The organism is Ramlibacter sp. MAHUQ-53 (assembly GCF_052600055.1).
Genome location: NZ_JBQWTS010000009.1, coordinates 56,192 through 113,862, shown reverse-complemented (window position 1 = coordinate 113,862; position 57,671 = coordinate 56,192). Strand labels below are relative to the sequence as shown.

Genomic DNA, 57,671 nt, shown 5'->3' with positions numbered 1-57,671 from the left:
CTGATCACCTTCACCCCGGCCAATGCCGGCACCGGCCGGCCGGCGATCCAGGGCGACGTGGCAGTGTTCGACATCGCCACCGGCGAGCGCCGCCTGCTGCTGGACGGCCCGGTGGTCACCGCGCGCCGCACGGCCGCCGTGTCGCTGCTCGCGGCGCAGGCGCTGGCGCGGCAACCCGATGGCCCCCTGCTGGTGGTGGGCGCGGGGGCGCAGGGACATGCCCATGTCGAAGCCTTCGCCCACGGCCTGCCGCTGCGGGAGGTACGCATCGCCTCGCGCGGTGCGGCAGGCGCGCAGGCACTGGCCGATCATGCGCGCTCACTGGGACTGCGCGCTGTGGTGGTGGATGACCCCGACGCCGCCCTGGCCGACTGCCCGCTGGTGGTGACCTGCACCCCGGCCAGCGGCATCGTGCTGTCGGCGCAGGCCCGGCCCGACGCCTTCATCGCCGCGGTCGGCGCCTTCACCCCGGCGATGGTGGAACTGGCCCCGGCCCTGTGCCGCCAGTGCGCGGACGCCGAGGGCGGCGGGGTCTGGCTGGACACGGCGGACGCGCGCCACGAGGCGGGCGACCTGCTGCAGGCCGGGCTGGACGTCCAGGCCTTCCCCACGCTCGCCGACCTGGTGCGCGGGCGCGCCGCGCCCCGCGGCGCGGGGCCGGTGCTTTTCAAGAGTTGCGGGTGGGCCGGCTGGGACCTGGCGGCGGCGCGCGCCGCGATGGACGCGATCGCCGGAAGGGCCGCGGAGGATGCGGCCTGAGCCGGCCGGTCAGGCCTTGGGCAGCGTCACGCCGCGCTGGCCCTGGTACTTGCCGCCGCGGTCCTTGTAGCTGACCTCGCAGGTCTCGTCGCTCTCGAAGAACAGCACCTGGGCGCAGCCCTCGCCGGCATAGATCTTGGCGGGCAGCGGCGTGGTGTTGGAGAACTCCAGGGTCACGTAGCCTTCCCACTCGGGCTCGAAGGGCGTCACGTTGACGATGATCCCGCAGCGGGCATAGGTGCTCTTGCCCAGGCAGACCGTCAGCACGTTGCGCGGGATGCGGAAGTATTCGACCGTGCGCGCCAGGGCGAAGCTGTTGGGGGGGATGATGCAGTGGTCGCCGTGGAAGTCGACGAAGCTCTTCTCGTCGAAGTTCTTCGGGTCCACCACCGTGCTGTGGATGTTGGTGAAGACCTTGAATTCCGGCGCGCAGCGGATGTCGTAGCCGTAGCTCGAAGTGCCGTAGCTGATGATGCGCTGGCCCTGCACCTCGCGCACCTGGCCGGGCTCATAGGGCTCGATCATGCCGTGCTGCTCGGCCATGCGGCGGATCCACTTGTCGCTCTTGATGGTCATGGGACTCTCCTGCGGCGGATTGTAGGCGGGGCGGGTCTTCGAGCCGCCGGGCGCCCCGCTGCGTGTGCCTCGCGGCCCCCGCGGGAGCGCCAGCTTGCTCGGGTCGGCCGGCGCGACGCTCAGGCCCCGTTTGCAACGTGCACGCGCTCGATGGCGCGGTCGTCGCCCAGCACGATCAGCGCGAACAGGAACTCGTCCAGCGTGCGCGCGGCCTGCGTGCGGCGCGCCAGCAGCGGCGTGGCCTGCGGGTCGATCACCACGAAGTCGGCCTCGCAGCCGCGCGCGAGGTTGCCGACCACGCCCTCCAGCCCCAGTGCGCGCGCCGCGCCGGCGGTGTGCTGCCACCACAGCGCCTGCGGCGAGAGCGACAGCCCCGGCTTGGTCTGTCCCTCGCGGGCCACGTAGTAGGCCGCCAGCATGGTGTGGAACGGCGAGAAGCTGGTGCCGCCGCCAACGTCGCTGGCCAGGCCGTAGCGGAAGCCGGCGCGGTCCGCGCCCGCGTAATCGAAGAAGCCGCTGCCCAGGAACAGGTTGCTGGTGGGGCTGACCGCGGCGGCGGCGCCGCTCTCGCGCATGAGGGCACGGTCGGCGTCGTCGAAGTGGATGCAGTGGGCGTAGACGGCGCGCTCGCGCAGCAGGCCGAAGCCCTCGTAGACCGACAGGTAGCTGCGCGCCTGCGGGTACAGCGAACGCACCCAGGCGATCTCGTCCTTGTTCTCCGCCACGTGCGACTGGATCCACACCTGCGGGTACTTCGCGGCCAGCTCGCCCATGCCGCGCATCTGCGCGTCGCTGCAGGTGGGCGCGAAGCGGGGGGTGATGGCGTAGCCCAGGCGGCCCTGGCCGTGCCAGCGGCGGATCAGGGCCTCGCAGTCCAGCAGGGACTGCTCGGTCTCGTCGCGCACGCCGTCGGGGGAATGGCGGTCCTGCATGACCTTGCCGGCGATCAGCCGCAGGCGCCGGGCCTGCGCCCGCTGCATCAGGGCGTCGACCGAGGCCGGGTGCGAGGTGCAGAAGGTCAGCGCGGTGGTGACGCCGTGGCGAAGCAGCTCGTCGAGGAAGAAATCCGCCACCTCGCCCGCGTAGGCCGGGTCGTGGAAACGCGACTCATGGGGAAAGGTGTAGTTCTCCAGCCAGGGCAGCAGGCCTTCGGCCGGCGAGCCGATCACGTCGGTCTGCGGGTAATGGACATGCAGGTCCACGAAGCCCGGCGCGATGAGCTTGCCGGGCAGGTGCTCGATGGCCACGCCGGGGAAATTGGCCGCCAGCGCGGGGTACGCGCCCGCGGCCCGCACCACCTGCGTGCCGGTGGCATCGGGGCCGACGACCAGCAGGCCGTCCTCGTCATGGACGGCGGCGCCGTCGTCGTTGAAGCGAAGCAGGGCGGCGCGGAAGGCTTTCATCGTGCAGTCGGACAAGCAGGAGGCGCGCCTATTGTGCGCGCTCGCGGCGCTGCGCGGCGGCCCGCCCCGGCCCCCGGCCGGTCACTTGCCGGTCACTTGCCGGCCTTGCCCACCACGCCTTCGGCCAGCCAGTCCATGCCGAGGATGGCGCCGTCGTCCAGCGACTTGCCGGCGGCGATGCGTTCGCGGCCCTCGTTGTCGCGCACGGCGTCGGACTTGCCGGCGGCGAAGGGCCGCAGGCGGCCGGCCGCGATGTCCTTCTGGCGCGCCAGCACCTCGTCCTGCACCGCCTTGGGCACGCGCGCGCCGAAGTCGCCGACACGGATCATGCCTTCCTTGACGCCGCCCCAGACCGTGCCCGGCTTCCAGGTGCCAGCCAGCACCTCGCGGGCGCGGGCCGTGTAGTAGCCGCCCCACTGGTGCGTGACCGCGACGACCTGGGCATCCGGCGCGACCTTGCGCATGTCCGAGTGGTAGGCCACGGCCAGCTTGCCGCGCTCCTGCGCGGCGACCATCACCGCGTTGGAGCCGGTGTGGAAGGCGAGCACGTCGGCGCCCTGGTCCATCAGCGCCATGGCGGCGTCGCGCTCACGCGGCGGGTTGAACCAGTCGTTCAGCCACACGACGCGCACCTGCGCCTTCGGGTTGACCGAGCGCAGGCCCAGGGTGAAGGCATTGATGCCCTGGAGCACCTCGGGGATGGGAAAGCCCGCCACGTAGCCGGCCACGTTCGACTTCGTCATGCGCCCCGCGGCGATGCCGGCGAGGTAGCGGCCCTCGTAGTAGCGGGCGTTGGCGGCCGAGACGTTGGGCGCGGTCTTGTAGCCGGTGACCGACTCGAACTTCACGTCCGGGAAGTCCTTGGCCACCTTGAGCGTGGGCTCCATGTAGCCGAAGCTGGGCGTGAAGATCAGCTTGTGGCCCTGCTGCGCGAGGTCGCGGATCACGCGCTCGGCGTCAGCGCCCTCGGCCACGTTCTCGACGTAGCGGGTCTCGGCCTGTGCGCCCAGGGCGGACTGGACGGCCTTGCGGCCTTCCTCGTGCTGGCGCACCCAGCCGGCGTCGGTCAGCGGCGCGACATAGACGAAGCCGATCTTCAGCGGCTCCTTGGCGGGCTGCGCGCGGGTGGAAAGGGGGGAGAAAAAACTGGCGGCCACGAGCAGCGTGGCAGCGAGGTTTTTGTACATGGTGTTCCTCTACATGGCCCCGGGGACAAACGAAAACGCCGCTGCGGGGCGCAGCGGCGCGTGGGTGATTCTAAACGCCTGGCCTTACGCCGCGAATTCCGCGAAGACGGCGTCCAGCTGCGCGACCCAGCGGTCCTTGTCGGCCTGGGGCACGAAGCTCGCCTCGAAGCTGTTGCGGGCCAGCTGGTAGGCATGGCGGGCGGTCAGGCCGGTGGCGGCGAAGGTCTGCACGAAGTTGTCGTTCATGTAGCCGCCGAAATAGGCCGGGTCGTCGGAGTTGACGGTTGCCACCAGGCCGGCGTCCAGCAGCGCGCCCAGGTTGTGGTCGGCCAGCTTCGGGAAGACGCACAGCTTGAGGTTGGACAGCGGGCAGACCGTCAGCGGGATGCGGTCCTGCGCCAGCCGCTGCACCAGCGCCGGGTCCTTGGGCGACTGCACACCGTGGTCGATGCGCTCGACCTTCAGCACGTCCAGCGCCGACCAGACGTAGGCCGGCGGCCCCTCCTCGCCCGCGTGGGCCACCAGGCGCAGCCCCAGCTCGCGGCACTTCGCGAACACCCGCGCGAACTTCTCCGGCGGGTGGCCGACCTCGCTGGAGTCCAGCCCCACGCCGATGAACCTGTCGCGAAACGGCAGCGCCGCCTCCAGCGTGTCGAAGGCCTCGGCCTCGGACAGGTGCCGCAGGAAGCACAGGATCAGGCTGGCGCTCACGCCCAGCTTCGCCTTCGCGTCCACGCAGGCGCGGTGCAGGCCGTCCACCACCACCTGCATCGGCACGCCGCGCGCGGTGTGGGTCTGCGGGTCGAAGAAGATCTCCGCGTGCACCACGTGGTCCGCCCTGGCCTTCTCGAGGTAGGCCCAGGCCATGTCGTAGAAGTCCTGCTCCTTGAGCAGCACGCTGGCGCCGGCGTAGTAGATGTCCAGGAAGCTTTGCAGGTTGGTGAAGGCGTAGGCCTGGCGCAGCTCCTCGACGCTGGCGTAGGGGATGGCCACGCCGTTGCGGCGCGCCATCTCGAAGATCAGCTCGGGCTCGAGCGAGCCCTCGATGTGGATATGCAGTTCCGCCTTGGGCATGCGGCGCAGCAGCTCGGGCAGGCGTTCGGGGGCGATGTCTTTCACGCGAGGGGTCCTTCCAAAAGAAAAAGGGCCGCCCGAGGGCGACCCTTCACAGGCAGTGGCGCGAAGCTTACTTCTTGTCGCCGCCGGGGATCTTGCCTTCCACGCCCTTGACGTAGAAGTTGATGCCACCCAGGAACTTGTCGTCGGCGACGGCGTCCTTGGCCAGGACGTCCTTGCCGGCCTGGTCCTTGATCGGGCCCTTCCAGATCACGAAGGAGCCGTCCTTCAGGCCGGCCTTGATCTCTTCGACCTTCTTCTTGGTGTCTTCCGGCACGTCGGCGGCGATGGAGACCATGTCGATCGCGCCTTCCTTCACGCCCCACCAGCTGGCGGAGTTGCCGGTCCACTTGCCTTCCAGGGCGTCACGCACGGCCTTCACGTAGTACGGGCCCCAGTTGATGATGGCGGAACCCAGGTGGGCCTTGGGGCCGTAGGCGGTCATGTCGCTGTCCCAGCCGAAGGCGCGCTTGCCCATCTTCTCGGCGGTCTGCAGCACGGCCGACGAGTCGGTGTTCTGCATCAGCACGTCGGCGCCGCCGTTGATCAGGGAGGTCGCGGCCTCGGTTTCCTTCGGCGGATTGAACCAGTCGCCGACCCAGACCACCTTGGTCTTGATCTTCGGGTTCACCGACTGGGCGCCCAGGGTGAAGCTGTTGATGTTGCGGATCACCTCGGGGATCGGCACCGAGCCCACCACGCCCAGCGTGTTGGTCTTGGTCATCTTGCCCGCGATCACGCCGGCCATGTAGGCGCCTTCGTAGGTACGGCTGTCGTAGGTGCGCAGGTTGTCGGCCTGCTTGTAGCCGGTGGCGTGCTCGAACTTGACGTCCTTGGCATCGGCGGCGACCTTGAGCATCGGCTCCATGTAGCCGAAGGTGGTGCCGAAGATCAGCTTGTTGCCCTGGCCGACCAGGTCACGCATCACGCGCTCGGCGTCGGCGGACTCGGGCACCTTCTCGACGAAGCTGGTGACGACCTTGTCGCCGAATTCCTTCTCCACCGCCTTGCGGCCGTTGTCGTGGGCGAAGGTCCAGCCGCCGTCACCCACCGGGCCGACGTAGGCGAAGGCGATCTTCAGGGGCTCGGGCTTGGCCGGTGCGGCGGCGGCCGAGGCTGCCGGCGCGGGCGCAGCCTCTTCCTTCTTGCCGCAGCCCACCAGGGCGGTGGCTGCCAGCGCGGTCACGGCCGCGACTTGGAGCATCGAGCGTTTCTTCAGGTCGGTCATGGTTTCCTCTGATTTAGGACGACGAAAACAGGAATTATGAACCCGGGAAAAACGGCTTCCCGAGGGACGCCGGCATATTCGCGCGGATCCATGCCGGATTGCGCGACATCAGGGCCAGCACGACGATGGTTGCAATATAGGGCAGCATCGTGAGGAATTCACTCGCCACCTCCACCCCGGATCCCTGGAGGTGGAATTGCAGCATCGTCACGCCCCCGAACAGGTAGGCCCCAAGCAAGACCCGGGCCGGGCGCCAGGTGGCGAAGGTGGTCAGGGCCAGCGCGATCCAACCCTTGCCGGCCACCATGCCCTCGACCCACAGGGGGGTGTAGACCACCGAGAGGTAGGCGCCTGCCAGGCCACACAGCGCGCCGCCCGACACCACCGCGGCCAGGCGGATGCGGCGCACCGGGTAGCCCAGCGCATGGGCCGACTCGGGCGACTCGCCCACCGAGCGCAGCACCAGGCCGGCGCGCGAGCGGTACAGGAACCAGATCAGTGCCAGGGTGAAGGCGATGACCAGGTAGACCATCGGGTGCTGGCGGAACAGCGCCGGCCCCACCAGCGGCAGGTCGCCGAGCACCGGGATGGAGAACTGCATCCGCTCAGGCAGCTTCTCCTGCACGTAGCGGATGCCGGCGAAGGCCGAGAAGCCCGCGCCGAACAGGCTCAGGGCCAGGCCGGTGGCGTACTGGTTGGTCCCCAGCCAGATCACCAGCCCGCCGAATACGGCGGACAGCGCCGCGCCGGCAGCCGCGCCGGCCAGGAACCCGAGCAGGTCGCTGCCGGTGTGGACCACCACGGCGAAGCCGGCGATGGCGGCGCACAGCATCAGGCCCTCGGCGCCGAGGTTGACGATGCCGGCCCGCTCGTTGATCAGCAGGCCCAGTGCGGCGATGGCCAGCACCGTGCCCGCGTTGAGCGTGGCGGCCAGGAGGAGTGCGTAGCTTTCCATGTCAGGCCACCGCCTTCCGGGCGCCCTGGCCCTGCCAGCGCACGCGGTACACGAGCAGCGTGTCGCAGGCCAGCAGCGCGAACAGCAGCAGGCCCTGGAACACGCCGGTGATGGACTTGGGCATGCCCAGTCGCGACTGGGCGTACTCGCCGCCGATGTAGAACATGCTCATGAGGATGGCCGAGAACACCATGCCCACCGGGTGCAGCCGGCCGACATAGGCGACGATGATGGCGGCGAAGCCGTAGCCCGCCGGGACATAGGGCGTGAGCTGGCCGATGGGGCCGGCCACTTCCAGCGCGCCGGCCAGGCCGGCGGCGGCGCCCGAGGTGAGCAGCGCGATCCACAGGGCCTTGCGCGCGGAGAAGCCGGCATAGCGCGCCGCCTCCGGGGCCAGGCCGCCGACCTGCTGCGCGAAGCCCGCGCGGGTGCGGAACAGGAACACCCACAGCGCCCCCGCCCCGGCCAGCGCCAGCAGCAGGCCGATGGACATGCGCGAGCCCGCCATCAGCCGGGGCACCTGGGTCACCGACTCGAAGGTCTTGGTCTGCGGGAAGTTGTAGCCGCCCGGGTCCTTCCAGGGGCCGAAGACCAGCCACACCAGCAGTTGCACTGCCACGTAGACCAGCATCAGGCTGACCAGGATCTCGTTGGCGTTGAAGCGGTCGCGCAGGAACGCGGTGAGCGCCGCCCAGGCCATGCCGCCGGCGATGCCGGCGAGCAGCACGGCGAGAACGATCCAGCGGCCGGTCTGCTTGTCCGCCAGCAGGGCCACCCCGCCAGCGCAGATGGCGCCGATGACGAACTGGCCCTCGGCGCCTATGTTCCAGACGTTGGAGCGGAAGCACACCGCCAGGCCCAGCGCGATCAGCAGCAGCGGCGTGGCCTTGACCATCAGCTCGCCGAAGGCATAGAGCGACTTCACCGGCTCCCAGAAGAACATCTGCAGCCCGCGCACCGGGTCCTTGCCCAGCGCGGCGAAAAGGGCCACGCCCAGGACCACGGTGATGGCCAGGGCCAGCAGCGGCGAGGCCAGGCTCCAGAACGCGGACGCCTGCGGACGCGGCTCGAGCTTAAACATTGGCAGCCTCCCGCGCGGCTTCGGCATGGCCGTGGCCCCACAGGCCCGACATCCATTCGCCGATCTGTTCCACCGTGGCCTCGGCCCGGGAAATGGAGGGCGACAGGCGCCCCTTGGCTATCACGTGCAAACGGTCACTCACTTCGAACAGTTCATCCAGTTCCTCGCTCACCACGAGCACGGCGCAGCCGGCGTCGCGCAGGGCCAGGATCGCGCCGCGGATCTGCGCCGCGGCGCCCACGTCCACGCCCCAGGTGGGCTGGGAGACGAGCAGCAGCCTCGGCTTCGCGTCGATCTCGCGGCCCACGATGAATTTCTGCAGGTTGCCGCCGGACAGCGAGCGGGCCGGCGCATCGGGCCCGCCGGCGCGCACGTTGAAGCGCTCGATGATCCCGCGGGCCTGCTCGCGCAGCCGCCCCAGGTGGATCCAGCCGCCACGGCCCAGCGCCTCGCGGCGCGAGAGCAGCAGGTTGTGCGCCAGGCCCAGCGTGGGCACGGCGCCGCGGCCCAGGCGCTCCTCGGGCACGAAGTGCAGGCCCAGGGCGCGCCGGCGGCCGGGGCCGAGGCGGCCGGCGGGCTGGCCGGCGACCTGCACCATCCGCGGCTCGGCCCGGGTGTCCTCGCCCGAGAGCGCGTACATCAGCTCGCGCTGGCCATTGCCGGACACGCCGGCGATGCCCACCACCTCGCCGGCGCGCACCTCGAGGCTGATGCCTTCGAGGTCGGTGCCGAAGGCGGACTCGCGCGCCAGGCTCAGGTTCTCCACCCGCAGCACGGCCTCGCCGACGCGGGCCTCGCGGTGCTGCAGCTGCGGCGGCTCGGCGCCGATCATGAGGCGGCTCAGGGAGGCGTTGCTCTCCTCGCGCGGGTCGCACTCGCCGGTCACCTTGCCCCCGCGCAGCACGGTGCAGGCGGTGCACAGCTCGCGGATCTCGTGCAGCTTGTGGCTGATGTACAGGATGCTGCAGCCCTCGGCCACCAGCTTCTTCAGCACCACGAACAGCTTCTCCACGGCCTGCGGCGTGAGCACCGAGGTGGGCTCGTCGAGGATCAGGAGTTGCGGGTCGGTGAGCAGCGCCCGGATGATCTCCACCCGCTGCATCTGGCCCACCGAGAGCGTGTGCACCGGGCGGGAGGGGTCGATGTCCAGGCCGTACTCGGCGGCCTTGGCGGTGATGCGGCGGGTGACCTCGGGCAGCGTGAGGGACTTGTCCAGCCCCAGCCACACGTTCTCGGCCACGGTCAGCGTGTCGAACAGGCTGAAGTGCTGGAACACCATGCTGATGCCCAGCGCGCGCGCCTCCTGCGGGTTACGGATGCTGACGGGCTTGCCATTCCACAGCACCTGGCCCTCATCGGGCTTGACGGAGCCGTAGATGATCTTCATCAGCGTGGACTTGCCCGCGCCGTTCTCGCCCAGCACCGCATGGGCCTGCCCGGGCATCACGCGCAGGGACACCTGGTCGTTGGCGACCACCGCCGGATAGCGCTTGGTGATGCCGGCCAGTTGCAGCCGTGGTGTATTCATCGTCTGGTCAATTTCCTAAGCCTGCCGCCGCCTGCCGGATGCGATCGCGGAGCCAGCGGGCCGAGGCCGAGGCATGCGAACGTTCGTGCCACAACTGGTAGTAGACCAGGCGGGGGAACTCGACGGGGCAGGGCAGGATTGTCACCGGCATCAGCCCTGCGAAACGTTCGCAGTACTTCCGGCCGGTGGTCAGCACCAGCAAGCTCTGCGCCACCATCGCCGGGATCAGGCTGAAATGGGGGCAGCGGGCAGTGATGTTGCGCGCCAGGCCGAGCCGGTCCAGGTGCTCGTCGATCGCGCCGCGGGCGCCGGGGTGGGTGGGCGTGGGGGCCACGTGCTCGGCGTCCAGCCAGTCCTGCGTACGCCAGCCCCGGCGCACGGCCGGGTGGTCGGCCGAGACCAGGCAGGCGACCTCGTCCTCGAACAGCACGCTGCGGTGCAGGTTGTCCGGCGGCTCCAGCCAGTTGCTCACGACCACGTCGACCTCGCCCGCGGCCAGGCGGGCATGGCAGTCGGCCTGCGGCGACAGCGCATGGATCTCGATGGCCGCGCGCGGCGCCTGCGACTTGATGGCGGCCACCAGCGCCGGCAGGAAGTGCGGGTCGAGGTAATCGCTGGCGGCGACGCGGAAGGTGATGTCGGTGGTGCGCGGGTCGAAGCCGCGCGAGTCGGCGAAGAGGGACTGCGCGGCACGCAGGATGCTTGCACAGGGCTCGACCATGCGAAGACCGGCATCCGTGGGCACCATCCCGGCGCCCGAACGCACCAGGAGGGGGTCACCCGCCACCTCGCGCAGCCGCCGCAGCGCGGCGGACACCTGCGGCTGGTGCATCCCCAGGCGCACCGCGGCGCGCGAGACGCTGCGTTCGGTGAGCACGGTGTGGAGCACCCGGATCAGGTGCAGGTCGATCCGGTCGAGGAGGTCGTGGCCCCTCATGGCCGCCCGCGCATGGCCGCCATATGGCGGGCCTTATCGGACCGGGGCGCCGGCCGGCCTAACCTGATAAGCGGCGCGAATGACGCCATACTGACCCACATGGAATCCAAGACCATCCGATTCTTCCGCCGCGGCGAGCTGGTGACGCTGGCCAATGTACCACCCGACCGCACCCTGCTCGAGGTGCTGCGCGAGGACCTCGGCGACACCGGCACCAAGGAGGGCTGCGGGGAGGGCGACTGCGGCGCCTGCACCGTGGTCCTGGCCGAGGCCCAGGACGGCGCGCTGCGCTGGCGCGCCATCAACAGCTGCATCCGCCTGGCCCACTCGGTCGACGGCCTGGCGCTGTGGACCGTGGAGGACCTGGCCGCCGACGACGGCACCCTGCACCCGGCCCAGGAGGCGGTGGTGCAGTGCCACGGCTCGCAATGCGGCTTCTGCACCCCAGGCTTCGTGATGAGCCTGTTCGGCATGTACCAGAACCAGGTCTGCCAGGGCCGGGCCATCACCCGCGAGCAGGCCCAGGCCGACCTCTCGGGCAACCTGTGCCGCTGCACCGGCTACCGTCCCCTGCTCGAAGCCGCGCAGCGCATGGCCGACCTGCCGGCGGTGAAGGTGGACGAGGCGGCGCTCCTCGCGCAGCTGCAGTCCCTCGCGCCGCAGGCCGGCGAGGGCACGGCCTACCTGGCCCCCACCACCCTGCCCGCCCTGCTGGCCGCGCGCGCGGCGCACCCGCAGGCCCAGCTGGTGGCCGGCTGCACCGACGCCGGCCTGTGGATCACCAAGATGCACCGCCGCTTCGGCCAGGTGCTCGACGTCACCCGCGTCGCCGAGCTGCGGCGCGTGCAGGCCACGCCGCAGGGCCTGTCCATCGGCGCCGCGGTGACGCTGCAGGACGCCTATGCCGCCCTCGCCGCGCAGCGCCCGCAGCTGCAGGCCTTCGCCGAGCGCTTCGCCGGCCTGCCGGTGCGCAACTCGGGCACGCTGGGCGGCAACGTCGCCAACGGCTCCCCCATCGGCGACTCCATGCCCCTGCTGATCGCGCTGGGCGCGCGCCTCGTGCTGGCCAGCGCGCGCGGCGAGCGCGCGATGCCGCTGGAGGACTTCTACACCGGCTACCGCCAGACGCAGCTGGCGGCCGACGAGGTCGTCGCGCGCATCGAGGTGCCGGCGCCGGCGCCGGGCGAGTTCCTGCGCGCCTACAAGGTCTCCAAGCGCTGGGACGACGACATCTCCGCGGTGTGCCTGACCGTGAACCTCACGCTCGAGGGCGGCGCGGTGACGGCCGCGCGCATCGGCGCCGGCGGCGTGGCCGCCACGCCCGCGCGCGCCCGCAGCGCCGAGGCCGCCCTGGCGGGGCGGCCCTGGACCGAGGCCGCCGCGCAGGCCGCGGCCGACGCCCTGCGCGCCGAGTTCCAGCCCATTTCCGACATGCGCGCCTCGTCCGCCTACCGGCGCGAGGTCCTGGGCAACCTGCTGCGTCGCTTCTGGCTGGAGAGCCAGGGCGTCGCCGGGGTCAGCCTGGAGCGCTTCAGCCTCGAGGAGGTGCAGCCGTGAACGCCCCCGAGAAAGACCTGTCCCTGGCGGTCGCCGCGCCCGCCACGGGCAGCCCGCGCATCCACGAGAGCGCCCGCGCCCAGGTGGCCGGCGCCGCCGCCTACATCGACGACCTTCCCGAGGTGCGGGGCACCCTGCATGCCGCCCCCATCCTCTCGCCCGTGGCCCACGGCCGCCTGCGCGGGGTCGACACGGCCGCGGCGCTGGCCCTGCCCGGCGTGCGCGGCGTGGTGCTGGCCGCCGACATCCCGGGCGACCCGGTGCTGGCCGCCTTCGCGCACGACGAGCCGGTCTTCGCCCGTGACACCGTGCAGCACGTGGGCCAGGTGATCGGCCTGGTCGTGGCCGACAGCGTGATGGCCGCGCGCCGCGCCGCGCGCGCGGTGACGCCCGACATCGAGCCCCTGCCCGCCGTCCTCGACGTACGCGCGGCCCACGCGGCACGCAGCTACGTGCTGCCGCCGGTGGTGGTGCGCCGCGGCGAGCCCGAGCAGGCCATGGCCGCCTCGCGGCACCGCCTCGCCGGCTCGCTCGACGTGGGCGGCCAGGAGCATTTCTACCTGGAGGGCCAGGTGGCCTACGTCCTGCCCCGCGAGCAGGGCCAGTGGCTGGTGCATTCCTCGACCCAGCACCCGGGCGAGGTGCAGCACTGGGTGGCCCATGCCCTGGGCCTGGACAGCAACGCGGTCACGGTGGAATGCCGCCGCATGGGCGGCGGCTTCGGCGGCAAGGAGACCCAGGCCGGGCACCTCGCGGTGTGGGCGGCGGTGGCCGCGCACAAGCTGCGCCGCCCGGTCAAGCTGCGGCTGGACCGCGACGACGACTTCCTGGTCACCGGCAAGCGCCACCCCTTCGCCATCGACTGGGAGGCGGGCTTCGACGACACCGGCCGGATCACCGCGCTGAAGGTCACCCAGCTGGCCAACTGCGGCTTCTCGGCCGACCTCTCCGGCCCGGTGGCCGACCGCGCCATCTTCCACACCGACAACGCCTACTACCTGTCGGACGTGGAGATCGCCTCCTACCGCTGCAAGACCCACCTCCAGAGCTTCACCGCCTTCCGCGGCTTCGGCGGCCCGCAGGGCGTGATCGCGATCGAGGCCATCGTCGGCGAGATCGCGCGCCACCTCGGGCTGGACCCGCTGGGGGTGCGCCAGCGCAATTTCTACGGCGTCGAGGACCGCCACACCACGCACTACCAGATGAAGGTGGAGGACAACATCCTGCACCCGCTGGTGGAGACGCTGGCGCGCACCTCGCGCTACGCGCAGCGCCGTGAAGCCATCGCCGCCTGGAACGCGGCCAGCCCGGTGATACGGCGCGGCATCGCGATCACGCCGGTGAAGTTCGGCATCAGCTTCACCGCCACCCTGTTCAACCAGGCCGGCGCGCTGGTCAACGTGTTCACCGACGGCAGCGTGCAGCTCAATCACGGCGGCACCGAGATGGGCCAGGGCCTGCACACCAAGATCATGCAGGTGGTGGCCGACGAACTGGGCGTGCCGTTCGAGCGGGTGCTGTGCACCGCCACCGAGACCGGCAAGGTGCCCAACGCCTCGGCCACCGCGGCCTCCAGCGGCACCGACCTGAACGGGCGGGCCGCGCAGTTCGCCGCGCGCAACATCCGCGACAACCTGGCGGCCTTCGTCGCCGGCCTGGACGGCTGCGGCGCGGGCGCGGTGAGCTTCCGCGGCGGGCAGGTCATCACCCCGTCCGGCACGCGCGCCTTCGACGAGGTGGTGAAGCTGGCCTACGCCAACCGCATCCAGCTGTGGTCCGACGGCTTCTACCGCACGCCCAAGATCCACTACGACAAGGCCACCCTCACCGGCCGGCCGTTCTACTACTTCAGCTACGGCGCGGCCTGCAGCGAGGTGGCCATCGACACCCTGACCGGCGAGACGCGGCTGCTGGCGGTGGACATCCTCCATGACGTCGGCACCTCCATCAACCCGGCGATCGACCTCGGCCAGGTGGAGGGCGGCTTCATCCAGGGCGTGGGCTGGCTCACCAGCGAGGAACTGGTCTGGAACGACCGCGGACGGCTGGCGACGCACGCGCCCAGCACCTACAAGATTCCCGCCACCGGCGACCTGCCGGCGCGCCTGCGGGTCGACTTCTGGCCCGAGCCGAACCGCGAGGACAACGTGGGCGGCAGCAAGGCGGTGGGCGAGCCGCCCTTCATGCTCGGCATCAGCGCCTGGGAGGCGATCCGCGAGGCGATCGCCTCGGTCGCGGGCCCGTCGGGCGCGGCGAAGCTGGCGGCGCCGGCGACGCCGGAGAACGTGCTGCGCGCGCTCGGCCGCCTGGGCTGACCGGCGAGGCCCCTGGCCTGCCGGCCTGGCCAGGCCGCTTCCTAGAATCCGCCCGCTTCGCGCCGGAGGGACCGGCGCCCAGGGGGAGGAGCCATGTCGCCATCCGTCACCGCCGGCCCGCGCGCCGGCGGCTTCACGCTGCTGGAACTGCTGGTGGTCGTGGCCATCATCGGGCTGCTGGCGGCCTATGCCGGCCCGCGCTTCTTCGGCCAGATCGCCAAGTCCGAGCAGGCCGCCGCGCGGGCCCAGGTCGAGGGCTTCCACCGGGCCCTGGCCGCCTACCGGCTGGACACGGGCGCCTTCCCCACCACCGAGGAAGGCCTGGCCGCCCTGGTCACCGCCCCGGCCGGCGCCGCCACCTGGCGCGGCCCCTACCTGAGCAAGGCCGTGCCACCCGACCCCTGGGGCCACCCCTACGTCTACCGGTCCCCGGGCACGCTGGGCGAGTACGAGCTGTTCTCCCAGGGCAGGGACGGCCAGCCCGGCGGCACCGGCGAGGCGGCCGACATCGGGCGCGAATGAGGCCGCGCGATGCAGTTCGTCGTCCGCGCCCTCGACGCCTCGCAGCAGGTGGGCGAGCTGCGCCTGGAGGCCCTCGACGCGGCGGACGCCTGCGCCCAGGCCCGGGCGCGCGGCCTCACGCCGCTGTCGGTGCGGGCGCGGCGCCTGTCCGGCCGCGGCCCGCGCTTCGCCCTGCTGCTGTTCGCGCAGGAACTGCTGGCGCTGCTGGAGGCCGGCCTCGCCGTGGTGGAGGCCATCGACGCCCTCGTCGAGAAGGAGCCGGCCGGCCACCGCCGCGCCATCCTCGAGCGCCTGGGCGGCCACCTGCGCGAAGGCTGGGGCCTGTCGCAGGCGCTGCGCCGGCAAGGCGCGGTCTTCCCGTCCCTGTTCTGCGGGCTGGTGGCCTCGGCCGAGGGCACCAGCGACCTGCCCCAGGCGCTGGCGCGCTACGTGGCCTACGAGTCCCGCCTCACCACCCTGCGTGACAAGGTGGTGAGCGCCGCGGTCTACCCCGCCATCCTGCTGGCAGTCGGCGCCTGCGTGGGGCTGTTCCTGCTGGCCTACGTGGTTCCGCGTTTCGCCGCGGTCTACGCCGGCGCGGGCCGTGAGCTGCCCTGGGCCTCGCAGCTGCTGATGGACTGGGGCCGCTTCGCCGGCCGGCACGCGCTGGCCCTGGGCGGCGGCCTCGCGCTGGCGCTGGCCGCCGCCGCCCTGGCCCTCCTGCGGCTGCGACGCCACGGCGGCTGGTGGCGGCTGCTGGCGGCCCTGCCCGGCGCGCGCGGGCGGCTGGCGACACTGGAGCTCGCGCGCCTGTGCCTCACCCTGGGCCTGCTGGTCGAGGGCGGCATCCCGGTCGTGAGCGCGCTGCAGCTCGGCGCCGACGCGGTCGGCCCCGCCACCCGCGAGCGCCTGCGCGCGGTGCAGGGCGAGGTGCTGGCCGGGCAGCCGCTGTCGCAGGCCCTGGCGCACCAGGGCCTGGGCTCGCCGGTGGCCCTGCGGCTGCTGCGCGTCGGCGAGCGCTCGGGACGCCTGGGCGACATGCTCTCGCGCGCGGCGGCCTTCCACGACGGCGAGGCCACGCGCTGGATCGAGCGCTTCGCCCGGGCCTTCGAGCCGGCGCTCATGGCCGCCATCGGCCTGGTGATCGGCCTCATCGTCGTGCTGCTGTACATGCCGGTGTTCGAGCTGGCCGGGAGCCTGCAGTGAACGCGGGCCAGTGGACGGCGCTGCGCGCGGCCTGCGGGCAGGGCCAGGAGCCCGTCGCGGCGCTGGCCGGCCTGCTCCGGTGTACGCCGCGCGAGGCGGCGCAGGCCCTGGCGCAGGACCTCGGCCTGGAATGCTGGGACACCGCGCGCATGGCCCGCCACGCCCCGCTGCCGGGCGGGCTGTCCCTGCCCCGCGCCCAGGCGCTGCGCGCGGTGCTGCTCGAGGGCGAGGCGGGCGAGGGCATCGGCGTGCTGCACGACCCGCTCGATCCCGACCTGCGCACCCTGCTGGCCCACGCGGCGGGCCGGCCGGTGCGCTGGGTGCTGGCCACGCCGGAGGACATCCACGCCTTCCTCGGCCAGCAGGAGGCCCGCCAGCGCGCACTGGACGCGGTGGACGCGGCGGATCCCGGCGCGGCCGAGGGTGCCGGCGCCAGCCCCGGCATCGAGCAGCTGTCGATCGCCCGCGTCGCCGACGCGGCGAGTCCCGCGGTGCGCCTGGTCAACTCCACCCTCTACGACGCGCTGCGCGCCGGCGCCAGCGACGTCCACCTGGAGGCCACGCCCGCCGGCCTCGCCGTGAAGTACCGCATCGACGGCGTCCTCGACACCGCCGCCCAGGTGCCCGGCGTGGCGCTGGCCGAACAGGCGCTGTCCCGCCTGAAGGTGCTCGCCGAGCTGGACATCGCCGAGCGCCGCGTGCCGCAGGACGGCAGCTTCCGCGTCAGCGCCCAGGGCCGCGAGGTCGACCTGCGCGTCTCCATCATCCCGGGCGTGCACGGCGAGGACGCGGTGATCCGCATCCTGGACAAGCAGGCCATGGTCGAGGCCCACGGCCGGCTCACGCTCGACGCGCTGGGGTTCGACGCGCCCCTGGTCGCCAGCCTGCGCGAGCTGATGGAGGCGGCCTGGGGCATGGTCCTGGTGACCGGTCCTACCGGCTCGGGCAAGACCACCACGCTCTACGCCGCGCTGGCCGAGGCCCACACCGGCCGCGACAAGGTCATCACCATCGAGGACCCGGTCGAGTACCAGCTGCCCGGCGTGCTGCAGATCCGCGTGAACGAGAAGAAGGGCCTGAGCTTCGCGCGCGGCCTGCGCGCCATCCTGCGGCACGACCCGGACAAGATCATGGTCGGCGAGATCCGCGACCGCGAGACCGCCGAGATCGCGGTGCAGTCGGCCCTCACCGGCCACCTGGTGCTCACCACGGTGCATGCCAACAACGCGTTCGACGTCTTCAGCCGCTTCACGCACATGGGGCTGGACGCTCATGCCCTGGCCTCCGCCCTCAACGGCGTGTGGGCGCAGCGCCTGGTGCGCCTGGTGTGCCCGCGCTGCAGCCAGCCCGCGCGGCCGGCGCCCCGGGAGCTGGAGCGCCTGGGCCTCGCCCCGGCGGACATGGACGGCTTCGACCTGCGCCACGGCGCGGGCTGCGGCGACTGCCGCGGCACCGGCTACAAGGGGCGGCAGGCCGTGGCCGAACTCCTGCGCCTGGACGACGAGCTGCGCGAGCTGATCGTGGCCCGAGCGCCGACGCGCCGGCTGCGCGACGCCGCGCAGCGCAAGGGCCAGCGCAGCCTCACGCAGGCGGCGCTGGCCGTGGCCCGAGCGGGCCGAACCACCCTGGAGGAAGCACGCCGTGCCACCGTCGCTGCATGACTGGCGGCCGAAGCCGCGCGGGCACCGCCTCGTCGTCGGCCTCGATGCCCGGGGCGCCGCCTGGCAGGCGCCGGGCGAGGCGCAGGTGCGCACCGGCGACCACGCCGGCCTCGGCGCGGCGCTGGCGGCCCTGTCGGCCATGCCGGGGGCGACGGTGGCGTCGGTGCAACTGGTGGCCGGCGCGGACATCGCCGTGCACTGGGTGCTCGCGCCGCCCGCGGTCGCCCACCTCGCCGAGCTGCGCCAGGTCGCGCAGGCCCGCTGCGCCGGCCTCTTCGGCGGCAGCGCCGCATCCTGGCGCGTGACCGGGGACTGGAGCGCGCAGCACCCGTTCGCCTGCGCCGGCCTCGACGCCACCCGGGCCGCCGCCGTGGAGCGGTCGCTCGCCCCCCTGCGGGTCCCGGTGCACTGGCAGACCGCCTGGGGCCTGCTCGCGCGCCACGCCGCCCACGCCTTCCCCGCGGACGGCTGGAGCGTCCTGCGCAGCCCGAGCCGGCTGCTGGTGTGGCAGTGCCGCGCCGGCCGGCCCCACACGCTCACTGGCCTGCCCGCCGCGCCCGGGGCCTCGCCCGAGGCGCTGGCGGCGCAGGCCTGGGGCCATGTCCGCCTGGAATCGGCACGGGTCCCGCCGGGCGAGGCCGGCCCGGGGCCGCTGCACTGGCTGGACCTGTGCACCGGGCAGGCACCGCAGGCCGAGGGCATCGTCCAGGCGGCCGTTCCCGGCACGGCGGCGGCGGGGGTGGTGGACGAAGCCGGCGCGGCGCTGGCCCTGGCCCGCCGCCTGCAGGGCTCACGCCGGTGAGGTGACACAATGCCGCGCCTGCCGCTGAAACACCCACCCTCCGCTACACCCGGCGCACCCGGCGCACCCACCGCACCCACCGCACCCACCGCACCCACCGCACCCGGCACCCACGGCGCCCCGGGCGCCCCGGGCGCTCGCATGCGCCCGGTGGACCTGCGCTTCGGGGAGCGCCCGCCGCGCCGGCGCGAGGCGCTGGCCGTGGCGCTGGCTGCAGCCCTCTTCACGTGGTCCGCCGGCGAGGCCTGGATGCTGCGGGACCGCCTGCGGGCGGCCCGCGAGGCCCTCGCCGAGGCCGCGCCCCGGCCAGCGGCGGCGCCCGGCCGAAGCCCCGCCGCCGCACCCCTGGGCCGGCAGGCCGCCGAGGCCTGGAGCCGCGCCCTGCGCCCGCTGAACACGCCCTGGCCCACCCTGCTCGACGCGCTGCAGCGGCTGGCGCCGGCCAACGTCGCCCTGGTGGGCATCGAGCCCGATGGCGCGCAGGCCCTCGTGCGCCTGCAGGCCGAGGCCCGCTCCCTCGACGCCCTGCTGGCCTACGCCGGCGCCCTGCGCGCGGCGCCCGGCTTCGGCGAGGTCACGCTGGTACGCCACGAGACCCGCGAGCAGGAGCCGCAGCGGCCGGTGCGCCTGACGCTGGACGTGGCCCTGCGCCCCGGGGCCGCCCGATGACGCGGCTCGTGCGGCCATCGCGTCCGCTGCGCCCTTGGCGCGCCCCGCGCCCGTTGCTGCAGGCGTGGCGCACCCGGGCCCAGGTCGCACTCTGGCGGTACGGGCCAGCCTGGCCACTCGCGGCGCTCCTGGTGGCTGCCGCGTTGCTGCTGCAGTGGCAGGTCCTGCCCCCGGGGCAGGCGGCCCTGGCCGAGGCCGAGGCCCAGGCCCGCCGGGACCACGCGATCCGCCTCGCCCGGAGGCCCGCCGCCGGGCACCTGCCACCCCAGGAGGCCAGCGGTCCGCAGGACCTGCAGGCGCTGCTCGCCGCCGCGCCCGAGCCGCAGGCCCAGTTGCGGACCCTCGCCGCCCGGGCCGAGGCGGCCCAGGTGCAGCTGGCGCGCGCCGACTACCAGCGCCGCGCCGTGCCGGGCGTGCCGCTGGTGCAGTGGCAGGTCTCCCAGCCGGTGCGTGCCCGTTACCCGCAGCTGCGCGAGTACATCGAGGCGGTGCTGCGCGCGCTGCCCACCGCCAGCCTGGACCAGGTCTCGATGCGCCGCGAGTCGGTCGGCGCCGACGAACTCGAGGCCCGCCTGCGCTGGTCCCTCTGGCTGCCCGGCCCGGTCGCCGCCCTCGTGCCGCGGCAGGTGCTGCTGCCCGCGGCGGATGCCCCCGCGCCGCGCGACCTCTTCGCCGCCCGCAGCTGGGCCCCGCCGCCCACGCCCCTGCCGGTGGCGGCGCCCGCCGCGCCCGCCGCCCCGCCCCTGCCCTTCGCCTTCCTGGGCAAGAAGCTGGAGGACGGCCGCTGGGAGGTCTTCGTGCTGCGCGACGAGCGCACCCTGGTGCTGCGCGAGGGCGAAGTGGTGGACGGCCAGTGGCGCGTCGATCGCATCGCGCCGCCGCAGCTCGCCCTCACCTACCTGCCGCTGGGGCAGGCCCAGTCACTGACCATCGGAGACGACCGCTGATGCACCTTCCGCCCCTGCCTCGGGCGCGCGCAGCCCTGGCGTGCCGCGCCGCGGCCCTCGCCGCTGCCGCCCTGCTCGCGGGATGCGCCGCCGACCAGGCCTTCCGCGAGGGCCGCGACCTGGTGCGCCAGGGCCGCCCGCGCGAGGCCCTGCCCCACCTCGAGCAGGCGGCGCGGCTGGAGCCGCGGTCCGTCCCCTACCGCGCCACGCTGCTGCAGGCCCGCGAGCGCATCGCCCAGGAGGAGCGGCTGGCCGCCGAGCGCACCCGCGCCCAGGCCCGCCAGCGCGAGGCCGACGCCTGGCTCGCCCGGGCCGACGCCGCCGCGGCGCCCGCGGGCCCGCCCGCGGCCCTGGCCGAGGCCTACCGCAAGCCGATCACCCTCGAGTTCCGGGAGGCACCCCTGCGCAGCGTGTTCGACCTCATCGCCCGCACCTCGGGCCTGAACTTCCTGTTCGACCGCGACGTCCGCACCGACCAGAAGGCCTCCCTCTTCCTGCGCAATTCGACCATCGAGCAGGCCGTCTCCCTGCTGCTCCTGACCCACCAGCTGGAGCAGCGCGTGCTCGACGCCAACACCGTCCTGGTCTACCCGAACACGCCGGCCAAGCAGAAGGACTACCAGCCCCTGGTGGTGCGCAGCTTCTACCTCGCGCATGCCGAGGCCAAGACCGTGGGCAACACGCTCAAGTCGCTGCTGAAGTCGCGCGACGTGGTCGTCGACGACAAGCTGAACCTGCTGATCGTGCGAGACAGCGCGCCGGCCATCAGGCTGGCGGAAAAGCTCGTGGCGCTGCACGACGTGCCCGAGCCGGAGGTGATGCTCGAAGTCGAGATCCTGGAGGTCAAGCGTTCGCGCCTGGTGGACCTCGGCGTGCGCTGGCCCGACCAGCTGGGCCTCGCTCCCCTGGCCGGCACGCCCGGCGCCCCGCTCACGCTCGACGACCTGCGCCACCTCCAGGGCGGGCGCATCGGCGCGACGGTGGGTGCCACCACGATCGTGGCGCGCGGCACCGAGGCCGACGCGAACCTCCTCGCGAACCCGCGCATCCGCGCCCGCAACCGCGAGAAGGCCAAGGTCCTGATCGGCGAGCGGGTGCCGAACATCACCACCACGTCCACCGCCACCGGCTTCATCTCGGAGTCGGTCACCTACGTGGACGTGGGCCTCAAGCTCGACGTCGAGCCCACCGTCTACCCCGACGGCGAGGTGGCGATCAAGGTGGCCCTGGAGGTGAGCAGCATCATCGGCCAGCTCCTGACCAAGTCCGGCTCGCTCGCCTACCAGATCGGCACGCGCACCGCGCAGACCGTGCTGCGCCTGAGGGACGGCGAGAACCAGGTGCTCGCCGGCCTGATCAACGACGAGGACCGCCGCAGCGCCAGCAAGGTGCCGGGCCTGGGCGACATCCCCCTGCTCGGGCGCCTCTTCGGCAGCCAGTCCGACGACCGCAGCAAGACCGAGATCGTGCTGTCCATCACGCCGCGCGTGGTGCGCAACGTGCGGCAGCCGGGGCCGGGGCTGCTCGAGTTCGACACCGGCACGGAGACGAGCCTGGCCGCCACGCCGCTCGCCGCGGCGGCAGCCCCGCGGCTGCCCGCCCCGGCCGCCGCGCAGGCAGCTGCGGCCACGGCCACGGCCACGCCGACGCCCGCCGGCTCGCGCGACGAGCCCGCCGACCCCGCAGGCCGGGCCCCGGCCGCCGCCGGCGCCACCCTGGCCTGGGAGGGCCCGCCGAACGCCCGGGCGGGCGACCTGGTCACGCTGAAGCTGCTGGCCCGCGCCGAGGCCCCGGTCGCCAGCCTGCCGGTCACGCTGGGGTTCGACCCGCGGGTGCTGCAAGTGGTGGCCGTCACCGCGGGCGACTTCCTGCGCCAGGGCGGTACCGCCTCGGGGTTCACCAGCCGGGTCGACCCGGCGGGGCAGGTCCACCTGGGCGGAGCCAGCACCGTGCCGCCGGGTCCGGATGCGCCCGCACCCGGCGTGCTGGCCAGCGTGCAGTGGCGGGTGCTCAGCGCCGCTGGCGGGACCACGCGGGTCCAGGTGCTCAATGCCGCCCCCCTCGGCGCGCAGGCGGCCCCCCTGCTCCCGGGCCTGCCGCCGCCCCACATGCTGCGCCTGGACGCGCCGGCGCCTTGAAGACCAGCCCATGGCGCGCGGATTCACCCTCGTCGAACTGCTGGTCACGCTGGCCATCCTGGCGGTGCTGGCACTGCAGGTCGTGCCGCTCGCGCAGGTGCAGGTGCAGCGCACCCGCGAGCAGGAGCTGCGCCTCGCGCTGCGCGAGCTCCGGGCCGCCCTCGACGCCTACAAGCGCGCCAGCGACGAGGGCCGCATCCGCCGCGACATCGGCAGCAGCGGCTACCCGCCGAGCCTGCAGGCGCTGGCCGACGGCGTCGAGGACCAGCGCGACCCGAAGCGGCGCACGCTCCACTTCCTGCGCCGCGTTCCCCGCGACCCGTTCCACGACGACCCGTCGGTGGACGCCGCCGCCACCTGGGCGCTGCGCGCCTACGCCAGCGATCCGGACGACCCGCAGCCGGGCGACGACGTCTACGACGTGCGCACCCGCTCGCGCCTGACCGGCCTCAACGGCGTGCCGCTGGCGCAGTGGTGAGGGGGCGCAGGATGGCGAGCCGACGCCGCGGACTCACCCTCATCGAGCTGCTGGTGGTGCTGGCCATCATCGGCACGCTGGCGGCCCTGGTGGCGCCCCGCTACTGGGGGCAGGTCGATGCGGCCCGGGAGGCCGTGCTGCGCGACAACCTGCGCGGCACGCGCGAGGTGATCGACCGGTTTTACGGCGACACCGGCCGCTACCCCGACTCGCTGCAGGAGCTGGTGGACCGGCGCTACCTGCGCAGCCTGCCGGTGGACCCTGTCACCGGCAGCGCCACGGGCTGGACCCTGGTGCCGCCCCCGGACGGCCTCGACGGCGAGGTGTACGACCTGCGCAGCAGCGCGCCCGGCGCGGGCCGCGACGGGAGACCCTATGCCGAGTGGTAGGCCGGGTGACAGGCCGCGCCGGCGGCCCCATGGCCTGGCCTACCTGTTCCTGCTCCTGGCCATTGCCGTGCTCTCGGTCGCCGCGAGTGCGGGTCTGCAACTGGGCGCGACCGCGATGCGACGGGACGCGGAGCAGCAGCTCCTCACGGTCGGCGCGGAGTTCGAGCGGGCCCTGCGCAGCTATGCAGGCGTTGCCGCGGCGGGGCCGGCCCCCGCGGGCGCGCGAGGTCCCCGCAGCCTCGGGGAGCTGCTGCGGGACCCGCGCGCACCGGGGATCCGGCGGCACCTGCGGCAGGTCTACGCGGACCCGCTGACCGGGCGTCCTGACTGGGGCCTGGAGCGCGACGCGCAGGGCTTCATCGTGGCGGTCTACAGCCTCGCGCCGGGACGGCCGATCTGCAGCGAGGCGCCGGATGGCGAAGAGGCCCAGAGCTACCGGGAATGGCGGTTCGGGCTGCGCCTCGCGAGGGCGCCGGGATCACGCGCGCCCGAAATGGGACGGGCGGAAAAATGAAATGCCCCAACGGCCTGCGCGATTCCCCGGGGTCGGCCGTCCAATCGCGCTTCGACGCGACACGACCTCGCACGCAAACGACTTCCGAACAGAGGGGACGCCATGGCGAAGCGCCGGAACCTGTGGATCATCTGGGCACTGTGGGCCGGCTGCGCGGGAGCGCAACGGCGGGAATCCGATCGAGGTCCATCGGCGGTATGACGGCGCCCGGCTGCGCGAGCGGATCTGGGGACGCAGGGGTCTTGCATCGACGCGACAAGAGCGTTGAATACGACTTCGCCCGGCGACGTTTCAGCATCGGCTGCGCTGATGCACGACCTGACCCTCGCCCCTCCCCCGTCAAGACATCCCGATGCGGCGCCAGACGCGCTCGAAGAAGTCGGGCACCGTGACTTTCCAGGCATAGGCGGGCGCCGACAGGTTCCCCCGCAGGTGCCCCTCGGCGCGTCGATCGCCTCCGCGGTAGGCGCGCAACCACCAGCGGATCGCCTCTTCGCGGTCGACCCGCACGCCTTCGCCGCGAGCCAGCATGATCCCCACGTCAGTCATCGAAGAGACGACACCCCGCTGCGCCGCCTCGACGAACCACTGGAACGCCTGGGCCTTGTCCGCGGGCTGGCCGATGCCGAAGAAGTGCAGCCCTCCCATGCAAGCGAAGCCCGCGGGAAGGCCAGCGTCGATTGCGCTTCGGCAGATGGCCTCAGCGCGAGCACGGTCCGGCTTGAACCCGAGGGCGCCCGACGTGACGATCGGCATCAGGCGTTCAAGCGCCCAACTGCTGCCCAGCTCCACCGCGCGCTCCAGGAACGGGACGGCCTCCAAAGGGCGAGGCCCTTGCAAGAGTGCGTAGGCACGTGCATCGAGCGGGCGCACCTCATCCGGACTCAAGACCATGGCACGATCGGAAGCCTGCAGGAGCAGCGCGGGGTCGTTCAATGCAACGGCAACGCCGACCAGCTCGCTCCACCCCCGCGCGTCGTGAGGGTTCAGGCGCACCGCCTCTTCGAGCAGCGGGCGAGCCTGCTGCGGGCTCCCGGCCCGTCCCAGCGCCTCGCCACGTTCGACCAGCAAGGCGGCCTGGAGGAGTGGAATCGCGGGGCTGCGAGGGAAGTCGCGGGTGAACTGGGCGACGAACCGGTCCGGGTCGCCGAGCGGCCCACTCCAGCGCGGAAACAGGAAGCCCAGGTAGACCTGCGGGGTCAAGATGCCTCCGCCCATGTCCATCAGCGCGGCATCGATGTGACGGGCCGCGAGGGCTCTCTCACCGCCGGCCAGCCAGGCCGTGAGAACGCCCGCATGGCACGGGTCGCACTGGGGACCCAGCTTGCGTTGGGCGATCTCGAAGTCCCTGCGGGCGTCGTCCAATAGCTGGTGGAAGCGATCGAAGGATGCTTGCGAAGTCTCGGCAGCGACTTGGGTGCCCCGCGCCTTCCACGCCCTCCAGACGAAGAACCGGCCCCGCACCAGGCGCGACAGGCCGGTGTCCGAGGCGGACACCCACCGATTCAGGGGCGCGGCACTCACCGGGCGGGCGCGCGTGAGCTGGCGCGTCATGTCGTCGAGGGCCGGGTGGACGGTGGGGTCCGTGGCCGACCGCTGGACCAGGGGAGCGAGAAGCGCTTCGATCTCGGCATATCGCCCCTCGGCCAGAAGGCTGTGCAGGCTCATGGTGGCGCCGCCTCCCGCCATGGCCAGGCCGCTGCAGGCGAGCCACCCGATGGCAATCGCCTTGCGAATCAGTCTCTCCACCATGGTTCTCCCTTTGAGTTGCCGCTTCGGCCGACGCCGCAGTCTAGGAAGGGAGATCCGGGCGGCGATCGAAAGAAGCGCAAGCGGCTTGAAGCTTCACGCGAACGGGCGGCGCGGGGATGCGTGCCCCCGAATCTCGCTCTCTGCATTCGCTAGCGCTCTTCGATGCGAAATTGCGGCGCCTCTCGAGGGCCGCACGCAAGGACCCGAAGATTCAAGATCGCCCGTGCTTCACCGATCACAAAAAAATAGTATTCGGCGAAACAACCGTGCCTGGCTCCCTCAGGCTGGACGTACCGTAGCTTGTAAAGGATGACATCCTGAACCGAGCCGAGCTGGTCCGTGATCCGGGGTTCACTCACAAGGAAGCGTCGGGCGCTTTCTTGCGTTCGATCGAAATATCGGATCCCGGCCCAAATCAGGAGGAGTACCGTCGCGACGACGAGCCCTTTGAAGGGCCACTTGGAGGTCACTTTTTTCACTTGCAAAGACAAAGTGAGCCGAGGCTCATGTAACCGCCAAATTCGACGTCCATGGCTATCATGAGACCCACTTTCGCACGCATCGATCCGAGACCGAATTGGCGAAGACTCGTTTCAAAGTAATCGCCCCCCAGTTTCGTAGTCAACGCGTTACCGCTTCGAATCTTTGTCCCCACTCCAACGGCGACAGTCGGAACACTGACCTCTGCACCGACAGCCACGAATGACCTGAGGCGTCATAGCTGAAGCTCGCCTCCAGCCCGGGCTGGCTCACGCCCACCAAGCGGTTGTCGGCATCCCAGCGGTAGGTCGTCTTTCGCGTTGATGCAAGACCTGATTCCACTAAAGGGATGGGGTTCAGGGCAGGCGCGGAACATGCCGGTCTGGTCGAACGACCTTCCAGAATGACACCTCCGCAAGTGGGCCGCACAGCAGGGCAACAGCAACGGCCAGCGTCAAATCTGACCTCCCAAGGCTCAACCAGTTCGCGTGTACCGCGTATATCAACGCCACGCAAAATAGCAAAGACGTACCGAACCCGCCAAACGCATACGACCCTACCTTCGCCCTCCCGAGTCGAACAAGGATCAAATGGAGCGGTATGCCAACTGCGATGAACAGAGCCAGCCCCGCCATTGCCGCCACGGCCGCCACGACAGTGCCGACAAACGCAAGCGCGCTGCCAGCTTCAGCCATGGATGGGACGTACGGAAAGCTGATGGCGGCCATGTAGGGGATGGCCGACAAGAAGCCGACGAGGGCACACACGCCGACTCCTGCCCCCATACCAAGAACGCACCTCATTACTTGCTTCATGTGATCGCCCGCCTCCACTGAAGCATCGTCGTCTCATTACTTGCAGTTGGGGCACCAATAGCCAGGCAGCACGGGCGTTGTTCCAAATGGAGTCCCGCCAAACGTTGAAGGCGGCAGGCCATACTCTCCAAACACTTGCCAATGAAAGGCGGCAACTCCATCTGCTGTAGGGAAGGCTGCAGCGCTTTGACTCTGGGGAAGCATGTTGGCGTAGGCCTTCGCGAGCTGCTGCCGTATGTCATTCATGACCTTTTCCCTGCTGAGGCACACACTCTTTTGCATTTCCAACTTATCAAGTGCGCCCTCAAGGCGGCCATTCGCCAGAGCGCCTGCAAAGTTGTCATTCGCAGCAACGTGCCCGGCAAAACAGGCGTATGAATCGCCCCCCGCGCAAGCAGCTTGGTAGTAGGCAGCGTAATTTCCGGTCATGGCTAGCGCTGATTCCGCCGGAGTAGTCCAACAGCCGCTCCCGTTGCACCGCAGCCCCATCGGATCAGTTCGGCTCGTCGGGCTGCCTCCGACATATTCATACGTGTTGATGCCACCGGCGAGTCCAATCGGATCACTTTGGACAAACCTGCCAATCACCGGGTCGTAATACCTCGCTCGGTAGTAATACACCCCCGTCCCATCATTCTCCCGCCCCGTGTACTGGACCGGATTGCCTGCATCGTGGTTCCCCCGTACGGCAGTCTCTCCGTACGGGCTGTAGGCGTACGTATTGCCAAGCCCCGCCCCCGCCTCCGCCCTCAACTCCGCGATCACGCTGTTCAGTGCATCGGTGAGAAGCACGCGCCCGCCTTCAGCGCTGGGCTTTCCATTCGAATCCAGCGCCAGCCGCGCGATACCCTCATCGAGGCGCAAGCCCGTGAGCAGCCGATGGCTCAGGCGGCCGTCTCGGATCTCGCCCAGTGACTGCTGGCCCTCGTACAGGTACTGCACCGTCGACGTCGGCTGGCCCGCTCGGGTGATGCTGGCCTGGATGCGGCGTCCGAAGGCGTCGTAGCTGAAGCTGGACTCCACGCCCGGCTGGCTCAGGCCCACCAAGCGGTTGTCGGCATCCCAGCGGTAGGTCGTCTTGTCGGCCGCGTCCGCGGTGTTCTGCTTGGCGACCAGGTTGCCGTTCGCGTCATGGCCCAGGCTGTAGGACTTCTTCGCCCCGCCGATCTCCAGCGTCACTGCCGTCATGCGGTTGCCCGCGTCGTACGTGGCCTCCATCGGCGTGTCGCTCAACCCCACGCCGTAGTTTTTGACCGAGGCGCGTACCGTGCGCCGGCCGTTGGCGTCGTAGCCGTAGTCGATCTGCTCGATCAGCTGCTCGCCCGCCGTGCCTTCGTTGCGCAGGTAGCGGATCTGCGCCAGGCGGTCCGTGGCGTCCCACCCATAGCGCTGGGTGACGGCATCCAGTTGCTCGCCGGCCTGCACCTTGCGCGCGGCGAGGCGTCCGGCGACGTCGTACTTGTAGCGGGTGGTGTGCGACTGGCCTCCCAGGGTCGTGGTGTGCGAGAGCAGCCGCCCGGCCAGGTCCCAGGCGTAGTCGGTGGTCTCGGGCTGTGCGATGCCCGTGCCGCTGAGGGTGCGGCGCGTCACGCGGTCGAGGCTGTCGTAGGCATACCCCAGTCGGTGCGAGCCAGCGGCCGTGGTGGTGTCCACCTGGACCACGCGGTCGGCCGCGTCGTACCGCCAGCTCGTGACGGTGCCGCCGTCACGCACCTGCGCCAGCCGCCCTGCCGCATCGTGCTGGAACACCATGGTGCGGTCGGCCTTCTCGACCTGCGCGAGCGCGCCGCGCGCGTCATAGGCGAGGCGAGTCACCTGGCCCTTGGGGTCCGTGACAGCCACGGTGCGGCCGGCGGCGTCGTACTCGAAGCGCGTGACCAGACCCAAGGCGTCCGTGCTGCGCTCGAGGCGACCGTTCGCATCGTAGGCATAGGCTTCGATCGTGACCCCGGCCTGGTTGACGACACCGGTCAGGCGGCCCGCCGCGTCGTAGACAAGGCGCGTGTCCTGGCCCAGGGCATCGGACGACAGGGTCGGATGGTCTGCCGCGTCGTACTGCTGGCGGCTCGTGTAACCCAGCGGGTCGGTGACGGTCGCCACGCGGCCGAGCGCATCGCTCACGATCCGCGTCTCGTGGCCGAGGGCATCCGTGAGCGTGGCCAGGTCGCCCTCCGGGGTGTAGGTGGAGGTGAGCAGGCGCGCCGTGGCCGGCATCGTGGACGGCGCACCCGCAACCATCACGGGCACTTGAGCGGCATCGGCACGCACGGGCAATGTCAGTCGCTGGAGCAGGCCGCGGCTGTCAAAAGCCCAGCGCGTGACCAGGCCGGTCGCGTCGGTCCACGACGCCAGGTTGCCCTTGGCGTCGTACGCCAGGCTGTCTCTCACCGGCGTGTAGCTGACCTGCTGGCCCGCCTGCACGCTGGGAACGCCCAGCAGGAACCGTGTCGAGCCGGCGAGCCGTGTCGACGAGGCGTCGTAGCTTCGCTGCAATGACCGCCCGAGCGGATCGACGATCCGGACCGCGCGGCCCAGGTCGTCATGGTCGGTCTGCGTCTCGCGGCCCAGCGGGTCGATGGACTTGACCCGCTGCTGCCTTGCGTCATAGAAGTGACGCGTGGTCTGCCCGCTTTCATCGGTGACCTCCGTCGGCATGCCGCGGGCATTGAACCGGTAGACGCGTTGCTGGCCATCGGGCGTGGTCACGCGGGTCTCGACATTGACGCCGCCGAAGAAGCGCCAGCCGGCCTCCAGGGTCTGCGCGCTCTCTACCTCCGGGCAGGTCCCACCGCCCGGCAGCGGCTGCCCGGCGCGGCAGGTGGAGAGGAAGGATTCGGTGGTGCCGCCACTGGACCGGGGGGGCTCGATGATCCGGGCCACGCAGGCACCGACGCGGCGGTAACTGAACCGCCAGTCCTGGCCCTGGGACGTCACCTGCCGGACGATCCGGTCCGTGCCGTAGGTGTTGACCGTGGGCGTCGACGAGGTGGGGTACCGGATCGATGCGATGCCCTCGAAGCCCTGGGGAAGCTCCCCCTCGCAGGCGGTGATCGTCTGCGAGAACCAACGCGTGCAGTTGCCGCTGGCATCCACGGCGCTGCACCCCGCATAGGTGTTCCGGTAGACCGGGGGCTGCCAGTAGCTGAACACCGTCTCCCGGCCCAGCGCGTCCGTGACGCGCTGGATCCGGTGGCTGGCCGTGTAGTCGAACCGCTGGCGCCGACCCGTGTGGTCCGCCATCTCGCGGACGAAGCCGTTGCTGCCGTAGGTGAAGGTGATGCCCCGCTTCTCGGGCGCGGTGATCGACTGGATGCGGCCATTGTTCTGCCGCGCCACCTGCGTGATGTTGCCGTTGGCATCGGTCTGCTTCGTCAGGAACAGAGGCGGCCCGCCGCGGATCAAGCCGCTGATGCCTGGGAACGGCTCGAACTGCCAGCGCGTGCCATCGGGCCTGACCACCTCCCACGTCCCCGACCCCAGGCTGCGCGCGAAGGTACCGGTCAGCAGCGGGTTGTCCGCCGGGCGGTAGGTGCCGGACCCGTCGTCGACCAGGTTGACGAGGCGGCCGCCCGGCAGGACCAGGCGCTTCTGCGGTCCGTCGAAGGGAAGGAAGCTCACGTCATGGCCGAAGGTCCAGCCGAGGCCGAAGCTGGCCACGGTTCCGGCGCGGTTGTTGAACGCATCCACCGGGTTGAAGGCCAGCGAGGTCTCGACCGGGGAGACGCCGCCACAGGACAGGCCGCCCACGGACGCCAGCTCCTGCCCGGTGAAGAGGTCCACCGGGTTGCCGGCGCTCGGCGTCGGGCAGGTCGGGGGCGGCTGCGGCGGTTGCGGCGGCGGCGGGCAGCTGAGGGACACAAGACCGCACACCCCGCAAAACCGCGGCAGGCCCACCCCCGGGTCGCTGCGCACGGTGCGCCCGTCCTCGCTCACCGTGCCGGTGCCGGCCTTCTTCCACTCGCCGGTGCCGCCCATGGGGCTGCCGTCGAACCACCAGATGTCGACCTTCTCGCCGGGCTCGCGCTCGGCCACGTTGGGCAGCTGCACCGGGATCGGCGCGCTGGGGATGCCGCCCATGGGCGTGCCGAAGTACAGCTGGTAGGCCTCCTTCATCGGGAAAGGAGGCGCGCCCACTGGCAGCCGGTCCGGCGTGAGCCGCTCGACGGCGATGCGGGTCTTCTTCACGCCATCCCAGCCGGTGATGCTCACGCCCGCCGGGAGTACCACGGCAAAGCCGGGGTAGCGCTCGTCGGTGATGGCCTGGTCGCGCGTGGCGTTGTCGATGGGCTTGAAGCGCTCGTTCGGCGGCGGCGGGTGGAGGACCCAGTCGGACACCGTGAGCAGCTCGCCGGCGGCGAGCGTGACGTTGTAGGGCCAGATGGGGTACAGGGCGTGGGCCGGCGTGGCGTCGAAGCGCAGGGTGGTGACCCCCGCGGGAAGCCCGGTGATGAGGAAGTTGCCCGCCGCGTCGCTCACGACCTGCTGCGTGGTCGTGTCCTGGCGCACGATCACGCCGGCCACGCCCACGCCCTCGGGCGTGACGAAGCGCCCCTTGACCCCGGTGAGCCCCGCGCCCGCCACGGTCTGCACCTGGACCCGGCCTTCCCGGCTCCAGGGCACGCCATCCAGCGTGGCCTCGGCTCGCACGGTGACGGTGGCCGCGCCCACCGCCGCACCGCGCCCGGCCTCCAGCACCAGGCGGCCGGACTGGAAGGCACTGAGCATCGGCGGCTCGAATCGGGCCGTCACCCCCGCCGGCAGGCCCGTCACGCTCAGACGGGCCAGGCCTTCGTAGGCCCGGGTGCCCTGGCTCGCCAGGGCCAGCGCCACCTGCGCATTGGCGCCCTGCACCAGCTGCAGCTGCGAGGGGCTGGCCTGCAGCTCGAAGTCCTGCTCGCGCAGGACGGTGAACACCGGGCTGCTCGCCGTGCCAAGCGCGTGGGTGACGGTGATGGGGCCCGACTGCGCGGCGCCGGGCACCTCGACGACCAGCTGCTCCCCCGAGCCGGAGAGGACCGTGGCGGGCACGTTGCCGGCGAAGGCGACGGCATTGGCGCTCGCCGGGCTGGCGAAGGCGTTGCCCTCCAGCGTGACCCGGGCGCCGGGCGCCGCGCGATCGGGGACCACGCTGCGGATGGCGGGGCCGGTCGGCGCGGCCGGCTCGATGGTGAAGGCCAACTGGGCGGGCGCGAATGGCGCGCCGCGCGCCTGCAGCGTCACCGTGCCGGCGGCCATCGCGCGCACCGGGATGCTGACGCTGGTGAGGCCGGGCCCCACGCTCGCCGCTGCGGAGAACTGCAGCGTGCCGCTGCCGCTTGCATCGAGCTGGATCGGGTAGGCGGCGGCGCCGGCCGGGTACGGCGTGGTGATGCTCACGGTGGCCGTTTCGCCGACGGTGAGCCGGGTGCGGCCGGTGGCCATCGCCAGGGGCGCGGCCGGCCCCACGGTCGCCCGGGCCTGCCCCACCACCGGGTCCGGCTGGGGCTGGCTCCAGGTCGGTGACACCGCCTGGCTCGCGCTGACCGTGGCCTGCCCGGCCTGCAGGCCGGTGACCTGCCCGCCGGGATCGACCTGCGCCACGCTGGCCGGCGCGGCGCGCCAGGTGGTGGCGGCCTCGCCCGTCACGTCACGCGTGCCGGCATCGGAGTAGGTGCCGATGGCCTGCAGCGGCAGGCGCTGGCCGGGCGCGAGGGACGGCTCCTGCGGCCGGACAGCCAGCGAGACGAGCTCCGGGGGAACGACCTGGACGCTTGCGCGCACCAGGGCTCCCTCCAGCGAGGCCGAGAGCTCGGCACGGCCCTCCTGCCGCGCCAGGACCGGCACCTCGACCTCGGACTCGCCGGCCGGCACCGTGACCTGCGCGGGCGCCTCGAGGACCGAGGGCTGGGCATTGCCGATCGCCACCACGGTGTCGGCGCGGGGGGCGCGGTCGAGTTGCAGCCGCAAGCGGCCGAGCCGGCCCCGGGGCAGCTCCTGCACCGAAGGCTGCAGGGCCGCGACCTGGGGCGGCGACGGCACGACGCGGACCGTGGCAGACAGGTCGGAGCCGGGCACGCTGGCCATGACGCGGCTGGCCTCGGGGGCGAGGGCCAGGACCGGCACGCGCAGCTCGAGCTGGCCCGCGGGGACGGTGACCGAGGCCGGCACGCGAACGACCGCCGGGTCCTGCACCGACAGGGCCACGGCCACCGGTTGCGGCTGCGCGGCCGACAGCCGCAGAAGCAGGAAGGCCGCCGCCCCCTGCTGCACCTGCCCCAGGGCGGGCGTGAGCGAGGCGAGGGACACGGGCCGCGGCGGGCCCACCGTGAGGTGGGTGCGGCGCTGGCTGGGCCCGTCCGGGCCGGGGCGTTCGGCCGTCACCTCGGCTTCGCCGGCCGACAGCGCGGTGACGGGCACGATGGCCGTGGACTGCCCCGGCGCGAACACGACCTGCGCCGGGACCTGGACGATGCCCGCCGGCGTGGCGGACAGGTGCAGGCGGGTCTCCTGCGCGGGCGCCGCCGACAGGCCTACCCGCAGGGCCGCCTCGGTACCCACGGCGAGGCTGCTCGCCGCAGGCTCGAGGCTGGCCACGGTGACCGGCACCGGCATGACCTGCACACGCGCCAGGACACGGGACTCGCCGAGGGCGGCCTGCACGGCCACGTTGCCGGTGGCGCGGCCCCGGACCTCGAAGGCGGCCTCGGACTGGCCGGCCGGCACCACCACGGAGGCGGGGCCTTCGATCACCCCGGACGGCTCGGACGACAAGGTGACCACCGTGTCCGCGGCCTGTGCGGCCGACAGCCGCACCGTGAGCCGGGCGCCCGCCTCCGGTTGCAGGGTCAGGGTGCCGGGCAGCAGGCCCGCCACCACCGGCGGCAGGGGCACCACCTGCACCTGCGCGGTCGCCTGCGACGAGGCCGCTGCGGTGCGCATCTGCGCGACGACCTGCACCGGGCCGGCGCGCAGGGCCTGGGCCGTGAAGGTGGCGGTGTCCTGCCCGGGCAGCACCTCGACGGCGGCGGGCACGGCCAGGCGGGCCGGGTCGGAGCTTCTCAACTCCACCACCAGCGTCTCGGCCGGCGGGCGCGGCGCGATGCGCACGCGGAACTCGCTGCCGGCGCCTTCGCGCAGCGTGGCGCGGGCGGGCTCGATCCCGATGACCCGCGGCGGCATCGGCAGCACGCTCACGCGCGACACCAGCGACTGGTGGGCCAGCCTGACCGTGAGGGAGGCCGTCCCCGTGCGCAAGGCCTTCACCGGGATGCTGATGCGGCGATCGGCCTTGGTGAAGCGGACCTGGGCCGGCACCTCGACGACCTGCGGCGGGCTGCTGTCCACATGCAGGACACCCGGCCGCCCCGACCAGGCCGCCAGGGTGACCTGGAGCAGGCCCGACTGCCCCTCGCGCACGACCAGCGTCCCCGGCTGCAGGTCGAACAGCTCGGGCGCCTGGGGCCCGTGGGGCACGGCCTGCGCGGGCAGGCCGGCGGCCACCAGGAGCAGGCCCGCGAGGTGCAGCCGGCGCATGACGGGCACCCGCGCGCGCCAGGCGCCCGCGCACCGGCGAAGGAGATCCAAGGCTGCACCGATCATGTCGCGCCTGTCCGTGTGGGTTGCGGGGCCGCCGTGGTGCGGCGGGTCAGCCGGCCACGCCGACCTGGGCCAGCACCGAGGCCGGCACGGTGTGCACCTTGCCGCTGACGGTGATCAGGCGCGCCTGGGGCTCGCCCGTCGCGCCGAGGCTGGCGATCAGTTCCACCTTCTCGACACGCTCGTTGCCGGCAAAGCGCGAGAGCGCCTCGCCCATGGCGACCACGACGGTGTAGGTGGTGGTGGCCTGCAGCACGCTGGGGCCCTGCGGCAGGTTGACCGAGACGCTGGCCTGGCCCTCGCTGGCCGTGCCGGAGATGGCGGGGCTGAGGGCCTCGATGGGGTTGCCGTAGGCGGGGACCACTCGCAGGAGCACCGTGTTGCCGGTCGGGACGTTGGTGGTCTTGAAGGTGACCGTGACGGGGTTGGGGGTGTCGGCGGCGAGCGCGACGTCGGTCGTGCCGTTGGGGACTGGTGGCACGGCCACACCGGCGACGGTCTCGATGCGCAGCGAGGGAATGCTCGAGAGGAAGACGGGACCGGGCTGGTCGGCGCTGTAAGCGGGGCCCGATAACCCGTTGAAGGTCACCGCTTCAGCCTCCAGGCGAATCCGCCCGGGGGCACCGCCATAGTTGTTGAAGCTGCCGGTGTCCATGCAGTACTGACGCCGGCGGTTGCTGTCATGGATGCACCCCCCATTGGCCAGCAGCGTGCCGCCGCCCGTGATCGTGGTGGCAACAAGGCGGATCGCCCCCGCCGAGCCTCCTCCACCCAGCCCGCCGGCTCCGACGCCACTGGCAGCCCCGCCATCGCCCCCCGTCACATCGATCACCCCGCTGGCCGCGATCGTGATCGTTCCGGAGGCGGCCAGCAGCAGGGCTCCGCCGCCACCACCGCCCCCGGCGCCCGGGTAATTGGAGCCACCGCGTCCGCCTCCCCCGCCGGAGCCTCCGAGCAGCGGCTGCAGGAGGGCGGACCCGTACGGCTTCGGCTGGAACGCAAAGGGGGGATAGCCGTAGTAGTACGTACTGCAGGCGGTATTGTTGTTCGAACCGCCGTGGGTCGCGTGCGAGGCCCCCTGCCCCACCCACCGTTGGTAGCCCCGATCGCTCTTGCCGCACTCCGCCTCACCCTCCAGCCCTCCGAGACCGCCCCCGGGTCCCAGGCCTGCGCCGCCGCGGATGATCTCGGGGCGCATGGACGCGTCATCGCGTCCACCCCGACCTCCGTCATACCCCCCGGGGCCGCCGGCCCCTGGCAGGCCGTCATCCCCCAGGACGCCCGAACCATAAGTGCCCGAGTCCTTGGCATCCTCGCCCCGAAGGTCCAGGAACCCAGCGACCGTCGCGTTCCCCGACACCAGCAGGTAGACGGGTGTGTTCAGGGTATTCCTCTTGAACTTCACGGTCACGCCTTGGGGGATGTTGATCGAGGTGTAGTTCAGGACACCCGAGGGCGGCAGCTGGATCTCGGTGTTGACGGTTGGCGCGAGCGCGCCGTCAGCGCCCGTGCTCCCACTGTCGAACGCATGCGACGGGGCAGAAAGGGACGCGGCAACCAGCGCCAGCGGCCAGACGCGGCGGCTCGCAATGGACAGGGCAGCGGGCAGTGTCATGGGTTCCTCCTTGGGGCAATGGATGTTGGACAGGGTGATCGGGGCGTTCAGCGTCTCGTCGCTTATGGCTATTGGGGAGAGACCACCTCGACGCTGACCGCAGGCGTCGGCTCATGACTGGTGAGTGCCCCCGGGGTCCGCAGGCGGATGACGCGTTGACCGATAGGCGCATCGGCCGCCACGGTGAGCTGCACACGGAGCAACTCGCCCAGCTCCGTGGCGCTCCAGGCCGGTGCGGTGAACGCGATGCCGAAGCGCAGCCCCTGCGCAGGCTCGGCGAGGACTTCGTAGACGTCCTTCAGGCCCTGGCCACGTACGGTGAAGGTGTAGGTCTTGCCCGGCTCCAGCACGATGGGCTCAACCGAGTGGATGGCAGTGGGCGGCGCACCCACGCTGACCAGCATGTCGTTGCGCCCGACCGCGGTCACACCTTGCGCCGCGGTACCGGTGCCCGAGAGCACACGGATGCCGTACAGCCCCGACGGCGCGGACCCCGCGACACGGACGGGCAGCGACAGCGAGGTGCCGTCAGCACTGGCGACGGGCGTCCCGAGGGTCATCCCGTCAGGACCGGCGACGCGGGCCGCGGTCACGCGGTCGAGTCCGACGCCCGTGAGCGTGAGGACGCCCGAGCTCCCCGTCTCGAAGCCAGCCGGGCTGCGCGGCTGCATCCCGGTCAACGCGGTACCGACGAGGACGCCCACGGCCGCAGCTCTGGCGGCCCTCGGCTCTTCGACCGACGCGACGGGCAGGTTGAAGGACACCCCCACGTGGGGCGCATGTGCGGCGCGAGGCTCGGAGGCCGGCGCGCTGACCATTCCCCGCCGCACGCCCACCGGGGGGGCCGAGATCGCGTCACGCAAGGGCCCGGCCTTGGTCGCCACCTGGAACGTGTTCGCGGGCTGCGGCGCCGCGGGGGACTCGCCGCCAGCCGCCTGCACGATGACGACGCGCTCGCCTGGTGCCGCCCCGGCCGCGACCTGCAACTGGAACGTCAACTCGGTGCCGTCCGCGCTCGCCACGAAGGGAGGCGCGGGCACCAAGCCCCCCGGGGGCTCGATGCGAACCCCCTGCACGTCGGAGAAGTTCACGCCCCGCAGGTGCACCGACGCCGACTGGCCAGCCACCACCACCTGCGGCTTCACGGCGACCAGCGCGGGGGCGGGTGCGACGACGAGGAACTGGTCCCCCCCGGGAACAGCGAACTTGAGGTTGCCGGAAGCGGTGGACAGAACCAGGCGGCTTGGCGTGCGAGGGGCATCGGCCGCTACCGAAAGCGGCAGCGACAGGCGCGTGCCATCGGCACTGGCCTGGGGTGTTCCCAGCGCCAGGCCGGCCCCCGGCCGCAGCTCGGCCCGTGTCACGGCCTGCAGCCCGGCACCCGACACCTCGAGCACCAGCGAAGTCCCCAGGACGCCCGTGGCCGGCAAGACCCGCCCAGCGCCCGCCCCAAGGCTCACACCCACCGGGGACGCGAGCCAGGTCGATGCAACCGTAGGCCCCGCACCGGCGTCACCGCTTCCGAACCGCACGCCCACGACTGGCGAGGCAATGGGCGAGATGCCCTGCCTGACCTCGCGCACGATGGTGAACTGGTTGGCGCTGGCCGCGGCCGGGTCGCTCGTACCCGAGGGGGTGGCGACCTGCACGGTGCGCGCCCCCGGCTGCGCCAGAGGATCGACCTGTACCTGGGCAATGAGCTCACGTCCGTCGGCGTTGCGGACGGGCTGTGCATCCACCGCGAGATCCACGCCAGGTTGCAGCAGGAGCTGTCCCTCTTGCAGATGCGCTCCGCGCACCAGAAGCTGCACGCGCTGGCCCGGGACCGCGAACAGCGGCTCGATGGAGTCGATCCGGGGTTGGCCCGTGGTCAGAAGGAGGATCGCCTGGTTCGGATCGGCGAAGGGCACGGGCTGTCCTGCGGCCGTCGTCACGACCAGGCGCCGCGGCCCGGTCGCCGCATCCGCCCGGGAGGTGACGGCGAGCTCCCAACGGTTCGATGCCGGCGGTGCGGCCGACACGGAGAGACCGGCTGCCGGCATGACGGATACCCTCAGGTCCGGCGGCAGGGACTGCCCCTCGAGCGTGAGCGTGGCCACGCTACCGACCGCCATGGCCTGCGGCGCCATGCGCGTCAGCACCGGCCCGCGCACGAGGCCCACGCGCGGCGCGGTGAAGGTGCCTGCCGCGGCGACCTGCGCGGCTTGGCCGGCTGGCCCGACCTGCACCTGCACGGCCCGGGCGTGGCTGGTGTTCACGCCACGGAAATCCGCCGTGACGAACACCGGCAGCGAGGCCGGCGCGAGCAGCGCCGAGGTGAGCGTGAGGGTGGCGAAGCCGTTGGCGCGCGGCACCACCTGCATGAGCGCGGTGGTCTGCCCGGCGGGGAGGGTGACGCGCGCCGCAGGCACCGAGACCCGGGAGGCGTCCGAACTGGCGACGGTGATCTCGTGGTCGACCACGTCCGGCGCCGTCAGCCGCAGGGCCACGGAATGCGGCGCGTTGTCCGGCGGCAGGGCCAGCGGGCTGGGCTCCACCGAGAGCACGGGCAGGGACGGGCCGACGGTCAGCGGGATCGACGAGGTGCCCTGCGCGCTGGAGAAGGTCAGGGCCTGCGGACCGAGCGGCACGACGGCACTGACGGCGAGGTCGGTCCGCAGCTGCGTGGCGGACTGCCGCAGGTTCGACAGCACCAGCCCGGGGTCGCCCGCGCGCAGCGTGCCCACCAGCAGCCGCTGGCCCGACAGGACCAGCGACCGTGTCTCGCCGCGCCGCACCACCGAGGGCGTGACGGACTCGAGCACCGGTGCCTGCGCCCCGGCGCCGGCGCGACGCACAGAAAGGATGTTGCCCGCCGGGTCATACACATAGTCGGTGACGAGGCCGGCGGCATCGGTGTGGCGCACCAGGCGGCCCAGCGGGTCGTAGTCGTAGCGCTCCTGGCCGGCGCGCGCCGCGGACAGCCCCGGCCCCGCCAGGAGGAACAGGAGGACGGCGATGCCCGCGCCAGCCCGCCGGACCCACGCGTGGAACGAACCCGATTTCCCCCTGGTCGTGCGCGGCACGGCATCTCCCTGGTGTGGGGCAACGCGCCGTGCCGATTGGCTGGCCGTTGCCGATGGGGGCGGAATCTATCAATGCTTTCGTATTAAAAACAACCGCTTCTTCATCACCGAACCGCTCCTCATGACGAACGTATTCCTGCTGAGTCGCCGCAGCGTGTTGCTGCTGGGAAGCAGCGTCGCCTGGCGCGGCCTGGCGCACGCCGGCCCCGCGCCGGCGACACCCGCAGCACCGGCCTCGCCCTGGTTCGCACGCGAGGTCCAGGCGCCGTCCGCACCGCCCCCGACGCCCGCCCTGGCAGCCGGCGCCCCGGCGCACCTGGCGCACTGGCCCCGCCTGGTCCTGCGCCTGGTGGTCAAGTACCAGCAGAACCCGCTGCGCGCCGCGCGCGCGCTCGCCCACGTGCAGGTCGCGCTGCACGACGCCTGGGCCCACGCCTCGCGTACCTGGCCCGGGGCCGGTGCGGCCGGCGAGCTGGCGGCCCACCAGGCGGCTGCCCGCGTGATGGCGCAGCTCTATCCCAATGAGACAGCCGGCGTGTTCGAGGCCCACCGCGCGCACCTGGCCGACGCGCTCACGCTGCCGGACGAAGCCCGCGCGGCCGCAGCGGCCGTGGGCAATGAGGTGGGCGAGGCGCTGGTCGCCCGCAGCCTGCGCGACGGCGCCGGCCGGTCCTGGCCGCCGCGGCAGCGGCCCGCAGACTTCCTGGGCGCGTGGCAGCCCACCTGGCCGCTGTATGCCGCCAACCCGGCGGAGGGACTGGCGGGCCAGTGGCGCCCCTGGGTCCAGCCATCGGCAGGCCGCCATGACCCGCCGCCGCCGCCCCGGCCGGGCAGCGCGCGCCACCGGCAGGAGGCGCAGGAGGTGCTGGACGCGGCCCGGGCGCTGGACGACGGCCAGCGCCGGGCCGCGCATGCCTGGCACCTGGAGGCAGGCTCGGTCACCCCGGCGGGCGTCTGGATGCAGCACACGCTCGAGGCCCTGGGCGAGGCCGCGGCGCAGGCGCCCACACCCGCCGAGGGCACGGCCCTCCTGCTGCGCGGGGTCACCGCCGTGGCGGTGGCCATGCACGACGCCTTCATCGACTGCTGGCGCGTCAAGGTCCGCGACTGGAGCGAGCGCCCGATCACCGCCGTGCGGCGCGACCTGGACCCGGGCTTCGAGCCGCTGCTGGTCACGCCCGGCTTTCCAGCCTACGTGTCGGGGCATGCCACGGTGTCGGCGGCGGCAGCCGGGGTCCTGGGCCACTTCCTGCCGCAGCGGCGCGCAGCCTTCGCCGCCATGGCGCAGGAGGCGGCGATGTCGCGCCTGTGGGGCGGCATCCACTTCCGCAGCGACAACGACGAGGGCCTGCGGCTGGGGCAATCGGTGGCGCAGGACGTGCTCGCCGCGCTGCGCGGGCCCGCCGCACCGGGCGCGCCGGGCCAGGCGGCGCTTGCGGGTTTCGCAAGCCCCGAGCGTCCGGCCTAGCCCCGAGCGTCCGGCCTAGCGCAGGACCTGCGAGGCCACGCCGCCCGGCCGGCCGCCGCACAGCGGCTGCACCGTGGCCACCGTGCCCGCCGCCGGCCGGTCCGCGGTGAACGCAGGCTCGGTCACCCGCGCCTGCGAGACCAGGACCATCGTGTCCTCCACCTGCGCGGCCTGGCCTGCGGGCGCGAACAGCCGCACCTGGTACGCCTGCGCCCCGGGCACCGCCGGCCAGGCGACGCGCGTGCCGTCCTGGCGCAAGGCACCGGCCGGCAGCGAGCAGGCGGCGCGCAGGTCGATGAAGAAGGCCGGTCCCCGGGCGTGCAGGTCCTGCGCCTGCAGTGACGGGCAGCCGCGGCTGACGACCACCTTCACCGCGGCCCGTTCCGCCGGCAGGTCGGCGGGCAGCGTCCACCGCGTGCCCGCCACCTGCACGTCGTGCGAGGCGAGCAGGCGCGACTCCGGCAGCACGAGGGCGATCTGGACCCGGTGGCTGGCGCCGGCCTCGCCGTCCCAGCGCAGCGTGGGCCGCGGCTCGTCCAGGACCTGCCCAGCGGCCGGCCAGGACAGCGGAACGAGCGTGCAGGCCCTGGCCGACGCCGACGCGGCCAGGAGCGCGAGGGCAGCGAAAGTGGCAGGGGCGGCCAGGGAGGCCCCGGAGGCGGCCAGGCCGCGACGCGGGCGGGGCGGGTACATGGCACGGGACGCTAGCACCGCGCCCGCCCGCCGGCGACCGCGTTCGTCCAGCGCCCCGCGGGCCTTCATCCGCGGAACAGCCCGCCCACCAGCCCGCGCAGCCACCGGTGCCCCGGGTCGGCCTCGAAGCGCCGGCTCCAGTGCAGGGAGACGGTGAAGTCCCGCAGCGGAAACTCGGGCTCCACCAGCACGAAGCCCTCGCCGAAGCCGCGCGCGATGTTGCGCGGGACGATCGCCGCCAGGTCCGTCTGCCGCACGATCGAGGGCAGCGCCAGGAAGTGCTCGGTCACCAGCCGCAGCCGGTCCTCCAGCTTGAGCAGCTGCAGGATGCGCAGCGTGTCCGCATGGGTGCGCACCGCCGCGAACTCCAGCTCGCCCAGGGCCGCGAGGAGCGCCGCGCCGGTGCGCCGCCGCCGCAGGAAGGCATGGCCGCGCCGCAGCAGCAGGATGTAGCGGTCCTCCAGCAGGCGCTGGCTGCGCGTGTCCCGCACCATCGGCAGGAAGCCGAAGGCGAAGTCCACCCGCCCGGTGTGCAGGGCCTCGGCCAGCGCCTGGCGCGGCCAGGGCCGCGCCTCCACCCGCACCCCCGGCGCCTGCTCGCGCAGGGCCGCCACCAGCGGCGGCATGAAGCGGCTCTCGCCGATGTCGCTCATATGCAGCTCGAAGGTGCGCCGCGACCGCAGCGGGTCGAAGCCGTCGGCCTCGCCCAGGGCCGCCTGCAGCGTGGCCAGCGCCTGGCGCACCGGCTCGGCCAGGCGCTCGGCGCGCGGCGTGGGCTTGACGCCGCCCGGCGCCCGCGTGAACAGCGGGTCCTGTAGCAGGCCGCGCAGGCGGGTGAGGCCCTGGCTGGCGGCGGGCTGGGTCAGGTCCAGCTGCTCGGCGGCGCGGCTGACGCTGCCGCACCGGTGCACCGCGTCGAACAGCCGCAGCAGGTTCAGGTCGATGTCCTTGATATGCATTCAGCTTATTCCGGATAGTCGATTCATTTTATTGATTGATGAATTCAGGCTGGCGACACTGCCGAACCCACAACGACGACACCGGGAGACACCCCCTTGGAAGTTTCATTCGGCAGGGAGATCGAATCCCTGCGCCTCGGGGAAGGCCAGACCTTCCACGGCGAGGGCATCCTCGCCATCACCAAGGCGCTGCTGCAATCCGGCGTGGCCTATGTCGGCGGCTACCAGGGCGCGCCGGTCTCGCACCTGCTGGACGTGATGGTCCAGGCCCGCCCCTACCTCGACGAGCTCGGCGTGCACGTGGAGGCCTGCGCCAACGAGGCCTCGGCCGCCGCCATGCTGGGCGCCTCCATCCACTACCCGTTGCGCGGCGCGGTCACCTGGAAGTCCATCGTCGGCACCAACGTGGCCTCGGACGCGCTGTCCAACCTCGCCTCGCCGGGCGTGGTGGGCGGCGCGCTGATCGTGGTGGGCGAGGACTACGGCGAGGGCGCCTCGGTGATCCAGGAGCGCACCCACGCCTTCGCGCTCAAGTCGACGATGTGCCTGCTCGACCCGCGGCCCGACCTGCCGACCATGGTGAACATGGTGGAACACGGCTTCCGCCTCTCCGAGGCCTCGAACATGCCGGCGATCCTGGAGCTTCGCATCCGCGCCTGCCACGTGCGGGGCAGCTTCGAGGCGCGGGACAACCAGCCGCCCCAGGTCTCCACCCGCCAGCTCATGGCCGACCCGGCGAAGTTCGACTACATGCGCCTGGCCCACCCGCCGGTGACCTTCCCGCAGGAGAAGCTGAAGCACGAGAAGCGCATCCCCGCGGCCCGCCAGTACATCCTGGACAACCACCTCAACGAGCTGATGCCCGGGCGCCACGACGAGGTGGGCATCATCGTCCAGGGCGGCCTGTACAACGCCCTGGTGCGCAGCCTGCAGCAGCTGGGGCTGGCCAACGCCTTCGGCGAGAGCGAGATCCCGCTGCTGGTGCTGAACGTCACCTACCCGCTGGTGCCCGAGCAGGTCGCCGGCTTCTGCGCCGGCAAGCGCGCGGTGCTGGTGGTGGAGGAAGGCCAGCCCGAGTACATCGAGCAGGAGATCGCCACCCTCCTGCGCCGCCGCGACATCGGCACCAAGCTGCATGGCAAGGACCTGCTGCCCCAGGGCGGCGAGTACAGCGTGGAGGCGATCTGCGGCGGCCTGGTGCCCTTCGTGGCGGCCCACCTGCCGGCCAGCCCGCTGGACGCCGCGCGCCAGTGGCTGGCGGGCAACCGCGAGCGCCGCGCCGCGGTCGCCGCCGAGGTCGGCCGGCCCCTGCCCGCGCGCCCGCCGGGCTTCTGCGTGGGCTGCCCCGAGCGGCCGGTGTTCTCCGCGCTCCAGCTGGCGCAGCAGGAGGTCGGCAAGGTCCACGTGGCGGCCGACATCGGCTGCCACGCGCTGGGCACCTTCGAGCCGTTCCACACCGGTCACTCCATCCTGGGCTACGGCATGAGCCTGGCGAGCCGCGCCGGCGTCTCCCCGATGATGCAGCGGCGCACGCTGGCCATCATGGGCGACGGCGGCTTCTGGCACAACGGCCTGCTCACCGGGGTGCAGTCGGCGCTGTTCAACGGCGACGACGCGGTCCTCCTGATCTTCAAGAACGGCTACTCCTCGGCCACCGGCACGCAGGAACTGATCTCGACGCCGCCCGAGGACGCCAAGGCCGGCTCCGCGGACAAGGGCCAGAGCCTGGCCCACACCAACCGCACCATCGAGAACACCCTGCAGGGCCTGGGCGTGAAGTGGATGCGCACCGTCAACACCTACCAGGTGGACGAGATGCGCGACACGCTCAAGGAGGCCTTCACCAGCGACTTCAACGGCCTCAAGGTCATCGTCGCCGAGGGCGAGTGCCAGCTGGAACGCCAGCGCCGGCTCAAGCCCTGGATCGCCAGCCTGCTGAAGAAGGGCGAGCGCGTGGTGCGGGTGAAGTACGGCGTGGACGAGGACGTGTGCAACGGCGACCACGCCTGCATCCGCCTTTCCGGCTGCCCCACCCTCACGCTCAAGGACAACCCCGACCCGCTCAAGGTCGACCCGGTCGCCACCGTGATCGACGGCTGCGTGGGCTGCGGCCTGTGCGGCGCCAACGCGCACGCGGCCACGCTGTGCCCCAGCTTCTACCGCGCCGAGGTGGTGCAGAACCCGCGCTGGCACGAGCGCCTGCGGGCCGCCCTGCGCCGCGGCCTGGTGCGCGCGCTGCAACCCGCCTGAGCCGCGAAGGACATTCCCATGGACAACAAGCAACCCGTCACCCTCCTGCTGTGCGCCCTCGGCGGCGAAGGCGGAGGCGTGCTGACCGAATGGCTGGTGGAGACGGCCCGCCACGCCGGCTACCCGGTCCAGGCCACCTCCATCCCCGGCGTGGCGCAGCGCACCGGCGCCACCACCTACTACGTCGAGGTGTTCCCGCAGCCCCTCGCCAGCCTGGGCGGCCGCCGCCCGGTGTTCAGCCTCAACCCGGTACCCGGCGCGCTGGACGCCATCGTTTCCTCCGAGCTGCTGGAGACGGCGCGCCAGGTCGGCAACGGCATGAGCGCGCCGCAGCGCACCCGCGTCATCACCTCCTCCAGCCGCGCGCTCACCGTGAACGAGCGCATGCAGATGGGGGATGGCCGCGTCGACGCCGACCGCCTGCTCGCCGCGGTGCGCGGCTTCAGCCGCGAGCACCAGGTGTTCGACATGGGCGCGGTGGCCCGCGAATGCGGCACGGTGGTCAGCGCCGTGATGCTGGGCGCCATCGCCGGCAGCGGCCTGCTGCCGTTCATTCGCCGGGAGGACTACGAGGCGGTGATCCAGTCCGGTGGCGGCGCCTCGGCCGCCGCCAGCCTGCGCGGCTTCGCCCGCGCCTTCGACATCGTGGCCGGCGCGCAGGCGCAGGCCGCCCTGGTGCGCGGCCTCGTCGAGGCCGACGACGACGCCCCCGCGCCGCGCCCCCTGCCCGCCGACCTCGCCGCCCGCTTCCCGCAGCCGGTGCATGCCCTCCTGGGCCTGGGCCATGCCCGCGTGCTCGACTACCAGGGACCGGCCTACGCCGCGCTCTACGCGCAGCGCCTGGAGCGCGTGCTGCAGGCCGAGCGCGCCGCCGACCCGGGCGGCACGCAGGGCTTCGCGGTGACCACCGAGATGGCCCGCTGGCTGGCGCTGTGGATGGCGTTCGACGACATCGTCCGCGTGGCTGACCTCAAGAGCCGCGCCAACCGCTGGCGCCGCGTGCGCGAGGAAGTGAAGGCGAAGGACGACGACCTGCTGCAGGTCTGGGACCACTTCAAGCCCGGCGTGCCCGAGTTCGCCGCGCTGCTGCCGCCGTCGCTCGCCGGCCGGCTCCTGGCCTGGAACCGCCGCCGCACCGCGCGCGGCCTGCCGGCCTGGTCCATGCCGCTGAAGGTGGGCACGCACTCGGTGGGCGGCATGCTGGCGCTGCGCGCGCTGGCCTCGCTGAAGTGGCTGCGCCCGCGCGGCAGCCGCTGGGCCACAGAGCAGGCCATGATCGAACGCTGGCTGGAGGCCGTGGTCGCAGGCTGCGCCCGCGCCTGGTCGCTGGGCCACGAGATCGCGCAGTGCGGCCGCCTGGTCAAGGGCTACGGCAGCACCAACGAACGCGGCAAGGAGAACCTGCTGCACGTGATGCAGCACCTGGCCCAGGGCGCCGACCCGCAGGCCGCGGCGCAGGCCGTCGCCGCCGCGCGCGCCGCGGCCCTGGCCGACGAGGCCGGCACCGCCCTGGACGCCACCCTGCGTGCCCACGGCGCGCCGCCGCGGCCGCTGAAGGAACAGCCGATACGATTCATCCGCCGCGCCCGGCCCGCCGGGCAGCAGGCGGGCTGACCTCGAGCGGATCCCGAGACAGCTCCGCGAGAAGACCGAGAAGACCCCTGGAGACACGCATGAAGAACCTTCCCCGCCGGGCCCTCCTCGCCCTGGCCCTGTCCGCCGCCGGCCTGGCCGGCACCGCCGCCCACGCGCAGGCCCCGGCCTGGCCCACCAAGCCGGTGCGCGTGATCGTGAACTTCCCCGCCGGCGGCGCGGCCGACACGCTGGCGCGCGCCATCGGCCAGCCCCTGTCCGAGGCGCTGGGCCAGCCGGTGGTGATCGAGAACCGCGGCGGCGCCAACGGCAACATCGGCGGCGAGGCCGCGGCGCGTTCGGCGCCGGACGGCTACACCCTCCTCATGAGCTCCGGCGGCATGGTGTCGATCAACCCGCACCTGTACCCGAAGATGACCTTCGACCCGGCCAAGGACCTGGTCCCGGTGGCCTCGGCCGCCCGCGTCGCGGTGTACCTCATGGTCAAGCCGCAGCTGCCGGTGAACACGGCGCAGGAGTTCCTCGCGCACCTGCGCGCCAACCCCGGCAAGCTCACCTTCGGCTCGCCGGGCAACGGCAGCTCGCCGCACCTGGCGGCGGAGATGATGAAGTCCCAGGCCGGCGTGTTCGCGGTGCATGTGCCGTACCGCGGCGCGGCCCCGGCGCTGCAGGACCTGCTGGCCGGCCAGATCGATTTCCACTTCGACCCGGGCATCGGCCTGCAGCACGCCCGCAGCGGCCGCCTGAAGCTGCTGGCGGTGGGCAGCCTGAAGCGCTCGCCGCTGTTCCCGGACGTGCCCACGCTGCACGAGGCCGGCCTGAAGAACTTCGACGCCGACAGCGTGTTCGGCTTCTATGCCCCGGCCGGCACGCCGGCCGACGTGGTGGCGCGCCTGAACCGCGAGATCAACCGCATCCTGGGCACCAAGCCGATCCAGGACCGCATCGTCGCCCTGGGCGGCGAGGCCCTGCCGCTGACGCCGGCCGAGTTCGGCGCCCGCGCCACGGACGATTCGAAGCGCTTCGGCGGGATCATCCGCGAACGCAAGATCGCGGGGGACTGATGGCGCGCACCGTCACCTACACCCAGCGCGTCGAGTTCGGCGACTGCGACCCGGCCGGCATCGTCTGGTTCCCCAATTTCTTCCGCTGGATCGACGCGGCCTCGCGGCACTTCTTCATCGAGTGCGGCGTGCCGCCCTGGCGCGAGACCGAGAAGACCCTGGGCGTGATCGGCACGCCCCTGGTGGACACGCACACGCGCTTCATCCGCACCGCCAGCTACGGCGACACGCTGGACATCCGCGCGCACGTGGCCGAGTGGCGGGGCAAGAGCTTCGTGCAGCGCTATCAGGTGCTGCGCGGGGACACCGTGATCCTGGAGTGCGACGAGGTGCGCATCTTCGCCGGTCGGCGCGAGGACGGCAGCATCTTCGCGATGCCGGCGCCCGACGCGATCCGCAGCCTCTGCGAGTAGCCGGGGCCACCGGCGCAGGCCCCGGCAACGGGGCCCGCCGGGCTCAGGGCGCGGTCTTCGCGCCCGCCTGGAACCAAGCCCCCACCAGGGCGCGCTCGTCCTCGGTGATGTTCGTGCTGTTGTTCATCGGCATCAGGCGGGTGACCACCACCTGCTGGTAGACGGCCTGGGCGTTCTGCTTCACCGCCTCGGGGGAATCGAGGCGCACGTTCTTCATCTGCACCTGGGCGCCGTGGCACAGGTAGCAGCGCTGCTCCAGCACCTTCTGCACCGCGGCGAAATCAGCCGCGGGCGCGGCGGCCGCCGCCGGCCTGGCGGGCTGGGCCGCCGGCATCATCCACATCAGCGCGCCCAGGATCACCGCCACGCCCACCACCGCATACGGCAGCGGGTGCTTGTTGCGGCCCAGCTTCCAGCCGTGGCGCAGCACGAAGAACTGGCGGATCGCGGCGCCGGCAAACATCATCAGCACCAGCACCAGCCAGTTCTGCGGGTGGTTCCAGGTGAAGCTGTAGTGGTTGGACAGCATCGAGAACAGCACCGGCAGCGTGAAGTACGTGTTGTGCACGCTGCGCTGCTTGCCGCGCTTGCCGTGGACCGGGTCCACCGGCTGGCCGGCCTTGATGGCGGCGACCATCTTGCGCTGGCCCGGGATGATCCACATCGCCACGTTGGCGCTCATGGTGGTGGCGATCATCGCGCCCACCACCAGGAAGGCGGCGCGGCCGGCGAACCAGTGGCAGGCGAGCCAGGAGGCGATGACGACGAGCACCGCGACCAGCGCGCCCACGATGGAGTCGCCGTTCTCCTTCTCGCCGAAGGTGCGGCAGATCAGGTCGTACAGGATCCAGAACACCACCAGGAACGCCAGCACCACGGTCACCGCGGCGGAGGGCGACCAGTCCATCTTCGACGGGTCGATCAGGTAGGTGCGCGCGTTCCACAGGTAGGACACCGTGAGCAGTGCGAAGCCCGACATCCAGGTGGTGTAGCTCTCCCAGTAGAACCAGTGCAGGTGCCCGGGCAGCTTCGGCGGGGCGCCGGCGAACTTCACCGGGTGGTAGAAGCCGCCGCCGTGCAGCGCCCAGAGTTCACCGGAGACGCCCTGCTTCTTCAGGTCCTCGTCCACGGGGGGCGTGAGGCTGGAATCGAGGAAGACGAAATAAAAGGACGAACCGACCCAGGCGATGGCCGTGATGACGTGCAGCCAGCGAAGCAGGAGGTTGGCCCAGTCGAGGAGGTAGCTTTCCATGCGCAATGACACCTTCAGGACTGCTCACCACCGCGGGCGCTCTGAGCAGGGACAAGGCCGCGAACCAAGGGCTTGCGCATGAAGCCCGGCACCGCTGCGACCAATGGGAACGAAGTTTAAGCAACTCCCGCGCCGCGCCATCCCCGGGACATCACGTAGGCTGGCGCCGCAGCAGCAGTTGCGCCGCCACGCTCGCCGCGATCACCTCCGGCTCCTTGCCGGCCAGGCCCGGCAGGCCGATGGGGCAGGTCACCCGCGCGAGTTCGTCCGCGGTGAAGCCGCGGGCCTCGAGCCGGTGGCGGAAGGTCGCCCACTTGGTGCGGCTGCCGATCAGACCCACGAAGGGCAGGTCGTCGCGTTCGCGCAGGCGGCGCAGGCAGGCGGCCACGATGTCCAGGTCCTCGGCATGGCTGAAGCTCATGACCAGCACCTGCGAGCCGGGGGCGAGGTCGGCCACCGCGGCCTGCACCGGGTCGGAGTGCTCGCAGCGCACCTGGGGCGGCAGGCCAGCGGGAAAGATGCCGTCGCGGCTGTCGACCCAGGTCACGGCATAGGGCAGCGGCGCCAGGGCCCGCACCAGGGCCTGGCCCACATGGCCGCCGCCGAATACCGCCACCGGCTGCAGCGCCTGCGCGAGGCGCCGCATCAGCGCGGGCGCCGCGTCCGGCGTGACCGCCTCATAGGCCAGGTGCACCACCCCGCCGCAGCACTGTCCCAGGCTGGGGCCCAGGGGGTAGCGCTGCGCGCCGGGACCCGGCCGGCCGGCCAGGCGCTCGCGGGCGGCGGCGATCGCCTGGAACTCCAGCTGCCCACCGCCGATGGTGCCGGCGACCTCCTGCGCGAACACCAGCATCCAGGTGCCCGCCTCGCGCGGCACCGAGCCCTCGGTGGCGGCCACGCGCACCAGCACCGCGGGTTCGCGAGCGAGGCGTTCGGTCAGGTCGGGCGTGAGCAGATGCAACATGCTGGAAAGCGGCCGGGAGGCCAGTATGCTTGGGGCAGAAGCCAGGAGACATCATGAAGCATGCCAGCCCCTGGCGCCGGGCCCTCGGCATGGCCACCGGCGCCGCCGCCGCCTTGCTGGCGGCCTGCACCTCGACACCGGTCTCGCGGGACACCACGTCGGTGCCTGCCGGCCGCCCGCCCACCATCGACGCGGTGCCCGCGGCCCCCCCCGCCACCCCTGTTGCGCCGGCCCTGCGCGCCTCGCAGGCCACCTCGCCGCGCGACTACCGGCGCGACGCGGCCAGCCACCTGTATGGCCTCAACCGCGAGCGCATCTACCCCGGCCGCCTGCCCCCCCTGCTCTATGCGGTGGGGGTGCTGCAGGTGGAGCTCGATGGCGGGGGCCACGTGCGCGGCCTGAACTGGATGCGCGCGCCGCGCCATGCGCCGGAGGTCATCGCCGAGATCGAGCGCACCGTGCGGGCCGCCGCCCCCTACCCGGCCCCGGCCCGCATGGGGCGGGTCACCTACACCGACACCTGGCTGTGGGACCGCAGCGGCCGCTTCCAGCTCGACACCCTGACCGAAGGCCAGGACTGAGCCCGCCTCGCGGGCCGGCCGGCCCGCGGGCTCAGGAGCCCCGGTAGGTCGAATAGCTCCAAGGGCTGCAAAGCAGCGGCACGTGGTAGTGCGCCTGCGCGTCGGCCACGCCGAAGTCCAGCGGCACCTGCTCCAGGAAGGGCGGGTCGGGCAGCTCGACGCCCTTGGCACGGAAATAGCTCGCCACGTCGAACACCAGGCGGTAGCGGCCGGTGCGCAGGCTGGCGTTGTCATACAGGGGGCCGTCCGGGTTGCGGCCGTCGGCGTTCAGGGCGAAGCGGCGGACCAGCACCGGCTCCTCCCCCTCGTAGCGATACAGAGAAACACCCATGCCGGCCGCGGGGGTGCCGTGCATCGTGTCGAGGACATGCGTGCTCAATCCCATGGAAACCTCCAATTCGTAAACAGAAGTGTATACACTTTGCCGGCGATCCGTCACAATTCCACGAACCCACAGTCTCCCATGACCTACGACAGCACCGCCCCCTACCCGCGCGACCTGGTCGGATACGGCCGCAACCCGCCCCACGCTCGCTGGCCCGGCAATGCCCGGGTGGCGGTGCAGTTCGTCCTCAATTACGAGGAAGGCGGCGAGAACCATGTCCTGCACGGCGACCCGGGCAGCGAGCAGTTCCTCTCCGAGATGTTCAACCCGGCGAGCTTCCCGGCCCGCCATATGAGCATGGACGGCATCTACGAGTACGGCTCCCGCGCCGGCGTCTGGCGCATCCTGCGCGAGTTCGAGAAGCGCGGCCTGCCCCTGACCGTCTTCGGCGTGAGCACCGCCCTGCAGCGCCACCCCGAGCTGACTGCGGCCTTCAAGGAGCTGGGCCACGAGATCGCCTGCCACGGCCTGAAGTGGATCCACTACCAGAACGTGGACGAGGCGGTGGAGCGCGAGCACATGCGCCAGGCCATGGACATCCTCACCGCGATGACCGGTGAGCGCGCCCTGGGCTGGTACACCGGCCGCGACAGCCCGAACACCCACCGCCTGGTGGCCGACTACGGCGGCTTCGAGTACGACAGCGACTACTACGGCGATGACCTGCCGTTCTGGATGAAAGTCCAGAAGACCGACGGCACGGTGGTGCCGCAGCTGGTCGTGCCCTACACCCTGGACGTCAACGACATGCGCTTCGCCCTGCCCCAGGGCTACTCGCACGCCGACCCGTTCTTCCAGTACATGAAGGACACCTTCGACGCGCTCTACGCCGAGGGCGACGAGGCGCCGAAGATGATGTCCGTCGGCATGCACTGCCGCCTGCTCGGGCGCCCCGGCCGCATCGTGGCGCTGCAGAAGTTCCTGGACCACATCGCATCGCACGACCGGGTGTGGGTGTGCCGCCGCCTCGACATCGCGCGGCACTGGAAGCAGGTCCACCCCTACCAAGACACGCGAGGCTGACCGCCATGGCACTGACCCTGCAGCAATTCAACGACGCGCCCGCCGACCAGGCCCTGGCCTGGCTGGACGGCCTCTACGAGCACTCGCCCTGGATCGTCGAGGCAGCGCTGTCCCGGCGGCCCTTCGCCTCGCTGGCCGCCCTCAAGCATGCCTGCGCGCGCATCGTCGCCGAGGCGCCGGTGGACCGCCAGCTGGCCCTGATCCGCGCCCACCCCGAGCTGGCGGGCAAGGCGATGGTGAGCAAGACCCTCACCGCCGAATCCACCAACGAGCAGGGCAAGGCCGGCCTGACCGACTGCAGCCCCGAGGAGTTCGCGACGCTGCAGAAGCTGAACGCGGACTACAACGCCAAGTTCGGCTTCCCCTTCATCCTGGCGGTGCGCGGCCCGCGCGGCACCGGCCTGGACCGGGCGCAGATCATCGAGACCTTCGCGCGCCGCCTGGGCAACCCGGTCGACTTCGAGCGCGGAGAGTGCCTGCGCAACATCCACCGCATCGCCGAAATTCGCCTGAACGACAAGTTCGGCGTCGAGCCGACCCTGGGCAACGCGGTCTGGGACCTGCACGAGAAGCTCGCGCGGCACAGCGACCCCGGCTATGCCGAGAAGGGCCAGCTGACGGTGACCTACCTCACCGACGCCCACCGCGCCTGCGCCCAGCGACTGTCGAACGACATGCGCGACGCCGGCTTCGACGAGGTCCACATCGACGCCGTGGGCAACGTGGTCGGCCGCTACCGCGCCGCCACCCCGGGGGCGAAGACGCTCATGACCGGCAGCCACTACGACACCGTGCGCAATGGCGGCAAGTACGACGGGCGCCTGGGCATCTTCACGCCCATGGCCTGCGTGCGCGAGCTGGCGAAGGCTGGCCGCCGCCTGCCCTTCGACCTGGAGCTGGTCGCTTTCGCGGAGGAGGAGGGCCAGCGGTACAAGGCCACCTTCCTCGGCTCAGGCGCGCTGATCGGCCAGTTCGACGAGGCCTGGCTGGACCAGAAGGACGCCGACGGCATCCCCATGCGCCAGGCCATGCAGCACGCCGGCCTGTGCATCGACGACATCCCCAGGCTGCAGCGCGACCCGGCCGGCTACCTCGGCTTCGTCGAGGTCCACATCGAGCAGGGCCCGGTGCTCAACGAGCTGGACCTGCCCCTGGGCATCGTCACCTCCATCAATGGCAGCGTGCGTTACCTGTGCGAGGTCACCGGCATGGCCAGCCACGCCGGCACGACGCCGATGGATCGCCGCCGCGACGCCGCCGCCGCGGTGGCCGAACTGGTGCTGTACGTGGAGCGCCGCGCCGCGCAGGACGGCGACAGCGTGGGCACGGTGGGCATCCTGCAGGTGCCCAATGGCTCGACCAACGTGGTCCCCGGGCGCTGCCAGTTCACCCTGGACCTGCGCGCGCCGGCCGATAACCAGCGCGACGCGCTGGTGCGCGACGTGCTCGCCGAGCTCGAAGCGATCTGCGCACGCCGCGGCGTGGCCGCCCGCACCGAGGAGACGATGCGCGCCGCCGCCGCGCCCAGCGCCCCGGCCTGGCAGGCCCGCTGGGAGCGCGCCGTGTCGGCCCTTGGCGTGCCGCTGCACCGCATGCCTTCGGGCGCCGGCCACGACGCCATGAAGCTGCACGAGGTCATGCCCCAGGCCATGCTGTTCGTGCGCGGCCAGAACTCCGGCATCAGCCACAACCCGCTGGAAAGCACCACCAGCGACGACATGCAACTGGCCGTGGAGGCCTTCCAGCTGTTGCTGGACCAACTCGCACAGGAAACCGCCCGATGACCGACCACGACAAGCTCGACGCCTGGATCGACCAGCACTTCGACGAGGAAGTGCGCTTCCTGCAGGCGCTGGTGCGCGTGCCCACCGACACGCCTCCCGGCAACAACGCGCCGCATGCCGAGCGGACCGCGCAGCTGCTCGCCGACTTCGGCTTCGAGGCCGAGAAGCACGCCGTGCCGGACGCGGTGGTGAAGGAAGCCGGCCTGGAGTCCATCACCAACCTGATCGTGCGGCGCTACTACGGCGAGGGCCGCACGCCTGACGGACGCCCCGCCCAGGGACGGATCGTGGCCCTCAATGCCCACGGCGACGTGGTGCCCCCCGGCGAAGGCTGGACGCACGACCCGTACGGCGCCGAAATCGTCGACGGCAAGCTCTATGGCCGCGCCGCGGCGGTGAGCAAGAGCGACTTCGCCAGCTTCACCTTCGCGGTGCGCGCGCTGGAGTCGCTGGGCGCGCCGCTCAAGGGCGGGGTGGAGCTGCACTTCACCTACGACGAGGAATACGGCGGCGAGCTGGGCCCGGGCTGGCTCCTGAAGCAGGGCCTGACCCGGCCCGACCTGATGATCGCCGCCGGCTTCAGCTACGAGGTGGTGACGGCGCACAACGGCTGCCTGCAGATGGAGGTGACAGTGCACGGCAAGATGGCCCATGCCGCCGTCCCCGACACCGGCATCGACGCGCTGCAGGGCGCGGTGAAGATCCTCAACGCGCTGTACGCCCAGAACACCGAGTACCGCAAGGTCACCTCGCAGGTGGCGGGCATCAAGCACCCCTACGTGAACGTCGGCCGCATCGAGGGCGGCACCAACACCAACGTGATCCCGGGCAAGGTCTCCTTCAAGCTCGATCGCCGCATGATCCCCGAGGAGGATCCGGTGGCGGTGGAAGCCTCGATCCGCGACGTGATCGCCACGGCCGCCGCGGAGTTCCCCGGCATCACGGTGGACGTGCGCCGCATCCTGCTGGCCCGCTCGCTCAAGCCGCTGCCGGGCAACCAGCCGCTGGTGGAGGCGATCCAGAAGAACGCGGGCGAGGTCTTCGGCGCGGTGCCGCCGGCCATGGGCACGCCGCTGTACACCGACGTGCGCCTGTACGGCGAGGCCGGCATCCCCGGCGTGATCTACGGCGCCGGCCCGCGCACCGTGCTCGAGTCCCACGCCAAGCGCGCCGACGAGCGCCTCGAGCTCGAGGACCTGCGCCGCGCCACCAAGGTCATCGCCCGCACGCTGCGGGACCTGCTGCAGTAAGCACTGGCGGCCCCACGAAAAAGGCCCGCCCCTCACGGGGCGGGCCTTTTCATTCGTGCCGTCCTGCGCTCAGTGCGCCTCGGCCACCTTGGCGGCGGCGATCGCGCCCGCGCGGTCCTCGCGCGCGCCGTTGAAGAAGATGTTCAGCACCACCGCGGCCACCGCCGTCAGCAGGATGCCCGACTCCAGCAGCGGGTGCAGGCCGTGCGCCATCTGCTGCGACCAGCGCGGCGCCACCAGCGGCACCAGCCCGAAGCCGATCGACAGCGCCACGATGTACAGGTTGTTGCGGTTGCCCTTGAAATCCACCGTGGACAGGATGCGGATGCCCGTGGCCGCCACCATCCCGAACATCACCAGGCCCGCGCCCCCCAGCACGAAGGTGGGGATCGACTCCACCAGCGCCGCCATCTTGGGCAGCAGCCCCAGCACGACCATGATCACCCCGCCGGCCACGCAGACCCAGCGGCTCTTGACGCCGGTCACCCCCACCAGGCCCACGTTCTGCGAGAAGCTGGTGTACGGGAAGGTGTTGAAGATGCCCCCGATGAGGGTGCCCAGGCCGTCGGTGCGCAGGCCGGCGGCCAGCGCCGGCTGGTCCACCTTCTTGCCCGTCATGTCGGCCAGCGCCAGGAACATGCCGGTCGATTCGATCATCACCACGATCATCACCAGCGTCATGGTCAGGATCATCACCGGGTCGAAGGTGGGCAGGCCGAAGGCGAACGGCGTGACCACGTCGAACCAGCCGGCCTTGGCCACCTTCTCGAACCCCATCTTGCCCAGGCCCGCGGCCACCACGCAGCCGGCGATGATGCCCAGGAGCACCGAGATGTTGGCCACGAAGCCGCGCGCGTACTTCACCAGCAGCAGGATGAACACCAGCACCGCCGCGGCGATGGCCAGGTTGTCCAGCGCGCCGTAGGCCGGGTTGTTCACCATCGGGATCGGGCCGGCCAGCTTGAGCGCCGGCGCGCTGGCGCCGGGCGCCACCGGCGCGGCGGCGGCCGCCGCCTTGGCCGCGTCGACCATGGCCACCAGCTTGGGCACGTCCACGCTCTGCGCCATCGGCGCCGGCCCGCCCGTGGCCCAGCCCACGCCCACGCGCATCAGGCTGATGCCGATGATGGCGATGATGGTGCCGGTCACCACCGGCGGGAAGAACCGCAGCAGCTTGCTCACCACCGGCGCGATCAGCATGGAAATCACCCCCGCGCCGATGATGGCGCCGAAGATCGCACGCGCCCCGTCCACGCCGGGCATGGCGTTGGCGAAGGCCACCATCGGGCCGACCGCGGCGAAGGTCACCCCCATCATCACCGGCAGGCGGATGCCGAACCAGCGCGTCACGCCCAGGCTCTGCACCAGGGTCACGATGCCGCAGCAAAACAGGTCGGCACTGATCAACATCGCCACCTGCTCGGGCGAGAGCTTGAGCGCGCGGCCCACGATCAGGGGTACGGCGATCGCACCGGCGTACATCACCAGCACGTGCTGCAGGCCCAGCGCGGCCAGGCGGCCGGTGGGGAGTTTTTCGTCCACGGGGTGGACGGCGGGTTGGGTCATGGCGGTCTCCTCGGTCGGTGCCTGCGTGGTGCATGCCACGCACCAGCCCGGGGCGACGCACCGAGTGCATGCACCATTGGTGCGCGATCGTATACAGCTTTGTGTTCAGAGCTGTACGGGGATTCCCTGAGGGCCTGTATGCCGTCTAAACTGCCAAATTGGACCGCCCACCATGTCCCGCACGCCTGCCACCCCCGTCCGCCTCGTCGATGCCCGCGCCAGCGGCCGCTCCCCCGCGCCAGCGGCCACCTCGACCGAGCGCATCGTGGATTCCATCACCAGCGCCATCATCGAGCGCAGGCTGACCCCCGGCACCAAGCTCGCCGAGCAGCAGATCGCGGACCTGTTCTCGGTCTCGCGCACGGTGGTCCGCCAGGCGCTGAACCAGCTCAGTCGCGACCGGCTGGTCACGCTGGAGCCCGCGCGCGGCGCCTTCGTCTCCACGCCCAGCGTGGAGGAGGCGCGCCAGGTGTTCGAGGTGCGGCGGATGGTGGAGGGCAGCATGGTGCGCCAGCTCGCCGCGCGCATCACCGACGCCCAGGTGGCGCAGCTGCGGACCCACCTGCGCAACGAGCGGCAGGCGGTGAGCCAGTCGGACGTCTCGGGCCGCACCCGCCTGCTGGCGGACTTCCATGTGGTGCTGGCCCGCATGCTGGGCAACGAGGTCCTGGCCGACATGGTGGCCGACCTGCTGTCACGCTCGCAGCTGATCTCGCTGATGTACCAGTCCTCCCACTCGGCCGGCCACTCGCAGTCGGAGCACGAGGACATCGTGGCGGCCCTGGAACGCCGCGACGCCCGCGCCGCCGCCCGCCTGATGGAGCAGCACCTCGCGAGCGTCGAACGCAACCTGCACCTGGACCCGCGGGGTCCGGACCTCGCCGCGATCCTGCGGCCGGCCTCCTAGGCTCAGCGCACCCGTCCCCGGCGGAACAGGTTGACGATGGCCAGCAGGATCACGGCGCCCACCAGCGACACCAGGACCGAGCCGATGCTGATGCCCTCGTTGATGGTGCCCACGCCCACCATGGGCGAGACCACCCACCCGCCGATGAAGGCGCCGATGATCCCCACGATCACGTTCAGCAGGATCCCCTGCTGCGCGTCGGTGCGCATGATGAGGCTCGCCAGCCACCCGACGACGCCTCCCACGATGAGCCAGATCAGGAAATTCATG

Annotated in this window: 43 protein-coding genes (1 of these 43 cut by a window edge); 23 read left to right on the top strand and 20 right to left on the bottom strand. The window is 72.1% G+C overall.

The genetic code is table 11. The features are described from left to right. Nucleotides 1-759, top strand: the 3' portion of a protein-coding gene (locus ACT80S_RS14445; RefSeq protein WP_377416966.1) for a delta(1)-pyrroline-2-carboxylate reductase family protein. The gene continues 180 nt to the left of window position 1, outside the view; only the last 759 of its 939 coding nucleotides appear in the window; its start codon lies off the left edge, out of view; it ends in the stop codon at nt 757-759. Nucleotides 760-768: 9 nt separating this feature from the next. Here the strand turns inward: ACT80S_RS14445 and dcd are convergent, their stop codons facing one another. The 9 genes from dcd to ACT80S_RS14400 form a co-directional block, all read right to left on the bottom strand. Next, nucleotides 769-1,335: a dCTP deaminase gene (gene dcd / locus ACT80S_RS14440; protein WP_377416964.1), complete on the bottom strand. Its 567-nt coding sequence runs from the start codon at nt 1,333-1,335 to the stop codon at nt 769-771. Between the two features lie 119 nt (nt 1,336-1,454). Continuing rightward, complete coding sequence (gene guaD / locus ACT80S_RS14435; protein ID WP_377416962.1) at nt 1,455-2,738, bottom strand: guanine deaminase; 1,284 nt, start codon at nt 2,736-2,738, stop codon at nt 1,455-1,457. Nucleotides 2,739-2,830: 92 nt separating this feature from the next. After that, complete coding sequence (locus tag ACT80S_RS14430) at nt 2,831-3,925, bottom strand: BMP family ABC transporter substrate-binding protein (RefSeq protein ID WP_377416960.1); 1,095 nt, start codon at nt 3,923-3,925, stop codon at nt 2,831-2,833. A gap of 84 nt (nt 3,926-4,009) precedes the next feature. Continuing rightward, entirely contained in the window at nt 4,010-5,044 is a 1,035-nt protein-coding gene (locus tag ACT80S_RS14425) for an adenosine deaminase (protein ID WP_377416958.1), read from the bottom strand. 67 nt (nt 5,045-5,111) lie between these two features. After that, nucleotides 5,112-6,269, bottom strand: coding sequence for a BMP family ABC transporter substrate-binding protein (locus ACT80S_RS14420; RefSeq protein ID WP_377416956.1), 1,158 nt, complete (start codon nt 6,267-6,269; stop codon nt 5,112-5,114). A 34-nt stretch (nt 6,270-6,303) separates the two neighbouring features. Beyond that, complete coding sequence (locus ACT80S_RS14415; protein ID WP_377416954.1) at nt 6,304-7,224, bottom strand: ABC transporter permease; 921 nt, start codon at nt 7,222-7,224, stop codon at nt 6,304-6,306. Between the two features lies 1 nt (nt 7,225). Beyond that, nucleotides 7,226-8,305: an ABC transporter permease gene (locus tag ACT80S_RS14410; protein ID WP_377416952.1), complete on the bottom strand. Its 1,080-nt coding sequence runs from the start codon at nt 8,303-8,305 to the stop codon at nt 7,226-7,228. Beyond that, nucleotides 8,298-9,833 (bottom strand): ABC transporter ATP-binding protein, encoded by a 1,536-nt coding sequence (locus ACT80S_RS14405; RefSeq protein ID WP_377416950.1) that lies wholly within the window; start codon nt 9,831-9,833, stop codon nt 8,298-8,300. The genes ACT80S_RS14410 and ACT80S_RS14405 overlap by 8 nt, the downstream gene beginning before the upstream one ends. A gap of 7 nt (nt 9,834-9,840) precedes the next feature. Next, a complete protein-coding gene (locus ACT80S_RS14400) occupies nt 9,841-10,770 on the bottom strand; it encodes a LysR family transcriptional regulator (RefSeq protein WP_377416948.1) in 930 nt (309 codons plus the stop codon). Nucleotides 10,771-10,869: 99 nt separating this feature from the next. On the opposite strand from ACT80S_RS14400, the gene xdhA reads away from it, so the two are divergent. From xdhA to ACT80S_RS14340, 12 genes are all read left to right on the top strand, one after another. After that, entirely contained in the window at nt 10,870-12,327 is a 1,458-nt protein-coding gene (gene xdhA, locus ACT80S_RS14395) for a xanthine dehydrogenase small subunit (protein WP_377416946.1), read from the top strand. Then, the gene (gene xdhB / locus ACT80S_RS14390) at nt 12,324-14,642 is read left to right on the top strand and encodes a xanthine dehydrogenase molybdopterin binding subunit (protein WP_377416944.1); all 2,319 of its coding nucleotides are present in this window, start codon (nt 12,324-12,326) and stop codon (nt 14,640-14,642) included. Before xdhA ends, xdhB begins: the two co-directional genes overlap by 4 nt. A gap of 93 nt (nt 14,643-14,735) precedes the next feature. After that, a complete protein-coding gene (gene gspG / locus ACT80S_RS14385; RefSeq protein WP_377416942.1) occupies nt 14,736-15,164 on the top strand; it encodes a type II secretion system major pseudopilin GspG in 429 nt (142 codons plus the stop codon). A gap of 9 nt (nt 15,165-15,173) precedes the next feature. Further along, nucleotides 15,174-16,349, top strand: coding sequence for a type II secretion system F family protein (locus ACT80S_RS14380; RefSeq protein WP_377416940.1), 1,176 nt, complete (start codon nt 15,174-15,176; stop codon nt 16,347-16,349). Next, on the top strand, nt 16,346-18,010 hold the full coding sequence (locus ACT80S_RS14375; RefSeq protein WP_377416938.1) for a GspE/PulE family protein: 1,665 nt from the start codon (nt 16,346-16,348) through the stop codon (nt 18,008-18,010). The genes ACT80S_RS14380 and ACT80S_RS14375 overlap by 4 nt, the downstream gene beginning before the upstream one ends. Continuing rightward, entirely contained in the window at nt 17,991-18,812 is an 822-nt protein-coding gene (locus tag ACT80S_RS14370) for a hypothetical protein (RefSeq protein WP_377416936.1), read from the top strand. Before ACT80S_RS14375 ends, ACT80S_RS14370 begins: the two co-directional genes overlap by 20 nt. Before the next feature lie 141 nt (nt 18,813-18,953). Continuing rightward, nucleotides 18,954-19,481, top strand: a complete 528-nt coding sequence (locus ACT80S_RS14365; RefSeq protein WP_377416934.1) for a PilN domain-containing protein — start codon at nt 18,954-18,956, stop codon at nt 19,479-19,481. A 131-nt stretch (nt 19,482-19,612) separates the two neighbouring features. After that, nucleotides 19,613-20,428, top strand: coding sequence for a hypothetical protein (locus ACT80S_RS14360; protein WP_377416932.1), 816 nt, complete (start codon nt 19,613-19,615; stop codon nt 20,426-20,428). After that, the gene (locus ACT80S_RS14355) at nt 20,428-22,566 is read left to right on the top strand and encodes a secretin N-terminal domain-containing protein (protein ID WP_377416930.1); all 2,139 of its coding nucleotides are present in this window, start codon (nt 20,428-20,430) and stop codon (nt 22,564-22,566) included. Before ACT80S_RS14360 ends, ACT80S_RS14355 begins: the two co-directional genes overlap by 1 nt. A gap of 10 nt (nt 22,567-22,576) precedes the next feature. Next, entirely contained in the window at nt 22,577-23,044 is a 468-nt protein-coding gene (locus ACT80S_RS14350; RefSeq protein WP_377416928.1) for a type II secretion system protein, read from the top strand. 11 nt (nt 23,045-23,055) lie between these two features. Then, nucleotides 23,056-23,433 (top strand): type II secretion system protein, encoded by a 378-nt coding sequence (locus tag ACT80S_RS14345; protein ID WP_377416926.1) that lies wholly within the window; start codon nt 23,056-23,058, stop codon nt 23,431-23,433. Next, nucleotides 23,420-23,947 carry a type II secretion system protein gene (locus ACT80S_RS14340; RefSeq protein ID WP_377416924.1) on the top strand — a complete coding sequence of 176 codons (528 nt, stop codon included), beginning with the start codon at nt 23,420-23,422 and terminating at the stop codon, nt 23,945-23,947. Before ACT80S_RS14345 ends, ACT80S_RS14340 begins: the two co-directional genes overlap by 14 nt. Nucleotides 23,948-24,286: 339 nt before the next feature. Here ACT80S_RS14340 and ACT80S_RS14335 read toward each other — a convergent pair whose 3' ends face one another. The 4 genes from ACT80S_RS14335 to ACT80S_RS14320 form a co-directional block, all read right to left on the bottom strand. Further along, nucleotides 24,287-25,699 carry a tetratricopeptide repeat protein gene (locus ACT80S_RS14335; RefSeq protein ID WP_377416922.1) on the bottom strand — a complete coding sequence of 471 codons (1,413 nt, stop codon included), beginning with the start codon at nt 25,697-25,699 and terminating at the stop codon, nt 24,287-24,289. Nucleotides 25,700-27,030: 1,331 nt separating this feature from the next. Then, the gene (locus tag ACT80S_RS14330; RefSeq protein ID WP_377416920.1) at nt 27,031-34,557 is read right to left on the bottom strand and encodes an RHS repeat-associated core domain-containing protein; all 7,527 of its coding nucleotides are present in this window, start codon (nt 34,555-34,557) and stop codon (nt 27,031-27,033) included. 61 nt (nt 34,558-34,618) lie between these two features. Continuing rightward, on the bottom strand, nt 34,619-36,184 hold the full coding sequence (locus tag ACT80S_RS14325; RefSeq protein WP_377416918.1) for a hypothetical protein: 1,566 nt from the start codon (nt 36,182-36,184) through the stop codon (nt 34,619-34,621). A 68-nt stretch (nt 36,185-36,252) separates the two neighbouring features. Further along, the gene (locus ACT80S_RS14320) at nt 36,253-39,249 is read right to left on the bottom strand and encodes a hypothetical protein (RefSeq protein ID WP_377416916.1); all 2,997 of its coding nucleotides are present in this window, start codon (nt 39,247-39,249) and stop codon (nt 36,253-36,255) included. A gap of 121 nt (nt 39,250-39,370) precedes the next feature. Between ACT80S_RS14320 and ACT80S_RS14315 the strand changes: the two genes are divergently transcribed. Beyond that, the gene (locus ACT80S_RS14315) at nt 39,371-40,717 is read left to right on the top strand and encodes a phosphatase PAP2 family protein (protein ID WP_377416914.1); all 1,347 of its coding nucleotides are present in this window, start codon (nt 39,371-39,373) and stop codon (nt 40,715-40,717) included. A gap of 15 nt (nt 40,718-40,732) precedes the next feature. On the opposite strand, the gene ACT80S_RS14310 is transcribed toward ACT80S_RS14315, so the two are convergent. Both ACT80S_RS14310 and ACT80S_RS14305 read right to left on the bottom strand, forming a co-directional pair. Continuing rightward, complete coding sequence (locus ACT80S_RS14310; RefSeq protein ID WP_377416912.1) at nt 40,733-41,410, bottom strand: hypothetical protein; 678 nt, start codon at nt 41,408-41,410, stop codon at nt 40,733-40,735. A gap of 65 nt (nt 41,411-41,475) precedes the next feature. Then, nucleotides 41,476-42,369 carry a LysR family transcriptional regulator gene (locus ACT80S_RS14305; protein ID WP_377416910.1) on the bottom strand — a complete coding sequence of 298 codons (894 nt, stop codon included), beginning with the start codon at nt 42,367-42,369 and terminating at the stop codon, nt 41,476-41,478. Nucleotides 42,370-42,465: 96 nt separating this feature from the next. Here ACT80S_RS14305 and ACT80S_RS14300 point away from each other — a divergent pair, with 96 nt between their 5' ends. The 4 genes from ACT80S_RS14300 to ACT80S_RS14285 are packed head-to-tail and all read left to right on the top strand — an operon-like array spanning nt 42,466 to nt 47,689. After that, nucleotides 42,466-44,619, top strand: a complete 2,154-nt coding sequence (locus ACT80S_RS14300; protein WP_377416908.1) for a thiamine pyrophosphate-dependent enzyme — start codon at nt 42,466-42,468, stop codon at nt 44,617-44,619. Nucleotides 44,620-44,637: 18 nt separating this feature from the next. Then, nucleotides 44,638-46,233, top strand: coding sequence for an indolepyruvate oxidoreductase subunit beta family protein (locus ACT80S_RS14295; protein ID WP_377416906.1), 1,596 nt, complete (start codon nt 44,638-44,640; stop codon nt 46,231-46,233). A 59-nt stretch (nt 46,234-46,292) separates the two neighbouring features. Further along, nucleotides 46,293-47,276 (top strand): Bug family tripartite tricarboxylate transporter substrate binding protein, encoded by a 984-nt coding sequence (locus tag ACT80S_RS14290; protein ID WP_377416904.1) that lies wholly within the window; start codon nt 46,293-46,295, stop codon nt 47,274-47,276. Beyond that, the gene (locus tag ACT80S_RS14285; protein WP_377416902.1) at nt 47,276-47,689 is read left to right on the top strand and encodes an acyl-CoA thioesterase; all 414 of its coding nucleotides are present in this window, start codon (nt 47,276-47,278) and stop codon (nt 47,687-47,689) included. Before ACT80S_RS14290 ends, ACT80S_RS14285 begins: the two co-directional genes overlap by 1 nt. A 43-nt stretch (nt 47,690-47,732) precedes the next feature. Here ACT80S_RS14285 and ACT80S_RS14280 read toward each other — a convergent pair whose 3' ends face one another. Both ACT80S_RS14280 and xdhC read right to left on the bottom strand, forming a co-directional pair. Then, the gene (locus ACT80S_RS14280; protein ID WP_377416900.1) at nt 47,733-48,941 is read right to left on the bottom strand and encodes a urate hydroxylase PuuD; all 1,209 of its coding nucleotides are present in this window, start codon (nt 48,939-48,941) and stop codon (nt 47,733-47,735) included. A gap of 151 nt (nt 48,942-49,092) precedes the next feature. Further along, nucleotides 49,093-49,905 (bottom strand): xanthine dehydrogenase accessory protein XdhC, encoded by an 813-nt coding sequence (gene xdhC, locus ACT80S_RS14275; RefSeq protein ID WP_377416898.1) that lies wholly within the window; start codon nt 49,903-49,905, stop codon nt 49,093-49,095. A 53-nt stretch (nt 49,906-49,958) separates the two neighbouring features. Between xdhC and ACT80S_RS14270 the strand changes: the two genes are divergently transcribed. Next, nucleotides 49,959-50,486, top strand: coding sequence for a hypothetical protein (locus tag ACT80S_RS14270; RefSeq protein WP_377416896.1), 528 nt, complete (start codon nt 49,959-49,961; stop codon nt 50,484-50,486). Between the two features lie 31 nt (nt 50,487-50,517). Here ACT80S_RS14270 and uraH read toward each other — a convergent pair whose 3' ends face one another. Then, complete coding sequence (gene uraH / locus ACT80S_RS14265; protein WP_377416894.1) at nt 50,518-50,871, bottom strand: hydroxyisourate hydrolase; 354 nt, start codon at nt 50,869-50,871, stop codon at nt 50,518-50,520. A gap of 78 nt (nt 50,872-50,949) precedes the next feature. Between uraH and puuE the strand changes: the two genes are divergently transcribed. Genes puuE through ACT80S_RS14250 form a run of 3 tightly spaced genes read left to right on the top strand, consistent with a single transcriptional unit; the run spans nt 50,950 to nt 54,928 of the window. Then, nucleotides 50,950-51,894 carry an allantoinase PuuE gene (puuE, locus tag ACT80S_RS14260; protein ID WP_377416892.1) on the top strand — a complete coding sequence of 315 codons (945 nt, stop codon included), beginning with the start codon at nt 50,950-50,952 and terminating at the stop codon, nt 51,892-51,894. A 5-nt stretch (nt 51,895-51,899) separates the two neighbouring features. Further along, nucleotides 51,900-53,678 (top strand): 2-oxo-4-hydroxy-4-carboxy-5-ureidoimidazoline decarboxylase, encoded by a 1,779-nt coding sequence (gene uraD / locus ACT80S_RS14255; RefSeq protein WP_377416890.1) that lies wholly within the window; start codon nt 51,900-51,902, stop codon nt 53,676-53,678. After that, on the top strand, nt 53,675-54,928 hold the full coding sequence (locus ACT80S_RS14250; protein ID WP_377416888.1) for a M20 family metallopeptidase: 1,254 nt from the start codon (nt 53,675-53,677) through the stop codon (nt 54,926-54,928). The genes uraD and ACT80S_RS14250 overlap by 4 nt, the downstream gene beginning before the upstream one ends. Nucleotides 54,929-54,997: 69 nt before the next feature. Here ACT80S_RS14250 and ACT80S_RS14245 read toward each other — a convergent pair whose 3' ends face one another. Beyond that, on the bottom strand, nt 54,998-56,494 hold the full coding sequence (locus tag ACT80S_RS14245) for a nucleobase:cation symporter-2 family protein (protein ID WP_377416886.1): 1,497 nt from the start codon (nt 56,492-56,494) through the stop codon (nt 54,998-55,000). Between the two features lie 172 nt (nt 56,495-56,666). On the opposite strand from ACT80S_RS14245, the gene ACT80S_RS14240 reads away from it, so the two are divergent. Further along, nucleotides 56,667-57,401, top strand: coding sequence for a GntR family transcriptional regulator (locus ACT80S_RS14240; RefSeq protein WP_377416884.1), 735 nt, complete (start codon nt 56,667-56,669; stop codon nt 57,399-57,401). Nucleotides 57,402-57,403: 2 nt separating this feature from the next. Here ACT80S_RS14240 and ACT80S_RS14235 read toward each other — a convergent pair whose 3' ends face one another. Further along, nucleotides 57,404-57,670, bottom strand: a complete 267-nt coding sequence (locus ACT80S_RS14235; protein ID WP_377416882.1) for a GlsB/YeaQ/YmgE family stress response membrane protein — start codon at nt 57,668-57,670, stop codon at nt 57,404-57,406. Nucleotide 57,671: the final 1 nt, after the last annotated feature.

What these genes read in the sequence shown, in the direction of transcription:
- ACT80S_RS14420 (WP_377416956.1), bottom strand. Translation starts at nt 6,269, where the DNA reads ATGACCGACCTGAAGAAACGCTCGATGCTCCAAGTCGCGGCCGTGACC.
- puuE (WP_377416892.1), top strand. Translation starts at nt 50,950, where the DNA reads ATGACCTACGACAGCACCGCCCCCTACCCGCGCGACCTGGTCGGATAC.
- uraH (WP_377416894.1), bottom strand. Translation starts at nt 50,871, where the DNA reads ATGGGATTGAGCACGCATGTCCTCGACACGATGCACGGCACCCCCGCG.
- ACT80S_RS14315 (WP_377416914.1), top strand. Translation starts at nt 39,371, where the DNA reads ATGACGAACGTATTCCTGCTGAGTCGCCGCAGCGTGTTGCTGCTGGGA.
- ACT80S_RS14380 (WP_377416940.1), top strand. Translation starts at nt 15,174, where the DNA reads ATGCAGTTCGTCGTCCGCGCCCTCGACGCCTCGCAGCAGGTGGGCGAG.
- guaD (WP_377416962.1), bottom strand. Translation starts at nt 2,738, where the DNA reads ATGAAAGCCTTCCGCGCCGCCCTGCTTCGCTTCAACGACGACGGCGCC.
- ACT80S_RS14290 (WP_377416904.1), top strand. Translation starts at nt 46,293, where the DNA reads ATGAAGAACCTTCCCCGCCGGGCCCTCCTCGCCCTGGCCCTGTCCGCC.
- xdhA (WP_377416946.1), top strand. Translation starts at nt 10,870, where the DNA reads ATGGAATCCAAGACCATCCGATTCTTCCGCCGCGGCGAGCTGGTGACG.
- ACT80S_RS14335 (WP_377416922.1), bottom strand. Translation starts at nt 25,699, where the DNA reads ATGGTGGAGAGACTGATTCGCAAGGCGATTGCCATCGGGTGGCTCGCC.
- ACT80S_RS14345 (WP_377416926.1), top strand. Translation starts at nt 23,056, where the DNA reads ATGGCGAGCCGACGCCGCGGACTCACCCTCATCGAGCTGCTGGTGGTG.
- ACT80S_RS14405 (WP_377416950.1), bottom strand. Translation starts at nt 9,833, where the DNA reads ATGAATACACCACGGCTGCAACTGGCCGGCATCACCAAGCGCTATCCG.
- dcd (WP_377416964.1), bottom strand. Translation starts at nt 1,335, where the DNA reads ATGACCATCAAGAGCGACAAGTGGATCCGCCGCATGGCCGAGCAGCAC.
- ACT80S_RS14295 (WP_377416906.1), top strand. Translation starts at nt 44,638, where the DNA reads ATGGACAACAAGCAACCCGTCACCCTCCTGCTGTGCGCCCTCGGCGGC.
- ACT80S_RS14250 (WP_377416888.1), top strand. Translation starts at nt 53,675, where the DNA reads ATGACCGACCACGACAAGCTCGACGCCTGGATCGACCAGCACTTCGAC.
- ACT80S_RS14280 (WP_377416900.1), bottom strand. Translation starts at nt 48,941, where the DNA reads ATGGAAAGCTACCTCCTCGACTGGGCCAACCTCCTGCTTCGCTGGCTG.
- ACT80S_RS14355 (WP_377416930.1), top strand. Translation starts at nt 20,428, where the DNA reads ATGCACCTTCCGCCCCTGCCTCGGGCGCGCGCAGCCCTGGCGTGCCGC.
- ACT80S_RS14285 (WP_377416902.1), top strand. Translation starts at nt 47,276, where the DNA reads ATGGCGCGCACCGTCACCTACACCCAGCGCGTCGAGTTCGGCGACTGC.
- ACT80S_RS14235 (WP_377416882.1), bottom strand. Translation starts at nt 57,670, where the DNA reads ATGAATTTCCTGATCTGGCTCATCGTGGGAGGCGTCGTCGGGTGGCTG.
- ACT80S_RS14305 (WP_377416910.1), bottom strand. Translation starts at nt 42,369, where the DNA reads ATGCATATCAAGGACATCGACCTGAACCTGCTGCGGCTGTTCGACGCG.
- ACT80S_RS14270 (WP_377416896.1), top strand. Translation starts at nt 49,959, where the DNA reads ATGAAGCATGCCAGCCCCTGGCGCCGGGCCCTCGGCATGGCCACCGGC.
- uraD (WP_377416890.1), top strand. Translation starts at nt 51,900, where the DNA reads ATGGCACTGACCCTGCAGCAATTCAACGACGCGCCCGCCGACCAGGCC.
- gspG (WP_377416942.1), top strand. Translation starts at nt 14,736, where the DNA reads ATGTCGCCATCCGTCACCGCCGGCCCGCGCGCCGGCGGCTTCACGCTG.
- ACT80S_RS14325 (WP_377416918.1), bottom strand. Translation starts at nt 36,184, where the DNA reads ATGACACTGCCCGCTGCCCTGTCCATTGCGAGCCGCCGCGTCTGGCCG.
- ACT80S_RS14350 (WP_377416928.1), top strand. Translation starts at nt 22,577, where the DNA reads ATGGCGCGCGGATTCACCCTCGTCGAACTGCTGGTCACGCTGGCCATC.
- ACT80S_RS14245 (WP_377416886.1), bottom strand. Translation starts at nt 56,494, where the DNA reads ATGACCCAACCCGCCGTCCACCCCGTGGACGAAAAACTCCCCACCGGC.
- ACT80S_RS14400 (WP_377416948.1), bottom strand. Translation starts at nt 10,770, where the DNA reads ATGAGGGGCCACGACCTCCTCGACCGGATCGACCTGCACCTGATCCGG.
- ACT80S_RS14410 (WP_377416952.1), bottom strand. Translation starts at nt 8,305, where the DNA reads ATGTTTAAGCTCGAGCCGCGTCCGCAGGCGTCCGCGTTCTGGAGCCTG.
- ACT80S_RS14365 (WP_377416934.1), top strand. Translation starts at nt 18,954, where the DNA reads ATGCGCCCGGTGGACCTGCGCTTCGGGGAGCGCCCGCCGCGCCGGCGC.
- ACT80S_RS14430 (WP_377416960.1), bottom strand. Translation starts at nt 3,925, where the DNA reads ATGTACAAAAACCTCGCTGCCACGCTGCTCGTGGCCGCCAGTTTTTTC.
- ACT80S_RS14340 (WP_377416924.1), top strand. Translation starts at nt 23,420, where the DNA reads ATGCCGAGTGGTAGGCCGGGTGACAGGCCGCGCCGGCGGCCCCATGGC.
- ACT80S_RS14240 (WP_377416884.1), top strand. Translation starts at nt 56,667, where the DNA reads ATGTCCCGCACGCCTGCCACCCCCGTCCGCCTCGTCGATGCCCGCGCC.
- xdhC (WP_377416898.1), bottom strand. Translation starts at nt 49,905, where the DNA reads ATGTTGCATCTGCTCACGCCCGACCTGACCGAACGCCTCGCTCGCGAA.
- ACT80S_RS14415 (WP_377416954.1), bottom strand. Translation starts at nt 7,224, where the DNA reads ATGGAAAGCTACGCACTCCTCCTGGCCGCCACGCTCAACGCGGGCACG.
- ACT80S_RS14310 (WP_377416912.1), bottom strand. Translation starts at nt 41,410, where the DNA reads ATGTACCCGCCCCGCCCGCGTCGCGGCCTGGCCGCCTCCGGGGCCTCC.